Source organism: Amycolatopsis nalaikhensis (assembly GCF_030264295.1).
GTDB classification, from domain to species: domain Bacteria; phylum Actinomycetota; class Actinomycetes; order Mycobacteriales; family Pseudonocardiaceae; genus Amycolatopsis; species Amycolatopsis nalaikhensis.
This window is the reverse complement of the sequence record NZ_CP127173.1, coordinates 5,213,142-5,269,154: the sequence shown is the minus strand read 5'-3', so window position 1 is coordinate 5,269,154 and position 56,013 is coordinate 5,213,142. Positions and strand designations below refer to the sequence as shown.

Annotated in this window: 53 protein-coding genes (2 of these 53 running past the window's edge); 26 read left to right on the top strand and 27 right to left on the bottom strand. The window is 72.4% G+C overall.

Annotated features, from left to right (window positions below):
• Together QP939_RS26040 and QP939_RS26035 are read left to right on the top strand one after the other, a co-directional pair.
• Positions 1-710, top strand: partial view of a Scr1 family TA system antitoxin-like transcriptional regulator gene (locus QP939_RS26040; RefSeq protein WP_285459491.1) — the 3' portion only. Its footprint begins 223 nt before the window's first position; the window shows 710 of its 933 coding nt (coding positions 224-933); its start codon lies beyond the left edge, outside the window; the stop codon is at positions 708-710.
• A 67-nt stretch (positions 711-777) separates the two neighbouring features.
• Positions 778-1,017 carry a DUF397 domain-containing protein gene (locus QP939_RS26035; RefSeq protein WP_285459490.1) on the top strand — a complete coding sequence of 80 codons (240 nt, stop codon included), beginning with the start codon at positions 778-780 and terminating at the stop codon, positions 1,015-1,017.
• An 87-nt stretch (positions 1,018-1,104) separates the two neighbouring features.
• Here the strand turns inward: QP939_RS26035 and QP939_RS26030 are convergent, their stop codons facing one another.
• Both QP939_RS26030 and QP939_RS26025 read right to left on the bottom strand, forming a co-directional pair.
• The gene (locus QP939_RS26030; RefSeq protein WP_285459489.1) at positions 1,105-2,205 is read right to left on the bottom strand and encodes a T6SS phospholipase effector Tle1-like catalytic domain-containing protein; all 1,101 of its coding nucleotides are present in this window, start codon (positions 2,203-2,205) and stop codon (positions 1,105-1,107) included.
• Between the two features lie 189 nt (positions 2,206-2,394).
• Positions 2,395-3,120 carry a TetR family transcriptional regulator gene (locus QP939_RS26025; protein ID WP_285459488.1) on the bottom strand — a complete coding sequence of 242 codons (726 nt, stop codon included), beginning with the start codon at positions 3,118-3,120 and terminating at the stop codon, positions 2,395-2,397.
• 222 nt (positions 3,121-3,342) lie between these two features.
• On the opposite strand from QP939_RS26025, the gene QP939_RS26020 reads away from it, so the two are divergent.
• Positions 3,343-3,699, top strand: coding sequence for a glycogen operon protein GlgX (locus QP939_RS26020; RefSeq protein ID WP_285459487.1), 357 nt, complete (start codon positions 3,343-3,345; stop codon positions 3,697-3,699).
• 80 nt (positions 3,700-3,779) lie between these two features.
• Here QP939_RS26020 and QP939_RS26015 read toward each other — a convergent pair whose 3' ends face one another.
• Positions 3,780-4,499 carry an SDR family NAD(P)-dependent oxidoreductase gene (locus QP939_RS26015; RefSeq protein WP_285459485.1) on the bottom strand — a complete coding sequence of 240 codons (720 nt, stop codon included), beginning with the start codon at positions 4,497-4,499 and terminating at the stop codon, positions 3,780-3,782.
• Positions 4,500-4,554: 55 nt separating this feature from the next.
• On the opposite strand from QP939_RS26015, the gene QP939_RS26010 reads away from it, so the two are divergent.
• Together QP939_RS26010 and QP939_RS26005 are read left to right on the top strand one after the other, a co-directional pair.
• Entirely contained in the window at positions 4,555-5,073 is a 519-nt protein-coding gene (locus QP939_RS26010) for a MarR family winged helix-turn-helix transcriptional regulator (protein WP_285459483.1), read from the top strand.
• A 284-nt stretch (positions 5,074-5,357) separates the two neighbouring features.
• Positions 5,358-6,137, top strand: a complete 780-nt coding sequence (locus QP939_RS26005) for a DUF4241 domain-containing protein (RefSeq protein ID WP_285459482.1) — start codon at positions 5,358-5,360, stop codon at positions 6,135-6,137.
• 1 nt (position 6,138) lies between these two features.
• On the opposite strand, the gene QP939_RS26000 is transcribed toward QP939_RS26005, so the two are convergent.
• The 6 genes from QP939_RS26000 to QP939_RS25975 are packed head-to-tail and all read right to left on the bottom strand — an operon-like array spanning position 6,139 to position 12,561.
• Complete coding sequence (locus tag QP939_RS26000) at positions 6,139-7,581, bottom strand: UbiD family decarboxylase (RefSeq protein ID WP_285459480.1); 1,443 nt, start codon at positions 7,579-7,581, stop codon at positions 6,139-6,141.
• Entirely contained in the window at positions 7,578-8,348 is a 771-nt protein-coding gene (locus QP939_RS25995) for an alpha/beta fold hydrolase (protein ID WP_285459478.1), read from the bottom strand. Before QP939_RS25995 ends, QP939_RS26000 begins: the two co-directional genes overlap by 4 nt.
• The gene (locus QP939_RS25990; RefSeq protein ID WP_285459476.1) at positions 8,345-8,824 is read right to left on the bottom strand and encodes a (2Fe-2S)-binding protein; all 480 of its coding nucleotides are present in this window, start codon (positions 8,822-8,824) and stop codon (positions 8,345-8,347) included. Before QP939_RS25990 ends, QP939_RS25995 begins: the two co-directional genes overlap by 4 nt.
• Positions 8,821-11,148 (bottom strand): xanthine dehydrogenase family protein molybdopterin-binding subunit, encoded by a 2,328-nt coding sequence (locus QP939_RS25985; RefSeq protein WP_285459474.1) that lies wholly within the window; start codon positions 11,146-11,148, stop codon positions 8,821-8,823. Before QP939_RS25985 ends, QP939_RS25990 begins: the two co-directional genes overlap by 4 nt.
• Positions 11,105-11,989 (bottom strand): FAD binding domain-containing protein, encoded by an 885-nt coding sequence (locus tag QP939_RS25980; protein WP_285459473.1) that lies wholly within the window; start codon positions 11,987-11,989, stop codon positions 11,105-11,107. The genes QP939_RS25985 and QP939_RS25980 overlap by 44 nt, the downstream gene beginning before the upstream one ends.
• Positions 11,989-12,561: an SRPBCC family protein gene (locus tag QP939_RS25975; protein WP_285459472.1), complete on the bottom strand. Its 573-nt coding sequence runs from the start codon at positions 12,559-12,561 to the stop codon at positions 11,989-11,991. Before QP939_RS25975 ends, QP939_RS25980 begins: the two co-directional genes overlap by 1 nt.
• A gap of 111 nt (positions 12,562-12,672) precedes the next feature.
• On the opposite strand from QP939_RS25975, the gene QP939_RS25970 reads away from it, so the two are divergent.
• The 4 genes from QP939_RS25970 (at position 12,673) to QP939_RS25955 (ending at position 16,825) form a co-directional block, all read left to right on the top strand.
• Complete coding sequence (locus QP939_RS25970; protein ID WP_285459470.1) at positions 12,673-13,437, top strand: IclR family transcriptional regulator; 765 nt, start codon at positions 12,673-12,675, stop codon at positions 13,435-13,437.
• 147 nt (positions 13,438-13,584) lie between these two features.
• Positions 13,585-14,910: an MFS transporter gene (locus QP939_RS25965; protein WP_285459469.1), complete on the top strand. Its 1,326-nt coding sequence runs from the start codon at positions 13,585-13,587 to the stop codon at positions 14,908-14,910.
• A 68-nt stretch (positions 14,911-14,978) separates the two neighbouring features.
• Positions 14,979-16,244 (top strand): MFS transporter, encoded by a 1,266-nt coding sequence (locus tag QP939_RS25960; protein WP_285459468.1) that lies wholly within the window; start codon positions 14,979-14,981, stop codon positions 16,242-16,244.
• Positions 16,241-16,825 carry a UbiX family flavin prenyltransferase gene (locus QP939_RS25955; RefSeq protein WP_285459466.1) on the top strand — a complete coding sequence of 195 codons (585 nt, stop codon included), beginning with the start codon at positions 16,241-16,243 and terminating at the stop codon, positions 16,823-16,825. Before QP939_RS25960 ends, QP939_RS25955 begins: the two co-directional genes overlap by 4 nt.
• Positions 16,826-16,872: 47 nt before the next feature.
• Here QP939_RS25955 and QP939_RS25950 read toward each other — a convergent pair whose 3' ends face one another.
• Positions 16,873-17,979, bottom strand: a complete 1,107-nt coding sequence (locus QP939_RS25950; protein ID WP_285459464.1) for a S8/S53 family peptidase — start codon at positions 17,977-17,979, stop codon at positions 16,873-16,875.
• Positions 17,980-18,023: 44 nt separating this feature from the next.
• Here QP939_RS25950 and QP939_RS25945 point away from each other — a divergent pair, with 44 nt between their 5' ends.
• The 3 genes from QP939_RS25945 to QP939_RS25935 all read left to right on the top strand — a co-directional run bounded on the left by QP939_RS25945 (position 18,024) and on the right by QP939_RS25935 (position 21,944).
• Complete coding sequence (locus QP939_RS25945) at positions 18,024-20,624, top strand: CHAT domain-containing protein (RefSeq protein ID WP_285459462.1); 2,601 nt, start codon at positions 18,024-18,026, stop codon at positions 20,622-20,624.
• Positions 20,625-20,739: 115 nt separating this feature from the next.
• Positions 20,740-21,054, top strand: coding sequence for a transposase (locus QP939_RS25940; RefSeq protein ID WP_414641955.1), 315 nt, complete (start codon positions 20,740-20,742; stop codon positions 21,052-21,054).
• Positions 21,051-21,944, top strand: coding sequence for an IS3 family transposase (locus QP939_RS25935; RefSeq protein WP_285451740.1), 894 nt, complete (start codon positions 21,051-21,053; stop codon positions 21,942-21,944). Before QP939_RS25940 ends, QP939_RS25935 begins: the two co-directional genes overlap by 4 nt.
• A gap of 57 nt (positions 21,945-22,001) precedes the next feature.
• On the opposite strand, the gene QP939_RS25930 is transcribed toward QP939_RS25935, so the two are convergent.
• Positions 22,002-22,895, bottom strand: coding sequence for a LysR family transcriptional regulator (locus QP939_RS25930; protein WP_285459461.1), 894 nt, complete (start codon positions 22,893-22,895; stop codon positions 22,002-22,004).
• Between the two features lie 73 nt (positions 22,896-22,968).
• Between QP939_RS25930 and dapA the strand changes: the two genes are divergently transcribed.
• The 3 genes from dapA to glmS all read left to right on the top strand — a co-directional run bounded on the left by dapA (position 22,969) and on the right by glmS (position 26,122).
• Positions 22,969-23,832: a 4-hydroxy-tetrahydrodipicolinate synthase gene (dapA, locus tag QP939_RS25925; RefSeq protein ID WP_285459459.1), complete on the top strand. Its 864-nt coding sequence runs from the start codon at positions 22,969-22,971 to the stop codon at positions 23,830-23,832.
• 169 nt (positions 23,833-24,001) lie between these two features.
• Positions 24,002-24,274 carry a hypothetical protein gene (locus QP939_RS25920; RefSeq protein WP_285459458.1) on the top strand — a complete coding sequence of 91 codons (273 nt, stop codon included), beginning with the start codon at positions 24,002-24,004 and terminating at the stop codon, positions 24,272-24,274.
• A gap of 24 nt (positions 24,275-24,298) precedes the next feature.
• Positions 24,299-26,122, top strand: a complete 1,824-nt coding sequence (glmS, locus tag QP939_RS25915) for a glutamine--fructose-6-phosphate transaminase (isomerizing) (protein WP_285459457.1) — start codon at positions 24,299-24,301, stop codon at positions 26,120-26,122.
• Here glmS and QP939_RS25910 read toward each other — a convergent pair.
• The 6 genes from QP939_RS25910 to QP939_RS25885 all read right to left on the bottom strand — a co-directional run bounded on the left by QP939_RS25910 (position 26,109) and on the right by QP939_RS25885 (position 30,473).
• Positions 26,109-27,278: an NAD(P)/FAD-dependent oxidoreductase gene (locus tag QP939_RS25910; RefSeq protein WP_285459456.1), complete on the bottom strand. Its 1,170-nt coding sequence runs from the start codon at positions 27,276-27,278 to the stop codon at positions 26,109-26,111. The genes glmS and QP939_RS25910 overlap by 14 nt on opposite strands.
• Positions 27,275-27,475 (bottom strand): ferredoxin, encoded by a 201-nt coding sequence (locus tag QP939_RS25905; protein WP_285459455.1) that lies wholly within the window; start codon positions 27,473-27,475, stop codon positions 27,275-27,277. The genes QP939_RS25910 and QP939_RS25905 overlap by 4 nt, the downstream gene beginning before the upstream one ends.
• The gene (locus QP939_RS25900) at positions 27,472-28,119 is read right to left on the bottom strand and encodes a TetR/AcrR family transcriptional regulator (protein ID WP_285459454.1); all 648 of its coding nucleotides are present in this window, start codon (positions 28,117-28,119) and stop codon (positions 27,472-27,474) included. Before QP939_RS25900 ends, QP939_RS25905 begins: the two co-directional genes overlap by 4 nt.
• A gap of 5 nt (positions 28,120-28,124) precedes the next feature.
• A complete protein-coding gene (locus tag QP939_RS25895) occupies positions 28,125-29,330 on the bottom strand; it encodes a cytochrome P450 (RefSeq protein WP_285459452.1) in 1,206 nt (401 codons plus the stop codon).
• Positions 29,331-29,450: 120 nt separating this feature from the next.
• Positions 29,451-29,885, bottom strand: coding sequence for a pyridoxamine 5'-phosphate oxidase family protein (locus tag QP939_RS25890; protein ID WP_285459450.1), 435 nt, complete (start codon positions 29,883-29,885; stop codon positions 29,451-29,453).
• Between the two features lie 24 nt (positions 29,886-29,909).
• Positions 29,910-30,473: a TetR/AcrR family transcriptional regulator gene (locus QP939_RS25885; RefSeq protein ID WP_285459449.1), complete on the bottom strand. Its 564-nt coding sequence runs from the start codon at positions 30,471-30,473 to the stop codon at positions 29,910-29,912.
• Between the two features lie 93 nt (positions 30,474-30,566).
• On the opposite strand from QP939_RS25885, the gene QP939_RS25880 reads away from it, so the two are divergent.
• Both QP939_RS25880 and QP939_RS25875 read left to right on the top strand, forming a co-directional pair.
• Entirely contained in the window at positions 30,567-31,586 is a 1,020-nt protein-coding gene (locus tag QP939_RS25880) for an aldo/keto reductase (RefSeq protein WP_285459448.1), read from the top strand.
• Entirely contained in the window at positions 31,586-32,443 is an 858-nt protein-coding gene (locus tag QP939_RS25875) for an LLM class flavin-dependent oxidoreductase (protein WP_285459447.1), read from the top strand. The genes QP939_RS25880 and QP939_RS25875 overlap by 1 nt, the downstream gene beginning before the upstream one ends.
• Positions 32,444-32,653: 210 nt before the next feature.
• On the opposite strand, the gene QP939_RS25870 is transcribed toward QP939_RS25875, so the two are convergent.
• A complete protein-coding gene (locus QP939_RS25870) occupies positions 32,654-33,058 on the bottom strand; it encodes an SRPBCC family protein (protein WP_285459446.1) in 405 nt (134 codons plus the stop codon).
• Between the two features lie 53 nt (positions 33,059-33,111).
• Between QP939_RS25870 and QP939_RS25865 the strand changes: the two genes are divergently transcribed.
• Positions 33,112-33,528, top strand: coding sequence for a MarR family winged helix-turn-helix transcriptional regulator (locus QP939_RS25865; RefSeq protein WP_285459445.1), 417 nt, complete (start codon positions 33,112-33,114; stop codon positions 33,526-33,528).
• A 55-nt stretch (positions 33,529-33,583) separates the two neighbouring features.
• Here QP939_RS25865 and QP939_RS25860 read toward each other — a convergent pair whose 3' ends face one another.
• Positions 33,584-35,581: a cellulose binding domain-containing protein gene (locus tag QP939_RS25860; RefSeq protein WP_285459443.1), complete on the bottom strand. Its 1,998-nt coding sequence runs from the start codon at positions 35,579-35,581 to the stop codon at positions 33,584-33,586.
• Between the two features lie 202 nt (positions 35,582-35,783).
• Between QP939_RS25860 and QP939_RS25855 the strand changes: the two genes are divergently transcribed.
• Complete coding sequence (locus tag QP939_RS25855) at positions 35,784-37,181, top strand: cellulase family glycosylhydrolase (protein ID WP_285459441.1); 1,398 nt, start codon at positions 35,784-35,786, stop codon at positions 37,179-37,181.
• A gap of 37 nt (positions 37,182-37,218) precedes the next feature.
• On the opposite strand, the gene QP939_RS25850 is transcribed toward QP939_RS25855, so the two are convergent.
• Positions 37,219-40,536 carry an error-prone DNA polymerase gene (locus QP939_RS25850; protein ID WP_285459851.1) on the bottom strand — a complete coding sequence of 1,106 codons (3,318 nt, stop codon included), beginning with the start codon at positions 40,534-40,536 and terminating at the stop codon, positions 37,219-37,221.
• Positions 40,537-40,861: 325 nt separating this feature from the next.
• Between QP939_RS25850 and QP939_RS25845 the strand changes: the two genes are divergently transcribed.
• Positions 40,862-41,695 (top strand): mechanosensitive ion channel family protein, encoded by an 834-nt coding sequence (locus QP939_RS25845; RefSeq protein ID WP_285459440.1) that lies wholly within the window; start codon positions 40,862-40,864, stop codon positions 41,693-41,695.
• Between the two features lie 40 nt (positions 41,696-41,735).
• Here the strand turns inward: QP939_RS25845 and QP939_RS25840 are convergent, their stop codons facing one another.
• From QP939_RS25840 to imuA', 6 genes are all read right to left on the bottom strand, one after another.
• Positions 41,736-42,095, bottom strand: a complete 360-nt coding sequence (locus QP939_RS25840) for a DUF6401 family natural product biosynthesis protein (RefSeq protein ID WP_285459438.1) — start codon at positions 42,093-42,095, stop codon at positions 41,736-41,738.
• A gap of 45 nt (positions 42,096-42,140) precedes the next feature.
• On the bottom strand, positions 42,141-42,935 hold the full coding sequence (locus tag QP939_RS25835) for an alpha/beta hydrolase (protein WP_285459437.1): 795 nt from the start codon (positions 42,933-42,935) through the stop codon (positions 42,141-42,143).
• A 40-nt stretch (positions 42,936-42,975) separates the two neighbouring features.
• The gene (locus QP939_RS25830) at positions 42,976-43,815 is read right to left on the bottom strand and encodes a helix-turn-helix domain-containing protein (protein ID WP_285459434.1); all 840 of its coding nucleotides are present in this window, start codon (positions 43,813-43,815) and stop codon (positions 42,976-42,978) included.
• A gap of 9 nt (positions 43,816-43,824) precedes the next feature.
• Positions 43,825-44,604: an alpha/beta fold hydrolase gene (locus QP939_RS25825; RefSeq protein ID WP_285459433.1), complete on the bottom strand. Its 780-nt coding sequence runs from the start codon at positions 44,602-44,604 to the stop codon at positions 43,825-43,827.
• Between the two features lie 46 nt (positions 44,605-44,650).
• Positions 44,651-46,216: a DNA polymerase Y family protein gene (locus QP939_RS25820; protein WP_285459431.1), complete on the bottom strand. Its 1,566-nt coding sequence runs from the start codon at positions 46,214-46,216 to the stop codon at positions 44,651-44,653.
• Between the two features lie 382 nt (positions 46,217-46,598).
• Positions 46,599-47,276, bottom strand: a complete 678-nt coding sequence (gene imuA' / locus QP939_RS25815; RefSeq protein WP_285459850.1) for a DnaE2-dependent mutagenesis accessory factor ImuA' — start codon at positions 47,274-47,276, stop codon at positions 46,599-46,601.
• Between the two features lie 247 nt (positions 47,277-47,523).
• On the opposite strand from imuA', the gene QP939_RS25810 reads away from it, so the two are divergent.
• Both QP939_RS25810 and QP939_RS25805 read left to right on the top strand, forming a co-directional pair.
• Positions 47,524-49,311: a chloride channel protein gene (locus QP939_RS25810; protein ID WP_285459430.1), complete on the top strand. Its 1,788-nt coding sequence runs from the start codon at positions 47,524-47,526 to the stop codon at positions 49,309-49,311.
• Positions 49,312-49,331: 20 nt separating this feature from the next.
• Positions 49,332-50,729 carry an NAD(P)/FAD-dependent oxidoreductase gene (locus tag QP939_RS25805; protein WP_285459429.1) on the top strand — a complete coding sequence of 466 codons (1,398 nt, stop codon included), beginning with the start codon at positions 49,332-49,334 and terminating at the stop codon, positions 50,727-50,729.
• Here the strand turns inward: QP939_RS25805 and QP939_RS25800 are convergent.
• Positions 50,657-52,156 (bottom strand): alpha/beta fold hydrolase, encoded by a 1,500-nt coding sequence (locus QP939_RS25800; RefSeq protein ID WP_285459428.1) that lies wholly within the window; start codon positions 52,154-52,156, stop codon positions 50,657-50,659. The genes QP939_RS25805 and QP939_RS25800 overlap by 73 nt on opposite strands.
• 360 nt (positions 52,157-52,516) lie before the next feature.
• Here QP939_RS25800 and QP939_RS25795 point away from each other — a divergent pair, with 360 nt between their 5' ends.
• The 4 genes in view from QP939_RS25795 to QP939_RS51865 are tightly spaced (at most 20 nt apart) and all read left to right on the top strand, a layout consistent with a single transcriptional unit that may run on beyond the window.
• The gene (locus QP939_RS25795) at positions 52,517-52,909 is read left to right on the top strand and encodes a GntR family transcriptional regulator (RefSeq protein WP_285459427.1); all 393 of its coding nucleotides are present in this window, start codon (positions 52,517-52,519) and stop codon (positions 52,907-52,909) included.
• Entirely contained in the window at positions 52,906-53,787 is an 882-nt protein-coding gene (locus QP939_RS25790; protein WP_285459426.1) for an ABC transporter ATP-binding protein, read from the top strand. Before QP939_RS25795 ends, QP939_RS25790 begins: the two co-directional genes overlap by 4 nt.
• Positions 53,784-54,773, top strand: a complete 990-nt coding sequence (locus QP939_RS25785) for an ABC-2 membrane transporter-related protein (protein WP_285459425.1) — start codon at positions 53,784-53,786, stop codon at positions 54,771-54,773. The genes QP939_RS25790 and QP939_RS25785 overlap by 4 nt, the downstream gene beginning before the upstream one ends.
• A 20-nt stretch (positions 54,774-54,793) precedes the next feature.
• On the top strand, positions 54,794-56,013 hold the 5' portion of the coding sequence (locus QP939_RS51865) for an alpha/beta hydrolase family protein (RefSeq protein WP_331657637.1). It continues 913 nt past the right edge of the window; the window shows 1,220 of its 2,133 coding nt (coding positions 1-1,220); the start codon lies at positions 54,794-54,796; its stop codon lies beyond the right edge, outside the window.

Below are 56,013 nucleotides of genomic sequence, written 5' to 3'. Positions count from 1 at the left end.
AGAACCTCCGGAAGGTCATCGACCTGTTCGGGATCGGCGAAGACGAAGGGCGCCGGCTGCTCTCCCTCCGGGAGGCGGCGAAAGAGCGAGGCTGGTGGTCGGATTATTCGAAGCTGCTCAACACCGAAGTTCAGCGCATGCTCGGTTTCGAATACGGCGCGCAGGGAGTCCGGGACTACGAAAGCCTCTTGATTCCAGGTCTGCTGCAAACCCCGGACTACGCCCGTGCGGTGATCGAACCGGCCGTCGTCGTGCGGCCGGACGAGATCCAGCAGCGGGTCGACATCCGGATGCGGCGCCAAGCCCGGCTCGGCGGCGATGAGCCACTTCGCCTGACCGCGGTCCTGAGCGAGGCGGCCCTGCGTCAGCGGATCGGCGGCGCGCACGTACTGCGTGACCAGCTCGAACACCTGGAAAGGCTGATACTGGAACGACGGAAGACGATCAGTGTCCGGGTGGTCCCGTTCACCGCACCGGCGTGCGGCCTGTTCGGCGCCCCCACCGTGCACCTGATCGACTTCGACAAGCCGGCGTTGCCGACGCTGGCTTGGCAGGAGACCGTTTCGACGTTTTCCATCATCAGCGACGAGGCCCGGGTCCGCGACATCTCTCGCACCTATTCGGACGCTCGGGAGCAGGCTCTCGACGAGTTCGAAACACTGGAGCTGGTGCGCCAGTGCGCCCGAGACCTGCCGGCGGGCCGCGCATGACAGAAAGCTCTCGATGATTCGGTCACCGGCAGCACGACGCTGGTGATTCGCGATTGACGGGAGAAGAGTGAACGGGCAAAGCAGGCCGACCTCCGGGACCAGCCGTGACGGCTGGTTCAAGAGCAGCTATTCCAACGCTTTGGGCAGCTGCGTGGAGGTCAACCTCACCGGAGGGGTCGTCTCGATCCGAGACAGCAAGGACAAACGGGCCGACTCCCCGGTCATGAGCACCGGCGGCGCGGGCTGGTCGGCTTTTCTGAGCATCGTGGCCACCCATCCGCTGTCGGAGCGCGAACCTGGTTCGTAGCCGTCACATCACCTTTCCGCGGTTGATGTGACGCGAGCGCCCGGTGGCCTCGCACGACGTCGTGTGAGACCACCGGGCCGCCGCCGATCAGCGTTCCCAGTCGATTTCGCGCGTCGGGTACCGGCCCACGAACTCCGCGTACCCCCGCGGCCGGTACGTCTCCAGCTCGTCGAAGCGCTCGGCGGCCGTGGACGCGACGGCGACCCCCGCTCCCCGGCCGTCGTCGGTCTCCAGGCGGTACAGCCTGCGCTGCATGCGGTACACGCCCGTGCGGGACTCGTGCAGCGTGCCCAGCGGGTCCGGGTCGACCGCGGGGAGGTCCGTTCCCGGCACGCCCCAGTCACCGGACTTCGTGAACGCTCCGGGCCGGAACGCCAGGCCGTTCTCCTCCGCGCGGGAGGCCATCCACCGCAGCGAAACGTCGGCCAGCTCGCCCTCCCGGTAGCCGCCGCCGACGTCGCTGTGCACGCCCGGGAACCACACCTGCTCGATCCGCTGGCCGCGGACCTCGTCGCGCTTCGACCACGACGTCGGCTTGAACGCGCGGCGCTTTTCGTCGATCGCGAGCGCGTGGAAAGCCGCGTCGACCCGGCTGCTGAGTTCGGTGTTGTGGAAGGCGAAGCGGCGGTTGACCCAGTTGGTCAGGAACTTCGGGCCGAGAGTCGGGATGCCCAGCGCGCCCACCGTGTCCCAGACGCCGATGAACCGGATCCGGGTCTTGAACGTCGACGACTCGTGGCTGTACGAGCGGCGGAACAGCTCGGACTCGATGTCACGCGGCTTGACGGCTCGCGCGCGGTACAACGCGTACGCGTCTTCGAGCCGGTGCGCGTTCTCGGCGCGCAGCACGCCCGCGTTGTGGATGAGACCGGCGACGCTGCGGGCGGTGAAGGCGCCGCGGCTGAACCCGAAGAGGAACAGCTCGTCGCCGGGCTCGTAGTTGTCGACGATGAAGCGGTAGGCGCGGCGCACGTCGCGGGACAGGCCGACGCCGAACGCGCCCCCGCGGATCCGCGGCCGTCCGTACGAGCCCACGCCGCGGTGGTAGTAGAGCCGCTGGGCGACGTCGCCGTCGGATTCGGCGACGCCCAGCGCCAGCTTCGTGACGTTCGTCGGGCACGGGTGGCCCTCTTTGGCCTGGTCGGGTGTGTTCCAGGTGCCGTCGCAGCAGATCACCAGACGTTTCATGTCGCCCTCCCCGGACGCCGCGGCAGGCGGGCCGGCGCCGGCCCTGTCTGCCCCTGCCTGCTCTGTGGGTCGCGGGAGCGGGCACGCGGTTACCCCTCACCCGTCACGGCACCCTAACGGAGTAATCCGGTCACCGGTTCGAGTGGCTCTGCTGGGTTCGACGTCGGTGGCACTGAGTGCCAACCTGACTCAGCCGCCGCGCAGGGCCGCGCTCACCTGGGCGATGACCTCGTGCAGGGGCGCCGCCGTGGACATCACCGCGACCACCGTCTTGTCCTCACGCTGGGCGCGGTCCCCGAAGGCGTCGATCACCAGGGCGAACGCCGCGGCCGCGCTGGCCGCGATGTCGTCCTCGCCGCCGTCGCGCAGCCAGCGCCGGAGGACGTGGTTGTTGGCCGCCGCGATCGCCGCCGCGACGACGGCCGCGCGCACGCTCGCCTGCTCGTCTCCGCGCTCCTCGAACCGCGCGCGCAGGTAGCGGGCGAGCACGCGCTGGTAGCGGTCGACGGTCGCGACTTCCTTGTCCCGCAACGCCGGCACGGTCCGGGTCAGGGTGAACCGCTTGAGCGAGACGTCCAGGTCGGCGGCGTAGGAGTCGAGGACGAGGCCGACGGCCTCGCACGCGACCTCGACCGGGTCGCGCGCCGGGTCCGCGGCGGTGAACGCCTCCTCCATCTCGGCGACGATCTCGTCGTGGTTCGCGAAGAGGACGTCGTCCTTCGCGTCGAAGTACCGGAAGAACGTCCGCCGCCCGACCCCGGCCGCGGCGGCGATCTCGTCCACCGTGGTGGCCTCGTAGCCGTTGGCCACGAACAGGTCCACGGCCGCGGAGGCGAGGGCGCGACGCAGCCGCCGCCGCCCGGCGGGGGTCGCTCCGGCCCGGGTGGCCGGCACCCGGCGCGGCGAATCCGTCATGGGCCGGACGGTAGCAGCCGGCCTTGCTAACGGCACTCAGTGCCGTTAGGCTGGACGGCGAACGCGGGCCACCCGGCCCCTCTCCCGCGAGCGGAAGGCGCCGAAGATGTCGCTCGACCAGCAGGTGCAGCCGATGGAGTCCGTCGCGCGGCGGGAGCCGGCCGGGATCGGGCCGAGGCCTACTACGGACGGTTGTTCGGGTGGTCGGTGCGGTGGCGCGGGATGCAGCCGTTCCTGTCGCTGGAGAACGGGATCTGCGCGGTGACCGTGCCCAAGTTGAGCGCGGCCCCGGTGCTGGCCCGGCTGGCGGCGATCGGGTGCGAAGGCCCGGCGATGACGATGGCCACGCAGCGCGGGCAGCGGGTCGCGGTGCTCGCGGAGACGGACGGGCTGATCCCGCCGCGCGCCGCCCTGCCGAAGGACGTGGAAGTGCTGGCGTGGGGCGCGCTGCTGCCGTTGCCGATCGGCTCGCGGCGCACCGACATCGCGACCGAGTGGGTCGCGGCACCGAACCCGCAGCAGCGGTGGCTCCCCAGCTTGGACGCGGTCCTCGCGGCGATTCCCGCCCGCGAGCGGTAGGACCGCACGTCCCGCCGAGCCCGGTGGTCCTGAATGAGTCATTCAGGACCACCGAAGACCTGAATGACTCATTCAAGACGTCAGCGGGTCGTGTGGGCGCCGCCGTTCACGTGGATCGTCTGACCCGTGATGTGCCGCGCTCCCGCCGAAGCCAGGAAATACGTCGTCTCCGCCACGTCCTCCGGCTGCCCGGCCCGGCCGTTGTGCGTCGCCGCGATCAACGCCGAGCGCCGCTCCTCGCTCAACCGTCCGTGGAAGAAGTCCGTCTCCGCGATGTACCCCGGCGCGATCAGGTTGGCCGTCACCCCGCGAGGCCCGACCTCCGAAGACAGCCCCGCCGTCCACGCCGCCAAGGCCGCCTTCGCCGCCCCGTAAGACGATGATGCGTACTCCGCGCCGATCGAGCCGATGTTCACGATCGTCCCGCCCGGCCGCAGCTTTTCGAGCACCGCCGTCGTCGTCAGGACCGCGCTGAGCAGGTTCGCGTCCAGATTGGCCCGCCACGCCGCGAGGACCCCGTCGAGACCCGGGGACCAAGCCGCGCCGATGTCGGTGTTCGCGCCCGCCATGTTGACGAGCACGTCCAGCTCCGGCCCCAGCTCCTCGGCCAGCCGGGCCACCTGCGCCGGATCCGTGGCGTCGCAGGGAACCGGGCGCGCGCCGAGCTCGGCGGCCGTCCGGGTCAGGCGGTCGGCCTTGCGGCCCGTCACCACCACCTCGTCGCCCGCCTCGCGGAACCGCGCCGCCACCGCCTTGCCGAGACCGCCGCCACCACCGGTGACCAGCACCTTGCGACTCACCGCTGTCCTCCTCTCTGCTACGTTTAGCTCTAAACGTAACAGCGAGGAGCCGCGGATGTCCAACGACAGCTACCCCATGGAAGCGATCCTGCGCTGGCCCGCCGCGGACATCGCCGACGCCTGGGAGCGCGAACTCCCGGGCGTGCGCACCGACTCCATCCGGATCATCACGCCGGTCTGGCGCATCGCCAAGCTCCTCGCCGACGACCGGCGGCGCACCCTCGCCGAGCTCGGCGTCGATCCGTCCACTTTGGACCTGCTGAGCGTCATCCGGCGGGCCGGGCCGCCCTACGAGCTCACCACCCGGGAGATCACGCGCCGCACCCTGGTCACCGCGGGGGCCGTCTCGCAACGCGTCGCCCGCGCCGAACAAGCCGGGCTCGTCGAACGGGCTCCCTCCACGGCCTCGCGCCGGGCCGTCGCCGTCAAGCTCACCGATGCCGGGCACCAGCTCATCGAAGCCACCGTCCGACAGCTGCTCGACCACGAAGCCGAGCTCGTCGACGACCTGACGCAGACCGAGCGCACGGCCCTCACGAAACTGCTCGCCAAGCTCGAGGAAAGCCTGTGGTGAAGCGAACCTCGCCGCGGGGATTCGTACCCGGCGAACGTGAACCAGAACGCCCCGTGTCGTAGGTGATCCCCCGCAGCATCGACCCGCCCGGAAGGTGTACGTCGTACAGTTCAATGTACGAGCCACCGGGCCGGGGCAACGCGCGGCCGTCGACCTCGCCGACGCGCGCGGCGTCCCGCGCTGACCAGGAGGCCTGGTCGACCTGATGCTCCGGCCGTTCGCACTCGGCCTCGACTGCCTGCTCGACGGCTTCGCCGCGCGGCGGCCTCGGTAGGCTCCCCGCCATGGGGGTAAGAGCGAAGATCGTGGTCGGCCTGGTGCTGGCCGCCATCGTGGTCGTCGGCGTCCTGACGTCCCAGCGCGAAAGCCGTCCCGCGCAGGCCAAAGCCGCGTGCGGTACGCCGGTGCGGACCATGGCCTACGCGGACGAACCGGAACGCCCGTTGCGCCGTGACGGCTTCGAGCAGCTCTTCCGCTCCGGTGCCGCCGTGCGTGCGGGTGGTGAGGACGCCGTGATCGAGGTTGCCGACGTCGCCAAGCTCGACCTGCCGACCGGGCGGCTCATCGCGGGCGATCCGACGTACGAGGACGACCTCGACACGCCGTTCCTGGTCACCGTGCCGCCCGGCAGCTACCCCGTTTCCCTTTCCAGGGTGCGGTTCACCGCCACGCCCGGGACCATCCGGGTCGCCGCCGCACGGGTGCTCGTGCGCCCCGAGCCGGTGACCCGCTGGGCGCTCGCCTTCTCCCCCGGCGAGGACCCCGCGAAGCTCGGGCCCAACGAGTACTACGGCTTCGGCGTCGACAGCGGGCTCGCCGCCCTCCTCGACGCGAGCGCGACCCCCTCGCTCTGCCGTCTCGTCGCCGGCGGCGACGGCCCGCTGATCCCCGCCCTCGACCAGGACGACGACTCGGCCGGGGTGTCCCTGCGGGACCCGGCCACCGGGCCCAACGTGATCGCCTTCGGCGCCGGCTGGGGCGACGGCTCCTACCCGACCTGGATCGGCTACACCGCTTCCGGGGCCGTCGCCCAGTTCGTCGTCGACTTCTCCGTGATCGACTGACCTACGCCAGCGCGTCCCGCCACTTCGCCGCGAGCTCGCGCAGGAACTCCGGGTCGCTTTCGGCCACCCGCGGGAACGTGTCCAGGCGCTCGTACGGGCGGCACGCGTCGATGATCGCGCGGCTGTTGAACGGCGGCTCGCCCTCCACCGACAGCGGATCCAGCTTGCTGCCCCACGTCCGCTTCATCACCTCGATGTCCTGGACGGGATCGCTGCGCGTGGACATCGCCCAGATCACCTGGTCCAGGTCCGCCGGGTCGACGTCGTCGTCCACCACCACGACGTACCGGTTCATGTACGCCGCCGCCGGGCACTGGGCCGTCAGGTAGGCCACCTGACGCGCGTGTCCCGCGTACCGCTGCCGCAGCGACACCGCGATGAACAGCCGCCCGCCGCCCGACTCGTGGGCCCACGCCTTGACCACACCCGGGACGCCCGACGCCGCCAGCTCGTCCTGGATCATCGCCGACTTCATCACCGTGCGCATGTACGAGTAGTCGTGCGGCGGCTTGCCCGGCGGCGCGCCGAGCAGGATCGGGTCGTCCCGGTGGTACAGCCGCGTGATGTCGATGGCGAGGTTCGGGCGGCGGCGGCCCGAGTAGTACCCGGTCCACTCGCCGAACGGGCCTTCCTCGCGCAGGTGGTCCGGCCGCAGCCAGCCTTCGATCGCCAGCTCGCTGCCCGCCGGGATCGGCAGGCCGGTGTCCGGTCCGGTGACGACCGGGACCCGCTCGCCGAGCACCGCGCCGGCGTACTCCAGCTCGGAAATCCCGTGCGGTACCTCGGTTCCGCCCAGCACGAGCAGCAGCGGGTCGTGTCCGAAGGAGACGGTGACCGGCGCGCGGCCCTCCTTTTCGAACCAGCGCCGGATGTTCTGGTCGCCGTGCTTGCCCGGCACGACCGCGAGGGTGACGCCGCGGCCGTCGTCGGCGACCTCCATCCGGTAGCAGCCACCGTTGTGCACGCCGGTGTCCGGGTCGCTGGTGACGACGAAGCAGCCGGTGCCGATGAACCGCCCGCCGTCGTGGGCGTGCCAGCGCGGCACCGGGAACGAGAGCAGGTCGACCTTCTCCCCCGGCACTTCGTTCGCCAGCAGCGGCGCGTCGTCGACCGGGAGCACCGGGAACTGCCGGGCCGCCGCCGCCCAGCGCGACGGCTTGCCGCGCAACGCGTCGACGACCCCGACGTCGTCGAGGTCGTCGCCCAGCCGCAAGGTCCGGCCGAACCGCCGCGGCGACGCCGTGCTGCCGGTGAGCACCCGCATCCCGGCCGGGTAGCCCGCGATCTCGTCGAACAGCACGGCGGGCGACCCGGGCAGCCGGTAGCTCAGCTCGGCGATCCCGCCCAGCTCGAGGTCCCAGTGCGCGCCCCGCACGGTGCGCAGCTCGCCGAACCCGGCGACGGCGTCGAGGTGCGAACGCAGGCTCAGCAGGGGTTCGGTCACGACGGCTCCCCGGCGAAGTGCGCGGCGACGACCGGCCACAGGTCGGGCCGTTCGAGCAGGCTCAGGTGCCGGGCGTGCTCGAGCACCCGCAACCGCGCGCCCGCGATCCCGGCGGCCAGCTCCCGCGCCATCGACGGCGGGGTCGCGTAGTCCTCGGCCCCGACCAGGACGAGCGTTTCGGCCCGGACGTCGCCGAGCCGGTCACGGGCGTCCAGCGCGCCGAGCGCGCGGCAGGCGGCCGCGTGGGCCTTCGAGTCGGTCGCGACGAAGATGTCGCACACGCGCTCGACTTCCTCGGGGTGCTCGGCGCGGAAGGCGTCGGCGAACCACCGGTCCCGCTGGAACTCCAGCTGGGCGTGCCGGTCGAGCTTCAGCGCGCGCTCGGCGCGTTCGGCCCACTCCGCGACGCGGTTCGGGCCGTACCAGGCGGTCGCGTCGGCCAGCACGAGGCGGTGCACGAGGTCCGGGCGCGCCACCGCGAGCGCGAGGGCGGTGCTGCCGCCCATGGACAACCCGATGACGTCCGCCGGACCGGCGCCGAAGTCCTCGATGACGGCGGCCGCGTCGGCGGCCATGTCCTCCACGGTGAACTCGGCACCGTCCCAAGCGGACTCGCCGTGGCCGCGCGCGTCGAGCGCGAGCACCTGGTGGCGGGTGCCGAGGTACTCGGCGACCGGGTCCCACACCGCGCCGCTGAGCGCGAGCGGGTGCAGCAGGACGACGGGACGGCCGTGCGTCCCGGTGCGGCGGACGTTGATCTCCTTCACGCGCTCTTCCTTCCCTCGCGGGCCTCGCGGCGGGCGGCCGCGGCCTTGATCGCGGTGCGGATCTCGCCGTAGGTGCCGCAGCGGCAGATGTTGCCTTCCAGGTGCTCGGTGACGTCGTCGTCGCTCGGGCTCGGGTTCTCCGCCAGCAGCTCGTGCGTCATCAGCACGAACCCGGGAATGCAGTAGCCGCACTGCATCGCGCGGGCGGCGACGAACTCCTCGACCACCTCGTCGTCCTCCGGCAGGCCGTCCGCCGTGGTGATCTCGGCGTCGTCGTACCGGGTCGCGCGGGCCAGGCAGCTCGACACGCTGCGGCCGCCGACCAGCACCGTGCAGGCCCCGCACGCGCCGACGCCGCAGCCTTCGCGGGCGCTGGTCACGCCGAAGTCGCGCCGCAGGACGTCGAGCAGCAGCTCGTCGTCGGCGACCGCGAGGCGGCGGCGCCGCCCGTTGACGGTCAGCTGGATCTCCCTCATGACTGCTCCTGCTCGGTGATGGCGGTGAGGATCCGTTCCGGGGTCAGCGGCAGCTCGGTGAGCCGGACGCCGGTCGCGTCGCGCACGGCGTTGGCGATCGCCGGCGCCAGCGGGATGATCGCCGTCTCGCCGACGCCCTTGGCGCCGAACGGGCCCGTCCGGTGCGGGCTTTCGATGACGATCGGGGTCAGCTTGTCCGGCATGTCCTTGATGGACGGCAGCTGGTAGTCCAGCAGGGTGCCGTTGACGATCTGGCCCTCGTCGAACACGAGCTGGTCGAACAGCGCGTGCCCGAGGCCCATCACCGCCGAGCCGGACAGCTGCTGCTCGACGAGCGCCGGGTTGATCGCGCGGCCGACGTCGCCGGCCACCGCGAGGTGCTCGACGTGCACGCGGCCGGTCGCGGTGTCCACGGTCAGCTGGACGGCCGCGGCACCGGCGAACCAGTGCTCGGTGACCTGCGCGGACTGCCCGGTCTCGTGGTCGTAGGGCTGCCACGACGTGGTGAAGTTCGCTTCCGCCGTGAGCGTCGTGCCGCGAGCGCCGAAGTGGGCGTGCAGCAGGTCGGAAACGCTGACGGTGGCCTGGTTCTGGGCGCTGACGAGCCCGTCGCCGGTGATCTTGATGTCGGTCGGCTCGACGTCGAAGTGCTTCGCCGCGAGCGCGGTCAGCTTGTCCCGCATGGACTCCGCGGCCAGGCGCACGGCGTTGCCGGTGTGGTAGGTCGAGCGCGAACCGGCGGTGATCGTGTCGTACGGCGTGACGTCGGTGTCCGCGCCGACGACCCGGACCCGGCCCTCGCCGAGGCACAGCACCTCGGCGGCGATCTGCGCCATGATCGTGTCGCTGCCCTGGCCCATGTCGACGGTGCTGATCAGCACCGTGGCCGAGCCGTCCTGGTTGAGCTGCACGGTGGCGTTGGAGATCGTCGGCGTCAGCACGGCCTTGATCCCGACCGCGACGCCGCGGCCGCGCCGGAACCGGCCTTCGGCGGGCGGCAGCGGCTCGGACCAGCCGATGGCCTCGGTGACCGCGTCGAGGCAGCCGACGAAGTCCGCGCTGTGCATGGGCGTGCCGACTGGGGCGACGTCGCCTTCCCGCAGCAGGTTGCGCCGCCGGAACTCCGCCGGGTCCTCGCCGCGCTCACGCGCGAGCTCGTCCACAAGGGACTCGTGCGCCCACGTCACCTGCGGCACCCCGAACCCGCGGAACGGCCCGGCCGACGGCTTGTTCGTGTAGACGCACCGGGAGCGCACCCGCACGTTGTCCACTTTGTACGGTCCGGTGGCGACCATGCCGGACTTCGCGGTGATGCGCGGGCCGACGTCGGCGTACGCGCCGGTGTCGTACCGGACGTCGGCGGTGGCGGCGACGAGCTTGCCGTGCTCGTCCGCGGTCATGCTGCCGGACACCGCCGCGCCGTGGCGCGTGGTCAGCAGGAACGCCTCTTCGCGGGTGGCGGTGATCCGCACCGCCTGGCGCTGCGTCCACGCCAGGGCCGCGACCAGCGGCTCGAGCCGGTCGTACATCTTCGCGCCGAAGCTGCCGCCGAGCGGCGCGGTCCGCACCCGGACCCGGTTGAGCGGCAGGTCGAGCAGGTCGGCCAGGCTCTGCCGGACGTACGACGGCGTCTGCGTCGTCGCGAGCAGTTCGAGCCGGTCGCCCTCGGGCCACGCGGCCGCGTACGGCAGCTCGATCGGGACGTGGTGGGTCGGCGGCGCCCAGAACTCCGCGCTGACCGTGGTGGCGCCCTTCGCCGTGTCGGGGTCGCCGCGGCGGAGGTTGAACTCGTAGTTGACGTTCGTGTCGCGCTTGCCGCGCAGGTGCTTCAGGTCGCCGAACACCGCCGACGGCCGCAGCTCCTCGTGCACGTACGCACTGCCCGCGATGGCGGCGTCGACGTCGTGCACCGGCTCCAGCTCGGCGTAGTCGACCTGGATCTCTTCGGCCGCGCGGCGCGCCGCCGCGACGCCGTGGGCGAGCACCGCCGCGACCGGCTCGCCGACGTAGCGGACCTTGTCCACGGCGAGGCACGGCTGGTCGGAGAACGCGGGTCCGGTCATCAGCCGCTCGCCGAGCAGCGCGAACAGGTCCGCGCCGGTGACCACCGCGACGACGCCGTCGACCGCGAGCGCCCGGCTCGTGTCGACCGAGACGATCTTCGCGTGCGGGCGGGTGCTGCGGTGCACGGCGAGGTCGAGGCAGGGCCGGACCGGCTCTTCGGCCGCGTACCGGAACTCGCCGCGGACCTTGGCCCGCCCGTCGGTGCGGGCCCACCGCTCACCGACGGCGACGCCGGCCGAGGAACGGGATTCGCCGCTCATCGTCTCGCTCCTTCCAGGAAGATCGCACGGCTTCTTCGACGGCCACCAGGCCGAGCCGCGTCTTGTAAGCGCTTCCCCCGCGCACGTCGGGGAGGGGGTCGATCAGCGGGCTCGCCACCTCGCGAGCCGTGGCCACGACCTCGTCGACCGGGGTGTCCGAGGCCAGCTCGAACTGGGTGAACACCGGCACGTGGGCCAAGGCGCCGAGGCCGAGCCGCACCTGGCGGCGGCCGCGGGAGGCGGGCACCACCAGCACGGCGGCGGACGCGGCGGGCCAGTCGTTGACCGCGAGGCTCGACAGCTTCGCGAAGTGCGCGCCCGCGTCTTCGGGCTGGCGGGGGATCTCGACCGCGGTGATGATCTCGCCGGGCCGCAGCGCGGTCTGCTGGAAGTCGACGAAGAACTCCCGCGCGGGCACGCTCCGCTTGCCCCGCGACGACGTGAGCTCGATGTCGGCGTCGAGCACCATCAGCGCGGTCGGTGGGTCGAGCCGGTAGTCGCCGTGCGCGAGGTTGCCGCCGACGCTCGCGGTGTTGCGCACGCGCGGGTTCGCGACGCGGCCGTAGACCTCAGCGGCCAGCGGCGCGATCTCCCGCACCAGCGGGCTGGTTTCCATCTGCCGCAACGTCACCAGCGGGCCGGCGCGCAGGCCGTGCTTGGTCTTCGCGATCTCGCCGAGCCCGGGGACCGCGCCGATGTCCACCAGGTCGGAGGCGAACAGCACGCCCTGCTTGAGCAGGATCTGGACGGCGGTGCCGCCGCCGTAGACCATCGCGTCGTCACCCGCGGCCATGATCGAGCAGGCTTCGGCGAGCGTGTCCGGGTAGTGGTAGACGGGCATCAGCTCTTCTTCCCGAACAGGCGCGCGAACAGGCGACGCCACCAGGAAACCCGCGCGGGGGCGTCAACCGGGCCGTTGCGGCGTTCCAGCACGCTGCGCAGGCCGGGGTTGCCCGGCCCGGGCGGGCCCGCGGCGCAGATCTCGGAGAAGGCCGCGACGAACTCCTTCTCGACTTCCTGGGAGCGGCGGCGCACGAGCGACTCGCCGAGCCGGCCGATCCGGCCCCAGATCGCCACGTCCAGGCTGTACTCCACTTTGGACGAGTCCGGGCCGTCGGGGCGGACGCCGAGCAGCGCGTCGATCTTGATCGAGCTGCCGAGCTTGTGGTCCTCCCCCTTGAGCAGCGCCCGCACCTGTTCGGGCTCGCGCAGGTCGGTGATCTCCGCGGAGAACCCGGCGCTGAAGCGCACGTGGGCGATCTCGTTCACGAGCCGCCCGCGGTAGTGCGCCGGGTCCGAGCGGTCCAGCTCCGTGCAGCCGGGGACGCTGACCCGCATCGTGTCGGGATCGAGGAAGTGCGCGAACACGCGATCGTGCCCCGCGGGGACGAGGAATGAGGATCCGAGCTTCATGTGACCACCAGAGAGGACTTAGTGTCTGCTATAGAGGACACTAACACGGTCCTGGCGACAAGCAAACCGGCTCGGCTACCGTGCGCGAAGGAAGAACGACGAGGGGCGAGGATGACGAGCGACGTACCAGCGGTGCTGAGCGCCGTGCGGCTCCTGGAGCGGATCGCCAGGGACTGGCCGGAACCGGTGGCCTCCGGGGTGCTCATCGAGGAACTCGGGCTCAACCGCAGCACCTGCTACAACATCCTCGGCACCCTGCAGCGGGCCGGCTGGACCACCAGCCGCGACGGCTGGTCGCTCGGCCCGCGGCTGCTCGCGATGGCCCGCCTCTCCGAGGACTGGGTCACCGAGATCGTGCAGCAGGAACTGGACGAGCTCAACCAGCGGATCAACTTCGTCGTCTTCGCGGTGCAGCCGCACGGGAAGGGCGAGTACTCGGTGCTGGCCAAGGGCGACCGCGGCAAGGGCGTGCGGATCACCGTCGGCGTCGGCGACACGTTCCCGTTCTCCGCGCCCGCGATCATGCGCGCCTTCCACGCCTGGTCCGACCCGGCCGAAGTCGACCGGCTGGTCGCGCGGTTCGGCGTCGAGGAGTTCACCCCCGAGACGGTCGCGACCCCCGACGAGCTGCGCGAGGTCCTGGAGGACACCCGTGAGCGCGGGTACGCCGAGAGCATCCGGGAGTACGACCTCGGCCAGTCCGGCGTGGCGGCGCCGGTCTTCGACGCGCAGGGCCGCGTCTGCCTGGTCGTCTGTTCGCTGGCGTTCGCCTCGGAACTCAACGAGTCCACTGTGGATCATTACGGTGCCTTGATCCGCGATTGCGCCCTTCGCATCACCGAACGCACCGGAGGCGCGGTGAAAACCGCGGAATAGTTCCGCTTCCACGGGAACTCCACGATCCGAGCGGCCGGATCGTTCCTTGACCTCGCCCTGCGGCTCGCTTACGGTTCCGCATGCAGGACTCGATGTCCTCGATGGAGGACAAGCTCCGGCCCGCGGCGGCCCGGAAAGGAGATCCCCGTGTCCGAGGTCGCCCTCGTCCGGAAACCCTGGGCCAAGACGCTGAACCGGACCCAGTGGCGGTCCCTGCTCGCCGCGAACCTCGGCTGGCTGTTCGACGGCTTCGAGACCTACGCGCTCATCCTGACCGCGAGTCTCGTCCTGAAGACACTCGAGCCCGGCGCCCCGGCGACGCAGGTGTCGTTCCTGACCGGCGTGACGATCGCCGTCACGCTGCTGGGCTGGGGGTTCGGCGGCATCCTCGGCGGCGTGTTCGCCGACTACTTCGGCCGTCGGCGGGCCCTGCTCACGTCGATGGTGCTGTACGCGGCGTTCACCGGCCTCACCGCGGTTTCGTGGTCGTGGACGTCGTTCCTGGTCCTGCGGTTCATCACCGGCTTCGCGCTCGGCTCGGAGTGGGGCACCGGCACGTCGCTCGTGGCCGAGACCTGGCCGGCGCACGCCCGCGCCAAGGCGGCCGGGCTCATGCAGTGCGGGCTGGGACTCGGGTTCTTCGTCGCGTCGGCCTGCTGGTACTTCATCGCCCCGCTGGGCACGAACTCCTGGCGGTACATGTTCCTCATCGGCGTGCTGCCCGCGGTGTTCGCGCTGTGGCTGCGCCGCACGGTGCCCGAGTCCGACTCGTGGACCAGCGCGCACAGCCGGCGTCGCGCCCTGCGGCAGCGGGCCGACGGTGAGCTGACCGCGCACGAAAAGTCGTTCACCCGCCTGACCCTGCGCCAGATCCTGGTCGATCCCAAGCTGCGCAGGCTGACCATCCTCGGCTCGCTGATGTCCCTGGTCACCACCCTCGGCTGGTGGGGCATCTCGACGTGGGTCCCCGCGTACGTCGCCTCGCGCGCCGCGGCCTCCGGGCAGCCGGCCACCGCGTGGGCGAGCTGGGCTGGGATGATCTACAACGCCGGCGCGATCGCCGGGTACATCGGCTTCGGCTTCCTCGCCGACCGGATCGGCCGGAAACCCGCGGTGCTGCTGTACTTCGGCGCCTCCCTGGTCCTCACGCCGGTGCTGTTCCTGTGGACGCACAGCCTCGGCCTGATCGTGGTCGTGCTCGTGGTCAACGGGTTCTTCACGCTGGGCCAGTACACCTGGATGCCGGTGTGGCTGCCCGAGTTCTACCCCACCCACCTGCGCGCCACCGGCGCGGCGTTCGTGTTCAACGCCGCCCGGTTCGTCGCCTTCCTCGGCCCGCTGACCGCCGGCGCGATCATCTCGAAGCTCGGCGGGTACGGCATCGCCGCGACCGCCGTCGGGATGATCTACGTGCTCGGCCTGGTCGTCGCGCCGTTCTGCCCCGAAACGCGCGGGCAGAAGCTGCCCGACTGAACCCCCGGGAAAGGGAACCTTCCTTGTCGACCCTCGCAAAGCCCACCGGAACCGGTGGGCTCACCCCAGTGCGCTCGAAAACGGCCCGCATCCTGTTCTTCGCGTTCCTCGGCACGCTGTTCGACGGCGCGGAGCTCAACCTCGTCGGCTACCCGCTGTCCTACCTGGCGGAGAGCTTCCACGTCAGCACCATCCAGATCGTGCAGGTCGCCACGCTGCAGGGGTTCGCCTCGATCGCGGGCGGCATCCTGTGCGGCTGGCTCGGCGACCTCTTCGGCAGGCGGTGGACCTACACCGGTTCGGTGCTGGCCTTCGGCGTCGCCGCGCTGCTCGGCGGGCTCGCCCCGAACTACTTCGTGTTCCTGCTGACCCGGCTGCTCGCCGGCGTCGGCATGGGCGGCCTGTTCGGCCTGTCGTTCTCGATGTTCGCCGAGTGCTGGAAGACCCGCAAGCGCGGCATGATGGGCGGCTCGATCCAGGCGATGTACTTCGTCGGGCAGATCCTGACCGAGGGCGTGGTGTACTTCTGCCTCGTCGAGTTCGGCGAGGACCGCGGCTGGCGCACGGGGTACGTCCTGATCGGCGTCACGACGCTGGTGATCGGCGCGGCCGCGGCGGTGCTGCTGCCCGAGTCCGAGCAGTGGCGGACCTACCAGCGCGAGCTGAAGGGCGGACGGGTGCCGGAACACCTGCGGCGCACCAAGGTCCCGCTGCTCGACGTGTTCCGCGGCGGCTACGCGCGCGGCACGATCGTGTTCATGGCGCTGGCCACGGCATTGTTCCTCACCACGAACTCGCTGATCTCCTACCTGTCGACGTTCCTGATCAAGGTGGAGAAGGTGCCGCTGGGCACCGCCAGCCTGATCGTCCTCTTGGGACTGGTCGTCACGGCGATCACCTACCCGGTGACCGGGATCCTGTCCGACGTCCTGCGGCGCAAGTGGGCGTTCTTCGCGTCGGCGTTGTTCGGCGTGCTGGGCTTCGGGTGGCTGCTGAGCCTCGTGCTGAGCGGGTCGACGAAGATCGGCACGGACTTCTGGGCCTACCCGACGTTCTGGGCGCTGATGATGTGCGCCGGCGGCAGCGGCGGCTTCGGCGTGCTCGGCATCTGGATGGCCGAGTTCTTCCCGACGCGGGTCCGCTCCAGCGGCTCGAACCTCAGCTACTACGCCGGACGCGGCTTCGGGGCCGGGCTGTTCCCGCTCGTCGCGCTCTCGCTCGCCGGGACCGTGCCGCTCGCGCTGGCGCTCGGCATCGTCGGCCCGGTGGCCGGCGCGGCCCTCGCCCTGCTCGCCCCGGACAAGACCGGCCGCCGCATCGAGGCGATCGAATGAGCCCGCGCACCGTCGTCGTCGCGATCACCGGGGCCACCGGCGCGGTCTACGGCGTGCGGATGCTGGAGCTGCTGGCCGACCGGCCGGACGTCGAGGTGCACCTCGTCCTGTCGAAGGCGGGTGCGGTGACCCTGCGGCACGAGTGCGGGCTGTCGCCGGAGGAGCTGGGCAAGCTCGCCGCCGTGCGGCACCGGCCGGGCGAGATCGGGGCGTCCATCGCCTCCGGCTCGTTCCCGGTGGACGCCATGCTCGTCGCGCCCTGCTCGGTCAAGACGCTGTCGGCGATCGCCCACAGCTACACCGACGACCTGGTCAGCCGCGCCGCGGACGTGTGCTTGAAGGAGGGCCGCCCCTTGGTGCTGATGGTGCGGGAAACCCCGCTGCACGTGGGTCACCTGCGGGCGATGACGGCCGCCGCGGAGGCGGGCGCGATCATCGCCCCGCCGGTGCCCGCGTTCTACCCGCACCCGGTTTCGGTGGACGAGCTCGTCGAGCACACCGTCCGGCGCGCGCTGGCCCGCGCCGGGCTGCGCGACCTCGCGCCGGAGCCCTGGCGGGGCGACCTGGCGCGGAGGTCGTAGCCCCCGGCCGGACCACGCTCCCCTCGGCGTGGTCCGGCCGCCCGGCGTCAGGCTTCGCCCGTCCACTCGAACACGGGCACCAAGCTCTCGATCAGCTCCAGGGCGTCCGCGGCGGACACCCCCGCGGTCGCCATCTGGTCCGCGACCAGGCCGGTGACCCGGGCCGCGGCGAACGACGTGCCGCTCCACGTCGCCCAGCCGCCGGGGACCGCGCCGGTCACCGCGACACCCCGGGTGGTGCGGTCGACCCACGGCAGCTTCGGGGTGAACTCCGACAGCGTCGCGCTGCCGGGTTCAACCTTCCCGCCGGTCGACCCGATGAGGCCGGACGACCCGACGGCGACCACCCGTGGCATGGCCGCCGGGTAGCTCGGCGACCGCGACGTGCGGCCGCGCACCAAGCCGATCACGTCACCGTGGTTCCCGGCCGCCGCGACGACCAGCACGCCCGAGGGCACCCGCTCGATCGCGCGGCGGATCACCAGCGGCGCGTCGCCGTCCTCGGTGTAGGCGGCGAACGACAGGTTGAGCAGGTCGACCCGCTGCCCGAGCTCGACGATCGCGACCGCGGCGTCCCAGGCGTCCGCGGTGTTTTCAAGCCCCTTCAACGCTCCTCGGACGGAGACGTGGGCACGCGGGGCGCCCTGCCGGATCAGGCTCGTCACGAACGTCCCGTGCCCGGCCCGCGGGACGTCCGGCACGCCGGTGCCCCACTCGTCGGCCGTCACCCACTCCTCGGGCAGGCTCTCGTGGTGGTACACGGGCGTGTCGACCACGCCGACGCGGACGGTGGGCCCGCCCGCCTCGGGAGTCGGGATCACGACCGGGTCCGCCGGTTCGGGCAGACCTTCGGACATCGGTTTCGGCCCGGCCGGGCGGACCAGGTCGGCGACGCGCTGCTTGCCCAGCTCCGGGAACCAGCCGCCGAACCGCCCGCTGAACCGGCGGCGCAGCTCGTGGAGCACCCCGTCCAGCGCCGCCTCGCTTTCGCCGAACCCGCTCAGCAGAGCCAACCCGAGCAGCTCGTGCGTCTCCTTGACGGAGTGGTCGACGTCGAGCGCGGCCAGCTCCGTCTCGATCAGACCCAGGTGCTCGAGGTCGACGACGAGCTCCCCGGGCACGGTGGTGCGGAACGGTTCGTCCTGGGTGGCCATGTTCGGTACCTTTCGTCGGTGGCGTCTACCCATCGGAGTCGCTGATGGCCGTCCTGATGCATCACCCGGCGCGCGAGGCGGCCGAGGACGCGATGCGGATGGCCGACCTCGACCCGGGCCGGGCGCTCCCGCTGGCCGCCCCGGCCGTGCGCCTGGCCCGTCGCGACCGCGACCCGGCCGCGCTGGCGGTCGCCGAACGCGCCTGGGGCCACGCGCTGCTGCACTGCGGCGAAATGGACGACGCCGTCCGGCACCTGCGCCGGTCCATGGCCGCCGGCCGCGCGGCCGGGTCGGCGGCGCTGGTGGCCGAAGCCCGGATGAAGCTGGCGTACGCGCTGGCGCAGCAGGGTCGTCCGGCTGCGGCGTTGCGGGAGGTCGACGCGGCGCTGCCGGACCTGACCGGCGCGTCCGCGGCCCGGGCCCTCGCGCAGCGGGCGATCGTGCTGAACCAGGCGGGCCGGGTCGACGAGGCGCTGGCGGACTTCCGCACGGCGCTGGCGACGTTGCGGCGCACCGGAGACCTGCTCGGCGTGCAGCGGATGCTGATCAACCGGGCGTTCCTGCAGTCCGACCGCTACGCCTTCGCCGCCGCGAAGGCCGACCTGCTGGAGGCCGAACGGCTCGCGCGCGAGCTGGGCCGCGAGCTGACCGTCGGGATCATCGCGGAGAACCTCGGGCGGGTCGAGGCGTTCCGCGGCGACGTGCCCGCCGCGCTCGGCCACCTCGACCGCGCCGAGCGGATCATCTCCGAGCACGGCGCCCAGCTCGGCTGGGTGCACCGGCACCGCGCGGAGCTGCTGCTGGCGGCGGGCGTCGCGAGCGAGGCCAGGGAATCGGCCGAACGCGCGGTGGCGACCTACTGGCGGGAACACCGTCTGCTCAACGTCCCCGAAGCCCGGCTGCTGCTGTCCCAGGCGGCTTTTCTCGGCGGCGGCTGGGAAACCGCGGTAACGCACGCGCGTCAGGCGAGCCGCGAGTTCGCCCGGCAGGGCCGCGGCGAGTGGGCGGCGGTGGCCCGGCTGGCCGTGCTGCGCGCCGAATCGGCGGCCGGGCGGGTGCCGCGCGTGCCGCTCGAAGCCGTGACGGGGATGGCGGACACGCTCACGGCCGCCGGCTGGCCCGCGGCGGCGGTGGAAGCCCGGTTGATCGCGGCGCAGGTGCTGCTCCGGCGTCGGCAGGACGACGCGGCGCGCGAGCACCTCCTCCTGGCGAGCGAGGTGCGGAAGCGCGGCCCGGCGACCCTGCGGGCCCGCGGGTGGTATGCCGAAGCCGTGTTGCGACAGTCCGAAAAGGACATCGGCGACGCGCGACGGGCGGCCCGGAACGGGTTGCGGATCCTCGACGAGCACGCGGCCGCGCTGGGCGCCACCGACCTTTGGGTGCATTCGGCGGCGCACCGGCGTGAGCTGGCCGAGCTGGGGTTGCGGTCGGCGCTGCGGGAGGGACGCCCGGCCGCCGTGCTGGAGTGGGCGGAACGCGGACGGGCGAGCCGCCTGCTGAACCGTCCGGTCCGGCCAGTGGCCGACCCGGAGCTGGCGGCGTTGCTGGCGGAGCTGCGGGTGGTCGTCGCCGAGATCGACCGCGGCGGCGTGGTGCCCGCGCACCGGCGGATCGCGCTGGAGCGGCGGATCCGCGACCACACGCGCCGCCACCCGGGCACGGCCGCCGCCACCCCGCCGTCCCCGGTGTCGTCCGGGCGGCTCACGGCGGCGCTCGGGGAGCACGCGCTCGTGGAGTTCCTGCAGCTGGACGGCACGCTCCACGCGCTCACGCTGGCCGCCGGGCGGCTGCGGCTGCACGCGCTGGGCCCGGTGGCACCGATCGCGGACCTCGTCGACCGGGTGCGGTTCGCCCTCCACCGCCTGGCCCGCCTCGACCGGCGCGGAGCGTCACTGACGGCGTTGCTGACGACGAGCGCGAAGCGGCTCGACACGGCGTTGCTGGAGCCGTTGCGCGAAGCGGACGGCAGGCCGTTGGTGGTCGCGCCGACCGGGGCGTTGCACGGGGTTCCGTGGTCGGTGCTGCCGTCGTGCGCGGGACGGGCGGTGAGCGTGACGCCGTCGGCGACGTTGTGGCACCAGGCGGTGGGGACGGAGGCCGTCGCGGGGCCGGTCCTGGTCGCCTCCGGGCCCGGGTTGCCGGGTGCCGAGGAGGAAGCCCGTGCGGTGGCGGCGATCCACGGGGTCGCCCCTGCGTCGTCCACAGTGGACGCTGTGCTCTCCGGCCTGGCCACGGCTCGGCTGGCGCACCTGGCCGCGCACGGGCAGCTCTCGACGGACAACCCGTTGTTTTCGCGGCTGCGCTTGCACGACGGGCCGCTGATCGTGCACGACCTCGAGCGGCTGGCGCGGGTGCCGCACACGTTGGTGCTGGCGTCGTGCGAGAGCGGCCGGTCGGTGGTGCGGACGGGTGACGAGCTGCTGGGGCTGAGCGCGACGTTCATCGCGCACGGGACCGCGCAGCTCGTCGCGTCGGTGGTGCCGATCCCGGACGGGGAGACGGTGCCGCTGATGGTGTCGCTCCATCGTCGGCTCGCGAAGGGCGAACCCGCGGCGGCGGCGCTGGCGGCGGCACAGTTGGAGCTGCGCGACGGCGACCCGGCATCGCTCGCGGCGGCGGCCGGGTTCACGTGCCTCGGAAGTTGAGCCGTCTTGAATGAGTCATTCAGGTCTTCGGAGGTCCTGGGCTTGACCCGGTTTGGCGGACACCTCTGATCAGGGGCGGGAGCCCCTGGAAGGGATGTCCCTCATCATGGAACCCATGGCGAAGAAGAAGCCCCGGGCCCGGCAGCGACCTCGGCGGGTGTTCACGCCTGAGTTCAAAGCCCAGATCGTCGGGCTGGTGCAACGCGGCGAGCGGACGGTGCCGGAGGTGGTCCGGGACTTCGAGCTGACCGACTCGGTGGTCCGGAAATGGATAGTGCAGGCCGAACGCGACGCGGGGATCCGCACCGACGGGCTGACCAGCGACGAGAAGGCCGAGCTCGCCGCGCTGCGGAAAGAGAACACCCGGCTGCGTGAGGACGTGGAAATCCTCAAACGGGCGACGGCTTTCTTCGCGAAGGAGACCCGGTGAACGTCTACCCGTTCATCGAGGCGGAGAACGCCCGCGGCGCAGGCACGGTCACGCGTGCCTGCGCCCTGCTGAAGGTCTCCCGTGCCGCCTACTACGCCCACCGCACCGGTCTCTCGCAGCGTGCCCACGAGGATGCCGCCCTGACCGAGAAAATCATCGAGGTGCACGAGGAGTCCCGCGGCACCTACGGGTCACCACGCGTGCACGCCGAACTGCGAGCCCAGGGGCACCGCCATTCCCGCAAACGCATCGCCCGGCTGATGCGCCAGGCCCGACGAGCGGGACGGGCACCGAAGCGATGGCGCACCACCACCGTCGCCGACCCGGCCGCCCCGGCCCGCCCGGACCTGATCACCCGCGACTTCACCTGCCACCCCGAGGACATCAACACGCGGTGGTGCGGGGACATCACCTACATCCCCACCGGGGAAGGCTGGCTCTATCTGGCCACCGTGATCGACATCGCCTCCCGGCGAGTCGTGGGCTGGGCCACCGCCGACCACCTGCGCACCGACCTCATCGACACCGCGCTACGCACCGCTCTCACCCAGCGCCGCCCCGCTCCCGGGGTGATCTTCCACTCCGACCGCGGCTGCCAGTACACCTCGGCCCAGTTCGCCCGCACCGCCGCCGACGCCGGAGTCCGGCTCTCGGTCGGCCGCACAGGCCAGTGCTGGGACAACGCGGTGGCCGAGTCGTTCTTCGCCACCATCAAAACCGAACTGCTCGACCGACAGCCCTGGCCCACCAAAGCCGAGGCTCACCAGGCGATCTTCAGCTACATCGAAGGCTGGTACAACACCCGCCGCCGGCATTCCAGCCTCGGCTACCTCAGCCCCAGCATCTACGAGACAGCCACCCAGCCGGCCACCGAAGCTCAGATAGCCTGATTCCACTCATCAACCCCGTCTGCCAAATCGGGGCATGCCCAGTCCTGAATGAGTCATTCAAGACGGCCGGAGGGCGGTGAGGACCGCGCGGATCGCCGGGCTCGCGTCCGCGCTGCGTCGCCAAGCCGCGTGGACCTCGCGCTTCGGCTGGCGGCGCAGTGGCCGGGTCACCAAGCCCTCCCCCAACGGCGGCCGGGCCAGCCTCGGGATCAACGCCAGCACCCCGCCCGCCGCCACCAGGGACAGCTGCGTCGCGAAGTCGTCCACCAGGTGCCGGACGTCCGGCTCCTCGGGCGCGTCCGCGAAAAGCCGACGGAACCACTGGTGGCACACCGTCCCCGGCGGGCTCGTCACCCACGCGTGGCCTGCGAGGTCGGCGCCGGTCAACGGCCGGTCGAGCCGGGCGAGCGGGTGGTCGCCGGTCAGCACCACGTCGCCGACGTCGGTGTGCACCGCGCGGCGGCGCATCGACGGTGGCAACGGGGCCGGTAACCCGTCGGCGTCGTGGACCAGGGCGAGGTCGGCCGTTCCGGCGTCGACGCTGCGCAGCGCCTCGTCCGGGTCCTGCTCGGTGATGTCCAGGCGCAGCTCGGGCGCGCTCGCCGCCAGCGCGGGCAACGCGGGCGCGAGCAGGCCGCGGATGCCGGTCGAGAACGCGACCACGCGCAGCGTCCCCCGCGGTGCGCCGTCCGCCACCGACTGGGCCGCCCGCGCGCACCGTTCCAGCGCCTGGAACACCTCGGGCGCCGAGTCGACGACGGCCTGGCCAGCCGGGGTGAGCACGACCCCGCGGCCCGCCGGCGCCAGTACCGGCACGCCGACCTGCCGCTCCAGCCGTTTGATCTGCTGCGACACCGCCGAGGCCGTGAACCCGAGCTCGTCGGCGGCCTTCGCCAGCGTCCCGAGCGCCGCCACCGACCGCAACGCCCGCAGCGCACCGACCTCGATCATGAAGCCACACTACGCACTATCGGCAAGAAAGCATCGCTGGACCGCGGCAGTCCGGCGACGGCATGGTTCGACCATGACCGACTTCGGCACCAACCTCGTCGCGATGGTGACTCCCATGCGCCCCGGCGGCGCGCTCTGCGAACCCGGGCTCGACCGCCTCGTCGGGCACCTGCTCGACACCGGCTGCGACGGCCTCGTCGTCGGCGGCACGACCGGCGAAGCCCCCACCCTCACCGACGCCGAAGCCGCGTGGCTGGTGCGGTCCGTGCGGACGCGGGCCGGGGACCGGGCGCGGGTGATCGCCGGGGTCGGCACCTACGACACGGCCGCCAGCGTGCGCCGGGCCCGCGAGGCGGAAGCCGCGGGCGCGGACGCGTTGCTGCTGGTCTGCCCGTACTACTCGCGGCCGACGCAGGCCGGGGTCGTCGCGCACTGCGTCGCGGTCGCCGACGCGACCGACCTGCCGGTGATGCTCTACGACGTCCCCGCGCGCGCCGGGATCGCCATGACCGCCGACACGCTGGTGGAACTCGCCGAACACCCGCGGATCCGGGCGGTCAAGGACGCCAAGGGCGACCTGTTCGAGGCGATGTCGGTGCGGGCCCGGACGTCGCTGGCGTACTACTGCGGGATCGACGAGCTGAACCTGCCCTACCTCGCGTGCGGCGCGGCGGGGTTGGTGAGCGTGGTGGGCAACGTCGCCGCGGACCGCAACGCGGCCCTGATCGAGGCAGTCCACCGCGGCGACCTGATGGCGGCGCGGGCGATCCAGGAATCGCTGTTGCCGCTGGTGGAGGCGATCATGCGCACGGCACCGGGCACGACGACGGCCAAGGCGGCCCTGGCCAGGCTGGGAGTCATCCCGCACGCGAGCGTCCGCCTCCCGCTGCTGGAGCCGACAGAGGTCCAGGCCCTGACGGACGCACTGGCCGCCTGAGCCCCAAGCGCCCCAATGTGGCCTTGGTTGCGTCTGACGCACCCAAGGCGGCCTTCGTTGCGTCTGACGCACCGAAGGCCACATTGGGGCGCTTGAGTCCGGCGCCCACCAAGAACCGGAACTTGCCCGAATTCGGGCAAGTTTTTGGCCTTCACCCCTCCTTCAGTGCATGATGTCCGGCGTGGAGGACACCGACATCGTCGAGCGCGTCGCCGCGTCCACCGGTCTGCCGCCGGGGGTCGCCGCCCGCGTTGTCGACGATGTCCTCGCCTTCTACCGGATGCCCACCGAGGCCTACGTCCGTCGCCGGCACAGCGAGCTGCAGGCCGAGGGCCGGAAGAACCCCGAAATCTTCCCCCGGATCGCCGCCGAGCTGCGCGGCCGCCTCGTGGCCGCCCCGGTCCTGTCCGAGCGCCAGCTTCGCCGCATCGTCTACGGCTGAGACAGCCATCGAAAGAGGTTCGCCATGTGTGGAATCGTCGGCTACATCGGCGGCCAGAACGCCGCCCCCATCCTGCTGGAAGGCCTGACCCGGCTCGAATACCGCGGCTACGACTCGGCCGGCATCGCCGTCCTCGGCGCCAAGGGCGCGCCGCAGGTCCACCGCGTCGTGGGCCGGGTCCGCAACCTCGCCGCGGCGCTGCCCAAGCGGCTCACCGGCAAGGTCGGCATCGGGCACACGCGCTGGGCCACGCACGGTCCCGCGTCCGAGGACAACGCCCACCCGCACACCTCCGAAGACGGCCGGATCTGCGTCGTCCACAACGGCATCATCGACAACGCCGACGCCCTGCGCGCCCAGCTCGCCGACGCCGGGGTCACCCTCACCTCTGAGACCGACACCGAGGTCCTCGCCCACCTGATCGCGCGCTCGAGCGCCGAGACCCTCGAAGACGCCGTCGTCGAGGCGGTCTCGCGGATCACCGGCACCTACGCGATCGCCGTCACCGACAGCGCGCACCCGGACCGCCTCGTCATCGCGCGCAACGGCTCGCCGCTGATCATCGGCGTCGGCGAGCGGGAGATGTTCGTCGCCAGCGACCTCGCCGCGCTCGTCCGGCACACCTCGCAGGTCGCGCACCTCGACGACGGCGAGTTCGCGACCGTCTTCGCCACCGGCTACCGCACCTTCACCGTCGACGAGAGCGACACCACCAAGCCGGCCACCGAGATCGACATCGCCGCCGAGGACCTCGACCTGGGCGGTTACCCGCACTACATGGCCAAGGAGATCCAGGAGCAGCCCGAGTCGGTGGCGCGGATGATCCGCGGCCGCCTGGACGACCGGTTCGGCGTCGCCCGCCTCGACGGGCTCAACCTGACGCCGCGGGAGCTGCGCGGGTTCAGCCGCGTGAAGATCCTCGGCTGCGGTTCCGCCTACTACGTCGGGCAGATCGGCGCGACGATGATCGAAGAACTGGCGCGGATCCCCGCCGACGCCGAAGCCGCGTCGGAGTTCCGCTACCGCAACCCGATCATCGAGGCCGACACGCTCTACATCGCGGTCAGCCAGTCCGGCGAGACGATCGACACGGCGTTCGCCGTCGAGGAGATCAAGCGCAAGGGCGGCCGGGTCGTCGGGCTGGTCAACGTCGTCGGCTCGACCATCGCCCGCGCCTGCGACGGCGGCGTCTACCTGCACGCCGGCCCGGAGATCGCGGTCGCCTCGACCAAGGCGCTGACGAACATGGCCGTCGGCTTCGCGCTGATCGCGCTGTCGCTCGGCCGGGTGCGCGACCTGTCCAATGCGGACGGTCAGCGGATCATCGACGCGATCCGCGCGCTGCCCGGCCAGATCAAGTCCATCCTGGACTTCGAGCCGGAGATCGCCGAGCACGCGAAGGCCGTCGCGGCCGCGAACAGCCTGTTCTTCGTCGGCCGGGTCCGCGGGTACCCGGTGGCGCGGGAGGGCGCGCAGAAGTTCAAGGAGATCTCCTACCGCCACGCCGAGGCGTACCAGACGTCCGAGCTGAAGCACGGCCCGCTCGCCCTGATCGACGAGTCCCTCCCGACCGTCGCCGTCGTGCCGTCGGACGAGCTGACCGAGCGCAACCTGGCCGCGGTCCAGCAGATCAAGGCCCGCGGCGGCTCGGTGCTGGCCGTGACGCACGAGAACGTCGACTTCGGCGAGCTGGACGTCCCGCGGATCGTGGTGCCCAAGACCGAGCCGGAGCTGGACCCGATCCTGCTGACGATCCCGCTGCAGCTGCTGGCCTACCACGCCGCGCTGACGCTGGGCTACGACATCGACAAGCCGCGCAACCTGGCGAAGTCGGTCACCGTGGAGTGAGGGCGGTCGCCCCGGCGATCTCCGGGCGCCGCAGGCGGGCCTGCTTGGGCATGTTCCAGCCGAGCACGCCCACGACCTCGCCGCCCCGGCGGTACCGGGCCACGAACCGGCCCGCGGCCACCGCCCCCTCCACAATGGACACCTCGGCGTCCGCGGACAGCGTGCCGTGCACGTGGATCCGGGCGTCGAACTGGTTCGTCCAGAAGTACGGCACCGGCGTGTACGGGCGGTCGTCGCCGAGGATGTTCCCCGCGACGGCGACCGCCTGCTCGGTGGCGTTGGTCCGGTTTTCCAGCCGCAGTAACGCGTCCAGGCCTTCGTGGTGCCAGCGGGCGACGTCGCCGGCCGCGTAGATCCCGTCCGCCGCGCGGCACCGGGAGTCGCACACGACGCCGTTGTCGCACAGCACCCCGCTGCCCGACAACCACTCCGTCGCGGGCGCGGCGCCGAATGCCACCACAACGACGTCGGCGGGCAGCACCTCGCCGGTCGCCAGCCGCACCCCCGCGACCCGCCCGTCCTCCTGGGTGAGGTCGGTGACGGCGGCGCCGAGTTTCAAGGAGACGCCGCGCCCGGCGTGCAGCTCGGCGAGCCGCCCGGCGACCAGCGGGCCGAACTGGCAGGCCAGCGGCGCGGACTGCGGTCCGGCCAGGGTGACCGGCACGCCGAGGTCGCAGACGGTAGCGGCGATCTCGGTGCCGAGCACGCCGTCGCCGACGACCACCACCCGCTTGCCCGGCTCGAGGTCCGCCCGCAGGGCCAGCGCGTCGTCGAGGGTGCGGAGCACGTAGACCCCGGCCAGGCCGTGCTGCCCCGGCAAGGTCCGCGGCCGCAGCCCGGTGGCGAGCACGACGGCGTCCGCGCGCAGGCTCCGGCCGCTCAGCGTGTGCACCGTCCGCGTCGCCGCGTCCAGCCGCGTGGCCGGGTCGCCGAGCACGAACTCGGCGTCCAAACCGGACAGTGCCTCGGGGGTGCGGAGCCGGGCTCGCTCGGGTTCCCAGGTCCCACCGAGGACCTGTTTGGACAGTGGCGGCCGGTCGTACGGCAGGTGCGGTTCGGCGCCCAGCACGGTCACGCGGCCGTCGAACCCCCTGCGCCGCAGGGCTTCCACGGTCGCGAGACCGGCCGCCGAAGCCCCGACGACGAGGACGTTCACGCGTCCTCGCTGACCGAAATCGCCACGCCCGGGCAGACGCTGGCGGCCTCCCGGACCGTCGCGTGCAGCTCCGCGCTGGGGTGCTCGTCGAGCAGGATCACGATCCCGTCCTCTTCGCGCTGGTCGAAGACGTCCGGCGCGAGCATCACGCAAGTACCGGCGCCGCAGCACTTTTCCTCGTCGACGAAGACCTTCATGGTCGTTCCTTTCCGTTGTCCCGTCGGGTCACGGGGGCGAGCCACAGGCCGACCAGTGCGTCGGTGAGGCCCGTGGCGGCTTCGCGCCAGCTCGATCGCGAGGTGACGCCGCCTTCGGCCAGGGCGCGCTCGCGCTCGGCCATCGTGTGGATCAGCAGCTGCCGGGTCATGTCGCTGCGTTCCGCGCGGACGTCGGGCGGCAGCTCGGGCAGGCACCGCACCAGCCCGTCCACGGTCCGGGCGAGCGACGGCGACGCCAGCGTTTCCGCGGCGACGACCGCCCGCAGCGACGGCACGGTCATCACCTGGGCGGTGAACCGGGCGAACCAGGTGGGCGGCCCGGCCGTGGCCAGGTACTCCGTGGCCGGGTGGACCAGGCACCGGACCCACTCGCGCAGCCCGGCGGCCGCGCCGACGTCGGCCAGCGCGTGCCGCCGCAGCTCCTCGACGCGGGCGGAGTGCTTGCGGGCGATGGCCCGCACCAGATCGGCCCGCGCGCCGAAGTGGTAGCCGACCGCGGTGTTGTTGCCCTGCCCGGCAGCCTCGCTGATCTGCCGGTTCGACACCGCGAGCACCCCGTGCTCGGCGTAGAGCCGTTCCGCGGCGGCGAGGATCAGCTCCCGCGTCGCCTGGGCCCGGTCCACCGCGGTCACCACCGGACGGGCAGTTCCCGCAGGCCGCCGACGGCGAGCCCTTCGACGCGGCGGAGTTCATCGGCGGGCACCGCCAGCTCGAGCGTCGGCAGCTCGCGCAGCAGCACCTCCAGAGCCACCTGCAGCTCCGTGCGGGCCAGCGGCTGCCCGAGGCAGGCGTGCGCGCCGGCCCCGAAGGCGAGGTGCGGGTTCGGGCTGCGGCCGAGGTCCATGTCCGCGGCGTTTTCGAACGCGCGCTCGTCGCGGTTCGCCGCTGCCATGCTGCACATCGCGGTGGTCCCGCGCGGCAGCACGGTGCCGCCGACTTCGAAGTCCTCGACCAGGTAGCGCGCCATGCCGACCCCGGCGTTGGCGTCCAGCCGCAGGGATTCCTCGACGGCGGTGCGCACGAGTGACGGGTCGGCGAGCAGCCGTTCCCACCGGCTCCGGTCGGCCAGGAGCATCGCCACCATCTTGGCGATCATGTTCGCGGTGGTCTCGTGCCCGGCGATGAGCAGGCCGATGCCGGTGGCGGTCAGCAGCGCGTCGGACCAGTCCTCGCCCTCGGCGATCAACGCGCTCAGCAGGTCGTCGCCCGGGTTCGCGCGCTTGGTGGCGATGTGCCCGCCCATGTAGCGGCCGAACTCCGCCTGCGCGGCGTCGAACTCGGCCTGGGTGTAGCGGGTCATGCTGAGCATGACGTCCGACCAGTGCGCGAACCGGTCCCGGTCGGCGTCCGGCACGCCGAGCATGTCGCAGATGACCCAGACGGGCAGCGGGAAAGCAACTCCGGCCTTGAGGTCGCCGGGCGCGCCCTTCGCGACCAGCTCGCCGACGAGCTGCTCGGCCATCGCCGCCATGCCGGGCCGCAAGGCGTTCATCCGCTTGGCGGTGAACCACTTCCCGATCGTCCGGCGCCACTTCAGGTGGCCCTCGCCGTGCTGCGGGAGCACGGTGGCCATCTCGCTGTTGAAGACGCCGCCGGACTCGGTGTCGGCGACCCGCGCGGCGTCGTCCGCCGGGGTCGGCCGGGTGAACCGCGGGTCCGAGAGCACGCGCTTGACGTCGTCGTAGCGGGTGACCAGCGCGGCCTCGTCCCCGCTGGCCAGCGCGACGCGGGCGACGGGACACCGGTCCCGGAACTCGGCCCACTCGGACGGCGGTTCGAGCGCGGTCCCGGCGTGGAACGGGAAGCGCGGCAGCTCGGTGTCGCTCGGCGTCATCACGGACTCCTCGTTGGTGAATGTCCCCCGGCGCTCAGCATGGCCACGATCCATCATTAAGTCAAGCAGTTGACTTAAGTGCGGGAGCCGTTGAAGTGTCGGCGAAACCGGGCGCCCGGGCTACTCGCGCTCGACCTTCCGCAGCCCGTGCTCCGGCGTCCACCACTCGATGACCAGCAGTGTCGCCGCGGCGTCGAGGTGCGTGTGCACGACTTCGGCGACGTCGGCCACGAACCGCTCGCCGTCCTCGGACCGCGCCCGCCCGGAGATCTTCGCTTCCCCCGGCCACCGCGCCTCTTCGCCGTCGACCGGATCGACCGTCGCGCTGTGCAGCGCGAACCGCGGGTCACGGCGGAGATCCGCGCCCTTGCGCGCGTTCGGCATCGAGCCGAACGTCAGCTCGCCGCCCTCGAAGGACGTCTCGATGCCGGAAATCCGCGGCGACCCGTCGGCCCGGATCGTGGCGATCGTCTTGTGCTTGTGCGCGTCGAACAGCGCACGAACCCGCCGCGCGAACTCCGGCTCCGCCTCTTCGCACTCCCGCCACGCCGTCATGCGCCCATCGTGCCGCACCGGACCTCAGGCGCGCAGCCCCGCGATGAGCAGCCCGACCAGGCGGCGCGCGTCGTAATCCGGGTCGTTCTCCGCGCCGACGCAGAGGTTGCCCACGCCCCGCATCAGTTCGTACGCCTTCAGGTCACCTCGGATCTCCCCGGCCGCCGCCGCGGCGTCGAGCAGCTCCGTGCACACCGGCACCAAGCGGTCGAGGAAGTACGCGTGCAGCCCCTCGAAACCGGCGTTGTCCGACTGCAGCACCCCGGCGAGGCCGTGCTTGGTGACCAGGAAGTCGACGAACCGGTCGATCCACCGCGCCAGCGCGACGTGCGGGGACTCGCTCGTCGCCAGCAGGTACGGGCCCGCCTCCGCGCACGCCTCCACCTGGTGCCGGTAGACGGCGATGATCAGGTCCGCCCGCGTCGGGAAGTGGCGGTAGATCGTGCCCATCCCGACACCGGCCTTCGCCGCGATGTCGCGCACCGGTGCGTCCACCCCGGACGCGACGAAGACCGCGGCCGCCGCGTCCAGCAACGTCTTCTCGTTGCGCCGTGCGTCCGCGCGCTTCGGCCGTGCCTTTTCGGCCACGCCACCTCCCGAGGTTGCGAAGCGGAACAATGCTCCGTATCGTTAGCGGAGCAACGTTCCGGTTGCTCCCATCCTGCCACGGAGGACTCTGTCATGCAGTACCGCACCCTGGGCCGCACCGGCGTCCAGGTCAGCACCCTCGCGCTCGGCGCGATGAACTTCGGCGCCATCGGGCGCACCACCCAGGACGAAGCCACCGCCATCGTCGACGCCGCCCTCGACGGCGGGATCAACCTCGTCGACACCGCCGACATGTACGGCCAGGGCGAGTCGGAGGTGATGGTCGGCAAGGCGATCAAGGGCCGCCGCGACGACCTCGTGCTCGCCACCAAGGCGGCCATGCCGATGGGCGAGGAGCGCAACCACCGCGGCACCTCGCGCCGCTGGCTCTTCACGGCGCTCGAAGACAGCCTGCGCCGCCTCGACGTCGACCACGTCGACCTCTACCAGGTGCACCGCTGGGACCCCGCCACGAGCGACGAGGAAGCGCTTTCCGCGTTGACCGACCTGCAGCGCGCGGGCAAGATCCGCTACTTCGGGTCCTCGACGTTCCCCGCGTACCGGATCGTGCAGGCGCAGTGGGCGGCCCGGGAAAACCACCTGAGCCGGTACGTCACCGAGCAGCCCAGCTACTCGATCCTGCAGCGCGGCATCGAAGCGCACGTCCTGCCCGTGACGCAGGAGTACGGCATGGGCGTGCTCGCGTGGAGCCCGCTCGCCTCGGGCTGGCTGTCGGGCGCGGTCCGCGCCGGACGCGAGATCACCACCAACCGCTCGCAGGCCCTCCCCCAGCGCTTCGACCTCACCGACCCGGCCAACCAGGCCCGCCTCGACGCCGTCGAAAAACTCGCCAAGATCGCCGAGCAAGCGGATCTTTCCCTGATTCAGCTGGCGCTCGGCTTCGTCACCGCGCACCCCGGCGTGACCAGCGCGCTCATCGGCCCGCGCACCGTCGGCCACCTGGAGTCGCAGCTCGCGGCCGCCGACACCGTGCTGCCCGCCGACGTGCTCGACGAACTCGACACCATCGTCGCCCCCGGCGTCGACCTGGCCGCGCACGAAAAGTTCGACACCCCGCCCGCCCTGCTCGACCCGGCCCTCCGGAGGCGTTGATGGCTCCCCGTTTCGGCATCCTGACCGCGCCGATGAACGTCGGCTACGACGAGATCCAGCGCGTCTGGCGCGAAGCCGACACCGTCCCGGAGATCGAGCACGCGTGGCTGTTCGACCACCTCATGCCGATCGGCGGCGACCCGGACGGCCCGATCTTCGAAGGCTGGACGCTGCTTTCGGCGCTGGCCGCGCAGACCGAGCGGCTCCGGCTCGGCCTGCTGGTGACCAGCAACCGCTTCCGGCCGCCGGCGGTGCTGGCGAAGATCGCCACGACCGTCGACGTCGTGTCCGGCGGACGGCTCGACTTCGGCATCGGCGCCGGCTCGCGGCCCAGCCACCCGCTGGCCCGCCGGGAGTACGACGGGCACGGCCTGCCGTACCACTCCCAGGACGACGCCGTCGCCGCGCTCGCCGAGGCCTGCACGGTCATCCGTCGCTTGTGGACTTCGCCGGAACCGTTCGACTTCGACGGCGAGCACGTCAAGCTGAAGGGTGCGTTCGGCAACCCGAAGCCGGTCCAGCGGCCGCACCCGCCGATCATGATCGGCGGCCGGGCGAGCGCGACGCTGCGCGTGGTCGCCGAGCACGCCGACCTGTGGAACATCCCCGGCGGGGGCGACATCGACGACCTCGCCGGCCGCAGCAGGCTGCTCGACCGCTTCTGCGCGGAGATCGGCCGCGACCCGGCGGAGATCACCCGGTCGATCTTCCTGCCCGTCGACTACGACAAACCCGCCGCCACCAAGGAAAAGATCGAAGAGGCGGTCGCCGCCGGGTTCGGGCACGTCGTGCTCGGACTGGCGAACCCGTACCCCGACGGCGTCGTGCGGTGGGTCGCCGACGAGCTGATCCGCTGAGGCTGAGCCCTTCCGGAACAGCCCGGCCCAGAGGAACGGCAGGCCGAACGCCCCGGTGTCGGCCGCCATCGGGCGCAGTTCGACTTCGGTGCAGCCGCCGAACAGGTGGCGCAGTTCGGCCGGGGTGCAGGCGAGACCGCGGTGGAGGGTGCCGTCGCGGTAGAGCTGGGCGTCCGGGACCTCGGTGCCCGAGGCACGAGCCGTCCCGGTTCACGCCTCGACGCGCTCTCGGACGGCCCGCAGTTCCTGGTCGACGACGTCCATCTGCGCGTCGACGGCCGCCGGATCAGTGTCCGGCGGGAAGAACAAGCTGAAGATCACTTCGGCGCCGGTCAGGTTGGGCACCACGCGGGTGAAGAGGCCGAGGGTGGGGTTGTCGGCACTGACGACGTCGACGACCCCGTGGTCGGCCGACACCTTGACGGCGACCCGTTGCGCACCGGCCCCGGTCTCGACCCGCCAGACGTCGCCGTGGTCGTGGTCGACGGCGCTGGCGAACCCGGGCGCCCAGTCGGGGATGTGGCGCGGGTCGGCGAGGTAGGCGACGACCTGTTCGGGCGACGCGGCAACGGAAATGGAGCGCGTCTCGGCGCGTCCGGGCTGGAATGGTGTCATGGGGCAAACGATACGCATCTGCGTACGATCTGTCCACGCGTAAGATTTCGCCGGTGAACGAGGACGACGATCTCGGCGCGCTGTGCGCGGGCGCGGGCCGCGCGCTGGCCGAGGCCGAGCGGCCGGTGCTCGAGGCGCACGGGCTGACGATGTGGCAGTACGTGGTGCTGTCGGCGCTGGCCCGGGGATCGGCGCCGAGCCAGCTGGTGCTGGCCCAGCAGATCCACTACGACAAGACCCGGCTGATCGCGTTGCTGGACGGGCTGGTGGCGGAGGGGCTGGTGAGCCGCGAGCCCGACCCGGCCGACCGCCGAGCCCGCGTGGTCCGGCTGACGCCGGAGGGCGTGCGGCGGCATGCGGCGGTGCGGGCGGAGATCCGGCGGCTGGAGGACCGGCTGCTCGCGGGACTCGGTGCCGCTGAGCGGCGGGGGTTGCGGGTGGCGCTCGCGCAGCTCGCCAACTCGGGCTGACTGTCACGTTCCCCCGCCGCCAGCCAAGCCGCGCCGGGCTGCCGCTAGAACCCGCTCAACCCAGCGAACAAAGGTTGCCGTTCAACGAGAACGCCGTCGGCAGCACATTCGGCCCGCCGTAGTCCGCCACGAACCCGACATCCACCCCCGCCGCCAGCGAACCCGATGACGTCACCTTCACCGCCGCGCCCTCCTGGGTCCACGTTGCGTTCCAGCCGCTCGTGATCCGCTGGCGGGCCGTCGGCCACGTGAACGTCAGCGTCCAGTCGCCCGTCACCTTCGTCGACACCACGTGGATGCCGCCCACGAAGCCGCTCGCCCAGTCGTTCACGTCCGTCAGCCGGACCTGGCAGGTGCTCGACTCCGGTGCCCCCGTCGTGAACGTCACCGGTGGCGACGCCCACGACACGTTGCCCGCCGCGTCCCGCGCCAGCACGTTCACCGTGTACCGGCTGCCCGGCACCAGGTTCCCCACGGTGAACGACGTTCCCGCCGTCTCGCCCCACTGCTCGCTGAACCCCGCCGTCTGCCGGTGGATCTCGTACTTCGCGACCGGGCGCGCCGCGGGCGGCCAGCTGATCGTCGCCGTGCGGTCGGTTGCCGTCGCCACCGGCTGGCCTGGGGCACTCACCGCCACCGGTGCTTCCGCCGGGTGCAGCAACAGCGTCGTCAGCGAGTACGGCGGCAGAGTGCGTGAACCAGCCGAGCCCGAAGTGTCGCCGGTGATCGACGTTGCCCCGTTCGTGAACGTGAACACCCGCGGTGCGGACGCGGCGGGCGTGTAACCCGCGTAGTCGATGGTCACCGCGCGGGCCGCCGCCGGGTCCTTGTTCACCAGCAGCACCGCCAGGTCCCCGTCCGGACGGCGGGCCGCGTGCACGGCGACCATCGGGTCGTCCGCCCCCGCGTGGACGAACTGGTCACCCGGCCGCGCGAACGTGCTCAGCATCTTCAAGCCGTAGTACGGCGCGAACGGCGTGTTCACCGCGGGTTCGCACCCGCCGTCCAGGCAGGTCGCGCTGGACAGCAGGCCGAAGTCGCCGTAGTCCGGTTGTCCTTCCACTGTGGACACCGCCGTCGCGCCGTTGTGCGTGTCCCACCAGTCCACTGTGAACACGCCGTTCTCCAGCAACGAGGCATACGCGTCGGCGGCGAAGAGCGCGCCCGGCTGGGTGTTCATGCCCACCGGCGTGTTCGTCTCCGTCATGGCGATGCCGAGCGGCCTGCCCGCGAACCGCGTGATCTGCTCGCGCACCAGGTGGACCATGTCGCCCACCTGCTCCGGCTTCGCCAGCGCGTCCGCCGCCGTGCCGCCGCTCGGGTACCAGTGCAGCACCACGAAGTCGACGTGCGGGCCCGCGATCGACAGCACCGTCCGGTTCCAGTTCGCGGTGTCGCCCTCGCCGACGATGCCGTCCGGCCAGTTCGCCGGGGTCGTCAGCACGGCGCCGATCTTCACCGACGGGTCGACGGCCTTCATCGCGTCCGCGTAGGCCACCACACCCGCCGCGTACCCGGCCGGACTCTTGTCCTCGTGGTTGTCGGCCTCCCAGTTCGCCCCGTAGTGGCCGTTGCCGTACAGCTCGTTGCCGATCTCCCAGTACCGGACGCCGTAGCCCTTGGTGACGTTGGCGTACCGCACCCAGTCCGCCGCCTCCTGCGGTGTCCCGGTGCCGTAGTTGGCGATGACGATCGGCTGGGCGCCCGTCCGCCGCGCGCCGCTCATGAACGTGTCGAAGTCCGTGCCGGGCGCGACGTAGCCACCGGGCGCCGTGTTGTCCTTCCAGTGGTAGATGTCGCCGTAGGACCCGCCCGGGTACCGCAGCATCCGGACGCCCGCGCCGCCGAGCAGGTCGGCCACTTCGTCGGTCCCCAGCTGGCTGTCCCACACCGCGTGGTTGACGCCGATCGCGGTGTCCGGCACGGTCGCCAGCCCCGCTCGCGCGTCGACCGTGACCGTCGCTTCGGGGGTGGCCGCCGCGGCCGCCGGCAGCGTCGCGGCGAGCACGGCGAGCGCCGGCCACACCGCCCAGCGCGAACGTCGAGCTGTCATGAAGGGTCCATCCTCACTCGTCGGCGAACGGATGGCTGAGAGCGCTCTCAGAGCAGAGAACCACCGCGCGACACCGAAGTCAACGGCGTTCGACGGGATCGACGGCGACTCTTGACGGGCGCGGGTGCCGGATGGTCGAATCCCCGGGAGCGCTCCCAGTCGCAGCGGGAAACACCGGGACAACCGATCCAGAAGGAGTTCGATGAAGCGCTCCACTGCTGCGCTGGCGGCCGCCTGCGCGACGATCCTCGCCTCGACGGGCGTGCTGCTCATGCCCCGGGCCGAGGCCGCCGTCCAAGGCTGCCGGGTCGACTACACCGTCACCAACCAGTGGCAAGGCGGCTTCCAAGCCGGCGTGAAGATCACCAACCTCGGCGACGCCCTCAGCGGCTGGTCGCTGCGGTTCACCTTCCCCGACTCCGGCCAGAAGGTGGCGCAGGGCTGGAACGCGACGTGGTCCCAGTCCGGCGCGACGGCCACCGCGGCCAGCACCGACTGGAACCGGACGCTGGCCTCGGGCGCTTCGGCGGACCTCGGGTTCACCGGGACCACCACCGGCGCCAACCCGGTCCCGACGGCGTTCACGCTCAACGGCGTCACGTGCACGGGGACCACCGGGCCGGCGCCGACGACGACCACGCCGCCCACGACCACCACCACGCCCACCCCGGGACGCACCCCGCTGGCGGCGAACGGGCAGCTGCACGTCTGCGGCGTCCACCTGTGCGGCGAAAGCAACCGCGTGGTCCAGCTGCGCGGCATGAGCACGCACGGCCTCCAGTGGTTCGACGGGTGCTACAACGACGCGTCGCTGAACGCGCTCGCGAACGACTGGCACGCCGACCTCCTGCGCATCGCGATGTACGTGCAGGAACAGGGCTACGAAACGAATCCGCCGTGGTTCACCAACCGGGTCAACAGCCTCGTCGACGAAGCCGAGGAACGCGGGATGTACGCGGTGATCGACTTCCACACCCTCACCCCCGGCGACCCGAACTACAACCTCGACCGCGCCAAGACGTTCTTCGCCTCGGTGGCCGCGCGCAACGCCGCCAAGAAGAACGTGATCTACGAAATCGCCAACGAACCGAACGGCGTCAGCTGGGGCGCGATCAAGAGCTACGCCGAGCAGGTCATCCCGGTGATCCGGGCCGCCGACCCGGACGCGGTCGTGATCGTCGGCACCCGCGGCTGGTCCTCGCTCGGCGTCTCCGACGGCTCGAACGAGACGGAGGTCGTCAACAACCCGGTCAACGCCGCGAACATCATGTACACGTTCCACTTCTACGCGGCCAGCCACAAGGACAACTACCGGTCGACGGTGAGCCGCGCGGCCGCGAAGCTGCCGCTGTTCGTCACGGAGTTCGGCACGGTCAGCGCCACCGGCGGCGGCGCGCTCGACCAGGCGAGCACCACCGCCTGGCTGGACCTGCTCGACCAGCTGAAGATCGGCTACGCGAACTGGACGTACTCGGACGCGAACGAAAGCAGCGCGGCGCTGCGCCCCGGCACCTGCGCCGGCGGCGACTACGGCAGCGGCGCCCTGACCGAGTCCGGGGCACTGGTCAGGAGCCGGATCAGCACGGCTGACGACTTCTGAGCACCGGCCGACGGGGTTCGCGGCGCGGCGAACCCCGTCACCGGAAGTCGCGGGAGGGCCCGGGCCGCACGTCCAGCTCGAGGCGTTCGAGCCGGTCGGCGACGAGCGTGACGACACCTTCCGCGGCTTGGACCCGCCCGCGGACCAGCAACGCGGAGCTGGTGCGGGCCACCAGGCGCTGCCGGTTCCACAAGCCGGGCGAGACGAGGACGTTGGCCATGCCGGTCTCGTCCTCGAGGTTGAGGAACGTGATCCCGCCGGCGGTGGCGGGCCGCTGCCGGTGGGTGACCGCGCCGCCGACCCACACCCGCGTCCCGTCCGCCACGCGCGCGAGTTCGGCGGTGCTGATCGCGCCCCGCCGCTTCAGGACTTCCCGCAGGTACTCCACGGGGTGGCTGTCCGGGGAGACGCCGGTGGCCCACAGGTCGGCGGCGGTGACCTCCAGCCGCGTCATGCCCGGCAGCGCGGGCGCGTCGAGGCCGGGGGCGAGGCCCGGCAGGTGGCCGGGGCGGGTGGCCGCCGCGGCACCGGCGGCCCAGAGGTCCTGCCGCCGGTCGCCGCCGAACGCGCCCGCCGTCGCCAGCGCTTCGACGGCGTTCTTCTTCAGCCGGACGCGGCGGGTGAGGTCGCCGGGCCCGGCGTACGGGCCGTTCGCCTCGCGCTCGGCGACGATCGCCGCGGCCGGGTCTTCGCCGAGGTGGCGGACGCCCGCGAGGCCGAGCCGGAGCGCGACCCCGCCGGTGCTGTCCGGGTCGGGTTCGAGGGTGGCGTGCGCGAGGCTGGCGTTGATGTCGGGTTCGCGGACGTGGACGCCGTGCCGGCGCGCGTCGGCGACCAGGGACTGCGGGCTGTAGAAGCCCATCGGCTGCGCGCGCAGCAGCCCGGCGCAGAACGCGGCCGGGTAGTAGTGCTTGAACCACGCGCTCGCGTAGACGAGCAGGGCGAAGGACATCGAGTGCGCTTCGGGGAAGCCGTAGCCGGAGAAGGCGTGGATCTGCTCGAAGATCCGCGTCGCCAGTTCGCGGTCGAGGCCGTTGGCTTCGCAACCCTTGAAGAACCGCGCCATCAACGCTTTCATCTTGGCGCTGGACCGCTTCGCGCCCATCGCTCGCCGCAGCTGGTCGGCTTCGGCCGGGGTGAAGGATGCGACGTCGACGGCCATCTGCATCACCTGCTCCTGGAACAGCGGCACCCCCAGGGTGCGTTCCAGGGCCGGGGCGAGCAGCGGGTGGGCGTGCTGCCACCGCTCGTCGCCGCGGCGGCGCCGGATGTAGGGGTGCACCGAGCCGCCCTGGATCGGGCCGGGCCGGATCAGCGCGACTTCGACGACGAGGTCGTAGAACTTCCGGGGCCGCAGCCGCGGGAGGGTGGCGAGCTGGGCGCGTGACTCGACCTGGAACACGCCGACGGCGTCGGCCTCGCACAGCATGTCGTACACCCGGGAGTCGGCCAGGTCGAGCTTGGCGATGTCCACTGTGGACCCGTGGTGCTCGGCGACGAGGTCGATCGTGTAGTGCAGCGCGGAAAGCATGCCGAGGCCGAGCAGGTCGAACTTGACCAGGCCGACGGTGGCGCAGTCGTCCTTGTCCCACTGCAGCACGCTGCGGTCGGCCATCGTCGCCCACTCGACCGGGACCACTTCGGACACCGGCTGCTTCGAGATGACCATGCCGCCGGAGTGGATGCCGAGGTGGCGCGGGAAGTCCTCGATCCGCGCGGCCAGGTCGAGGACGTCGTCCGGGATCGCGGCCCCCACCTGCTGTTTCGTCGCGGTGACGCCGCCCCAGCGGTCGACGAGCTTGCCGTAGGCGTCCTGCTGGCCGGGGCTGTGGCCGAGCGCCTTGGCGGCGTCGCGGACCGCCGAGGGCGCGCGGTAGGTGATGACGTTGGCGACCTGGGCGGCGTGGAAGCGGCCGTGCTTTTCGTAGACGTACTGGATGGCTTCCTCGCGGCGGTCGGACTCGATGTCGATGTCGATGTCCGGCGGCCCGTCGCGTTCGGGGGCGAGGAACCGTTCGAACAGGAGGTTCCACTTCACCGGGTCGGCGTGGCAGATGCCGAGCGCGTAGCAGACCGCCGAGTTCGCCGCCGAGCCGCGGCCCTGGCAGAGGATGTTCGCCTGTTTGCAGAACCGGACGATGTCCCACACGACGAGGAAGTAGCCGGGGAACTTGAGCTCCTCGATGACGGCCAGCTCGTGCTCCAGCTGGGCGTAGGCCTTTGGCGCCTCCTCGCGGGTGCCGTAGCGGTTCGCCGCCCCAGCCCAGGTCAGCTCCGTCAGGTACGACATCTCGTCGTGCCCGCGCGGCACCGGGAACGGCGGCAGGTCGGGTGCGACGAGCTGCAGGTCGAAGGCGACCTCGACGCCGAGGACGGCGGCCCGCCCGACCGCGCCGGGGTAACGGCGTTCGAAGCGGCGGCGCTGTTCCATCCCCGAGCGCAGGAACGCCTGCCCCGACGGCGGCCGCCACCCGTCCAGCTCTTCGGTCGAGCGCCGGGCCCGGACGGCGGCGAGCGCGTCGGCGACCGGTGCGTCGGCAGGAGTGGCGTAGTGGACGTTGTTCGACACGATGGTCGGCAGCCGCAGCTCGCGGGCGAGCGCGGCGAGGTGGTCGTTGGCGGCTTCGTCGAGGGGCTGCCGGTGGTCGATCAGCTCCACGGCGACGTGCGAGCGCCCGAACCAGTCGACGAGCCGGGCGAGCTCGGCGTGCGCGGCGGCGGGTCCCCGCTCGGCGAGCGCCCGCCGGACCGCGCCCTTGCGGCACCCGGTGAGGACGACGACGTGCCCGGCCAGCTCGTCGACCAGCTCCTCCAGGTCGTAACGCGGACGGCCCTTCTCCCCGCCGGCGATCTGGGCGTGGGAGATGACGCGGCAGAGCCGGTGGTACCCCTCCTGCTGCCGGGCGAGCAGCAGGAGGTGCGACCCGGCGGGATCGGGTTCCCCGGCCTGCGGCGCGGGCAGGTCGAGCGACAGTTCGGCCCCGAACCCGACCCGGACGCCGAGCTCGCGGGCGGCGTCGTTGAACCGGACGGCGCCGTACATCCCGTCGTGGTCGGTGAGCACGAGGGCGTCGAGTTCGAGCCGCGCGGCCTCCTCGACGAGCGTCTCGGGGTGGCTGGCACCGTCGAGGAAGCTGAAGTTGGAGTGGACGTGCAGCTCGGCGTAGGGCGCGCGGATGCGGTCGCCGCCGTCGTCCCGGCCGCGGCGATCCCGCAGATCCGGCGGAGCACCGACATACCCTTCGCGCTTGCGCGACCACGCCGGGGAGTCGCTGCCGTCGCCGGGCAGCGGAGCCCGCCCGGAGGCGACCCGCTCCACTTCGGACCACGGCACGCCCGGGTTGTTGAACGCCAAAACCGCTCCCACGACAGGAAGGTCACACCGGCGGTCGGCATGACCGTGCTGGGCGGGGAAGGGCTCGCTCGGTCCGGAGGCACTCAGCGGGATTCGCTCACGTGTTCGATTCCGACGTGAGTACAGCGCGCGGCACCGGCGGTGTCAACTCGAGGCGGGGCGGAGTCGCGACGGTCACAACCCACCAAACTGCACATACCCCGATCAATCGCTACCAAAACGATGCGCCCCGGGTGAGTTCTGTGTTGGGCACCGCCCGGGGGTGGTAGCCGGGCGGTGCGTGGGTGGCCGTCGGGGGCGCCCACAAACCGATAGGGAGACCGACATGGCCACTCACTCACCGGCCGCCGTCGACGTCGGGCGCGGGATTTCCGACGCCTGGAGCGCCGTGGCGACCTTCGTGCCGAAACTGCTCGCCTTCCTGATCATCCTGGTCATCGGCTGGCTGATCGCGAAGGCGGTCGCGAAGCTGGTCGACAAGGCGCTGCACCGCGTCGGCTTCGACCGCCTCGTCGAACGCGGCGGGCTGAAGACCATGCTGGCCCGGTCGAAGTTCGACGCCTCCGACCTCATCTCGAAACTTCTTTACTACGCACTGCTGTTGATCACGCTGCAGATCGCGTTCGGGGTGTGGGGGCCGAACCCGGTGTCGGCGCTGCTGACCGACATCGTCGCCTGGCTACCGCGCGCCGCCGTCGCGATCATCATCGTCGTGGTCGCCGCGGCCATCGCCAAGGCGGCCAAGGACCTCATCTCCGGCACGCTGTCCGGCCTGTCCTACGGCAAGCTGCTCGGCACGATCGCGTCGGTGTTCATCTGGGGCCTCGGCATCATCGCCGCGCTGAACCAGATCGGCGTCGCCACCACCGTCACCACCCCGGTGCTGATCACCGTGCTGGCGACCGTCGGCGGGATCGCCGTCGTGGGTGCCGGCGGCGGCTTGATCCGGCCGATGCAGAACCGTTGGGAGCGCTGGCTGGACCGTGCCGACCACGAGGTGCCGCGGGCGGCGGAGCAGGCCCGTCAGCGCGGCCGCGAGGACGCGATGGCGCGCTCGGACGCCCCGACCGAGTCGTTCTCCGCGCCGTCCGGCCGGACCGCCGCGCCGGCTCGCGGGACCGCGGGCGACGACGTCATCCCGCCCGACGCCCGCCTCTGAGCTCTTCCGCCGGGCCCGCGCGGGCCCGGCGGAAGGCGCGTCAAGCGGGTGAGGGCAGGTCGGGCTGGCCGTCGGTGAGGGAGCCCACCCGGTGGGCCCGGGCCAGCTGGCAGACGGCGAGCAGGCGCAGCTGCACCCAGCCGGTCCCACCGGGGACGGGCGCCCACGGCCGTCCGGTTTCCTCGCGGACCTGGTCGAGCAGGCCGCGGGCGTACGCCGCCAGCAGCACCGCCGCGGCGACCGTCGCGGAGGCCTCCACACCGAGGACGAGGATGTCGCGCACCGCCGCGGCGTGCTGGTCCACCTCCGCCGTCAGCCCCGGTACCGCGGGGCGGCCCACCTGATCGGCCAAGGCCTCGAGGAACTCCCACGCCCGGCTTTCGAACCACCCAGTCCACACCCCACCACGGTAACCCGGGCCCTCCGGGAGACCGCACGCCCGTGTTCAAGACCGCACGGCGGCGGCCTCGCGCACCGCGTCAGCGATGGCGCGGTGGTCCTTGCGCAGCAGCGCGCCGTGGTTGCTCGTCACCTTCGCGCTCACCCGGATGTTCGGGTTGCCCTCCGTCACCGCGTCGAGACCGGCGCGGATGCGCTCCTGCTCGTCGCCGCGGCTGCCGAACGACGTCCCCGACGCGACGACGTACCGCGTCGGCACGGTGAGGCCGGCCAGCACCGGCCCCAGCTCGCGCTCCCGGGAGAGCTTGCCGAGCTCGATGTTGCTCTCCGCCTGCTGCCCGGCCGTCATCCGCGGGGTCAGGCCGGTCGGGCGCAGCAGCGGCAGGAACCAGTTCAGCCGCCGGAAGAGCTTGCGGATCCGTTGCTCCATGGCGTCGTCGAGCCAGTCGTGCGGGAACGCGCCGTCGACCAGGACCGCGCCCAGCGCCCGGTCCGGGTTGCGGTGCGCCCAGTGCGCCGCGACGACGGCGCCGTAGGACCACCCCACGACCAGCGCCCGCTCGACGCCGCGGGCGGCGAGCACCGCGTCGACGTCCCGGACGGCGGCTTCGAAGGAGTAGTCCGCCGAGCGCGCCGACTTGCCGCGGGCCCGCTCGTCGTAGGTGAGGTGCCGCCAGCCCGCGCCGAGGTCGGCGAGCACCCGCCGCCAGTACCCCTGGGTGGCGAACTGGCCGTTGAGGTAGACCACCGGGATGCCGGGGCCGCCGGTGTCGGTGACGGCCAGCGCCGTGTCTTCGACGGTGATCATGCCGGTCCAGTGAGCTGCGATGTCGTTCGTCATGCCGGTTACTTTCGGCGGGTGGCCTGACACCGGCCTGACGTCAGCCTGACACGCGGCCCCGGCTCGGCGCGGGCCAGGCCACCTCGTCGATCGCGAGCCACGGTGCCGTCGCCACCGCCGTCGGCGTCGTCCCGGTGATGGCTTTCACCTCGCGGTGGAGGTGGGACTGGTCCGCGTACCCGCTCCTCGCCGCCACGCTCGCCGCGGTGTGCCCGGCCGCCAGGAGGTGTGCCGCGTGGTCGAACCGCACCAAGCCCGCCGCGCGCTTCGGCGTCACGCCCAGCTGAGCCCGGAACCTCGACCACAGCCGCTGACGGCTCCAGCCCACTTCGCCCGCCAGACCGTCGACGCGCACCGCTCCCCGGGCCGCGAGCGTCCGCCGCCACGCCTGGGCGACTTCGGCGTCGACCGGCCGGCTCTCCAGGCGCCGTCCGATGGCCTCCGCCGCGATCGCGAACCGGGCGTCCCACGTCTTCGCGGCCCGCAGCCGCTCCTCCACCCGCTCCGCGTCGCGGCCCCAGACCTCGTCGAGCGACGCCACTGTCCCCGTCAGTTCGGCCGACGCTCCCAGCACCGCGGCCGCGACCACCGGCGTCAACCGGACCTGCAGGCACTCGCCGCGGCGGCCGCCGGTGCGGACCTCCCCGGGGAGAAGACCCGCGACGAAGCTGCCGCGACGACGACGGCCCCGCGCGTCGCAGACGATGTCGCCGGTCAAGTCGAAGAGCACCGTGATCGCCGGGTGCGCCACCATCGCGATGTCCACGGAGCCCGCGATCCGCTGGCGGAACCCGGCCATGGCGACCCCCGGCAGCCGGCCGGCCGGGCCCGGCACGGCGACGTCCACGTCCGACCACGACCAGCCGGGTGAGGGCACCACGAGCGCAGTCTAGGCCGTGAAGCCCAGCAGGAGCTCGCTCGTCGCCTCGGGCGCCTCCAGCATGGGGAGGTGCCCGACGCCCGGCAGCAGCTCGACCCGCGCGCCCGGCACCACCTCGTACTGGTGCGCCGACGACGGCTCGTAGCGCGGGTCGGCCGCGCCGAAGACCACCAGCAGCGGGACGCCGAGGACGGCCAGCCGCTCGGGCGCGCTCCGCTCGGCGAGGTACTCGGCGTTGCGGCGCAGCACTTCCCGGAACGTGCGGTAGCTGATCCGCTTGAGGTCGGCGACGGCGTCGTCCGGGACGGCGACCGGGCGGGCCGTCGTCGCGCCGATGCCGCGGCGGATCGTCGCGTCCGACCGCCTCGCCCAGAGCAGCGGCCCGAACGGCGGGCTCAGCAGGGCACGCAGGATCAGCGGCTGCGGGCGCAGCGCGTCGAGCCGCGGACCGCTGCTGACCAGCGCGAGCGACCCCACCAGGTCGGGGCGCCGCTCGGCGAGCGCGGTGGCGACGTAGCCGCCGCTGGAGTGCCCGGCCACGGCGACGTCCCGCAGCCCGAGGTCGTCGAGCAGCCCGGCCACGCGGTCCGCCTGCGCGGGCACGGCGTACGACGGCGCCGGCGGCGACTGGCCGCAGCCCGGCAGGTCGACGCGGATGACGTGGTGCCGCGCGGCCAGCGCCCCGACCATCGGGCCCCACGTGGCGCCCGAGGCCCCCGATCCGTGGATGAGCAGCAGCGGCGGCGCGTTCTCGCGGCCGTCGTGGACCACGTGCGGACGATCTCCCATGTCCGGGACCGTAGGCCGCGGCCGGGGCGGCCGTCTTGGACGAATGTCAGTCGTAGACGCCCTCGACGGTCCATTGTGGATTCTCGCCGACGGTGGCCAGCAGCAGCAGCGCGACGTCGCCGTCGACGTCCTCCAGCACCACCTGGACCCGCGCGGACGCCGGGCCCTTCGCGGGTGGCGGCGGGTGGACGACCCACGGCCCGGCCGAGCCGAGGACGCGGCGCGGCGGCCCGCCGTCGACGGCGACCGTCGCGGGCGGGTAGCCGAGCTCGCCGCGCTCGGTGCAGCGGACGACGTCGCCCACCGCGTCGAGCACCACCGCCGGCGGTGGCTCGGGCGGCACCCGGCTCGGCGAGGGCGCGGGCAGCCGTCCCGGCCACGGCCGGTCCGCGGTGGCGGGCACGCGCGGTTCGCCCCACGGGACGAGCCGGACGCGCTCGCCGGGGCCGCGGCCGCCGTCGAGCACCGGGGTGACGACGGCGTCCGGGCCCAGCAGGCCCTGGATCCGCACCAGGGCGCGGCCGGCGCGCTCGGCGGCGTCGGCGTCGCGGCCCATCGAGCCGAGCCGCAGCTGCAGCGCCTGCCCGCCGACGACCTCCTCGGGGTCGAGGCGCAGCCGGACGATCCCGGCGGTGGGCCGGTCCCGCGCGGTGAGCCAGCCTTCGCACTGCCAGCGGACGCGGTCGGCGGTCGAGCGGGCGGTGAGGGGTTCGGCGCAGCGCCAGACGCGGACGCGTTCTTCGCCGGCTTCGGTGACCGCGACGATGGCCAGGCGGGTGCAGGCGAGGCCGTGACGGGCCAGCCCGGCGAAGAAGCGCTCGCCGAGGGTTTTGGCGACGAACGCGGCTTCGTCGATCCGGTGCAGGGGGTGCTCGAACTCCTCGGTGACGGTCAGGTCCGGCGGCAGGGCGCGGCGCAGCGGCGGGCGTTCGGAGAGGCCGCGGGCGAGGCGGTGGGCGACGACGGCGTCGCGCGGGAAGCGGCCCGCGACGTCCCGCTCGGCCAGCGCGGCGAAGGCGCCGAGGGTGCGCAAGCCGAGCCGCCGCAGCAGTTCGACGAGCTCGCCGCGGTCGTCGCCGGGCTGGTTCAGTTCGGCGACGTCGAGCGGGGCGAGGAACTCGGCGGCGCCACCGGCGGGCACGACGGCCGCCCGCCGGGCGGCGAGGGTCGCGGCGAAGAGGCCGTCGGCGATCCCGACCTGGCATTCGACGCCGGCAGCGGCCTCCACCTCGTCGATGAGCTGTTCGGCGAGGGCGGCTTCCCCGCCGAAGTACCCGGCGGCCCCGCCGACCGGAACGGCGACGATGCCGGGCCGCACGACCTCGACCCCGACGGCGAGCCGTTCGACGGCTGCGGCGACCGGTTCGAAGAGCCGGGCATCGCGGTCGGGGTCGTGGGGGTGGACAACGAGTTCGGGACAGCGCGACTGGGCATCCCGCCGCCGCATGCCCCGCCCGACCCCGGCCCGGCGAGCGGAGGCGGAGCAGGCGACAACGCGGTTCCCGGAGAAGACGGCGGCGGGGGCGAGTGGAGGAGTCCCGGCGGCGGCCCCGGCGGCGACGACCGGCCAGTCCGGGCACCACAGCACCAGTAGCCGCGGAGCCGCGCTCATCCCGCGGCTCGTGCCCGGGCGCAACCGGCCGACTCGGTGTGGGCAAAGTCCAGCGGCCGCACCGAAACCGGGCGCGAGTGCTCTCCGCCGCGCCGCGACCCCACGCAACCACGGCAAGGCCCGGCCAGAGCGCATGAGCGGGCAAAGCCCAGCCCGCGCAGCAAACCCCGGCGCGAGCACTCACCGCAGCGCCGCCAACCCGCGCCACCACGGCAAAGCCCGGCCAGAGCGCTCGCGGCCGACTCACTGCGAGCAAAGCCCACCGCCCGCAGCGAAACCGGGGCCCCACTCACCAGCCCGAGCCGCCCGGCCCCATCCGCCGCGCGGAAACCCCTTACCTCCCACCACATCCAGCCGCCGACCCGGGCAGCCGTCGGCCAGCTCACCCGGCCACCTCGACCAGCCGTCGCGGCGGTCCACCCCGCGCGACACCCCCGCTCGCGTCCGGAAGCTTCAACGGCACCACCCGAGGCCGGGCCGCCGCGCCGCGGCCGCGGCTGGTCGCCTCCACCTCGCGAGTCCGGAGGTGACCGTGGCCGTCCTGGGTGAGGCCTTGCCAGCGGCGGCCGGACACCCTCAGCTCGATGTCCGCTCCCGGCCACGGCCCCACTGTCAGCAGGACCGTCCCGCGGTTGCGGACCCGCCCGGCCAGCCGCCGCGCCAGCTGGGGTCCCTCGATCAGCGCCGGGCCGAGCACCACCAGGTCGAACCCGTCCACCAGGGCCGACAGCACGCCCACCAGCTCCGCCCCCGGGTGCGGGACCAGTGCGATCCGCTCGAGGTCGACGCCGAACTCCGCGGCCGCCGCGAGGCCCAGCTCCGGCACCCCCGTCACCGCCGCCCACGACCCCTCGCGGGTCGCCGCCGCCAGCAGGGCCAGCACCAGCGACGTCGCTCCGCACACCGACACCGTGCTGCCCCGGCGCAACCCCCCGCCCGGCAGCAGGCCCGCCAACGCCGGCAGCACCGTCAGCACCTCGCCCGCGTCGGCCGCCGGCTCGGCCAGCTGCGCGGCCGTGCGGACACCCGGGATCGCCGACAGCGCCTCCGGCACCGCCACGACGCTCACCTCCAGCACCACGTACTCGTACCGGAGACACCCGCGTGAGGAAGCCACAGGCGAACCCAGACACTCATCGAACACTTGTTCGCATAGTGCGAGACGTGAGGGGCCGCTGTCAAGCCACACCACCCGGCACGGCGAGGGCCGTGAACCAGGCCACTCCACCGCGCCTCGACTTGACCCCGACTGTTTGCCACTACAAGTATTGCTGATCGCAAACCCTGACGCGCCGAACGGAGGCCCGATGAGCGGTGGCACTCCGCCCCAGCCGCGCGCGACGCACCTGGGCGACTTCCAGGTCCGGCCGCGCATGCTGCTGATCACCCTGCTCGCGGTCCCGGTCGGCGCCGCCGCCTCGCTGGCCGCGCTCGGGCTGCTCAAGCTCATCGGGCTGATCACGAACCTCGTCTTCTACCAGCGCTTCGACACCGCGCTCGTCGCGCCCGGCGGCAGCGCGCACCCGTGGTGGCTGGTGCTGACCGCGCCGGTCGCGGGCGCGCTCGTGATCGGCGTGCTGGCCCGCTTCGGCTCGGAGAAGATCCGCGGCCACGGCATGCCCGAGGCCATCGAGGCGATCCTGACCGGGGAGAGCAAGGTCGCCCCGCGCGTGGCCGTGCTGAAGCCGGTGTCCGCCGCCATCAGCATCGGCACCGGCGGCCCGTTCGGCGCCGAAGGCCCGATCATCATGACCGGCGGCGCCGTCGGCTCGATCCTCGCGCAGCTGCTGCACCTGTCCGCCGACGAACGCAAGACGCTGCTCGTCGCCGGAGCCGCGGGCGGCATGGCCGCGACGTTCAACGCTCCGCTGGCGTCGATCCTGCTCGCGGTGGAGCTGCTGCTGTTCGAATGGCGGCCGCGCAGCTTCGTCCCGGTCGCCGCGGCCGTCCTCACCAGCACGCTCTGCCGCGGCTTCCTCCTCGGCACCGACCCGGTGTTCGGCCTGCCCGCCGCCCCGGCGCCCGGCGCGGTCGCCGACGTCCTCGCGCTCGTGCCCGGCATCACCGGCGGCCTGCTCGCCATCGCCGCGACGGCGCTGGTCTACCTCGCCGAAGACGGGTTCGCGCGGCTGCCGATCCACTGGATGTGGTGGCCGGCGATCGGCGGGCTCGTCATCGGCGCCGGCGGGCTGGTCGAGCCGCGCGCGCTCGGCGTCGGCTACGACGTCATCGACCAGCTGCTCACCGGGCAGGCGACGACGTCGCTGATCATCGGCGTGCTCGTGGTGAAGACGCTCATCTGGTCCCTCTCGCTCGGCTCGGGCACCTCGGGCGGCGTCCTGGCGCCAGTGTTCATGATCGGCGCGGCCCTCGGCGCCGCCGAGGGTGGACTGCTCCCCCACGTGACCGCCGGGTTCTGGGCGGTGTGCGGGCTGGCCGCGGTGGTCGGCGGCGTCATGCGCTCGCCGTTGACCGGGATCGTGTTCACCCTCGAGCTCACCCACGCGTGGAACGACCTGCTGCCGCTCGTGGTGGCGTCGGTGTCGGCCTACGCCGTGTCGGTGCTGCTGCTCAAGCGGTCCGTGCTCACCGAAAAGATCGCGCGACGACGCCTGCACCTGACCCGCGAGTACACGACCGACCCGCTGGAGACGTTCTTCGCGCACGAAGTGATGACGGCCAACCCGGTCGTCTTCGCCCACGGCGAAACGGTTTACGACGCGCTGCCGCACACCCGGCACGCGACGCTGTACCCCGTCGTGGACGGCCGCGACCGCCTGCTCGGCGTCACGACCCGGCACGCGCTGCTCACCTGCACCGGCCGCACGGTCGCCGACGCGACCACGCCGACCCACGCCCTGTGCCACCCGGACGACACGCTGCGCGAGGTCGCGAACAAGCTCGCGACCGGGCACGTCACGCAGGCCCCGGTCGTCGACCGCGCCGAGCCGGGCCGCGTGCGCGGCGTGGTCACCCTCGCCCAGCTCCTGCACGCGCGGCGCCGCGACCTCCACGAAGAACACCACCGCGAGCGCGTCCTCGCTGTGACGCGCATCGCGGTCACACCGTCTTCCGCCACCTCGTCTTCCCAGTGAAGCGAGGAAAAGAGGACGAAATGCGCCGGATCCTGATCGTCGGTGGTGGTTACGCGGGCTTCTACGCGGCGTGGAAGCTGGAGAAGAAGCTGCGGCGCGGCGAGGCCGAGGTCACCCTCGTCGACCCCCGCCCGTACCTGACCTACCAGCCGTTCCTGCCCGAGGTCGTGGCCGGTTCGGTCGAGGCGCGGCACGCGGCCGTGTCGCTGCGGCGGCACCTGCGCCGCACCCGCGTCGTCGCCGGGACGGTGACCGCCATCGACCACGCGCACCGCGTCGTGACCGTGCGGCCCGCCGACGGCGAGCCCTTCGAACTCGGCTACGACACGATCGTCGTCACGGCCGGCGCGGTCACCCGGAAGCTGCCCGTGCCCGGCGTCGCCGAGCAGGCGATCGGGCTCAAGCACGTCGAGGAAGCCGTCGCGATCCGCGACCGGCTGCTGACCGCGTTCGACCGCGCCGCCGCGCTCCCGGACGGCCCGCTGCGCCGCAAGCTGCTCACGGTCACGTTCGTGGGCGGCGGGTTCTCGGGCGTCGAGGGGTTCGGCGAGCTGCTGTCGCTGGCGACGGCGCTGCTCAAGCGCTACCCGGAGCTGCGCCGCGAGGAGCTGCGGTTCCACCTCGTGGAGGCGTCGGACCGGATCCTGCCGGAGGTCACCGACCGGCCGGGCCGCTGGGTCGTGCGGGAGCTGGAACGCCGCGGCGCGCGCGTCCACCTGAGCACGCTGGTGACGTCGGCGGCGGACGGGCACGTGACGCTGTCGACCGGCGAGGAGTACGACTCGGAGCTGATCGTGTGGACGGCGGGCAACGGCGCCAACCCGGTGATCGGCAAGCACACGGACCTGCCGGTCGACGAGCGCGGCCTGGTCGTGGTGCGCCCGGACCTGCGCGTCGAGGGCGTGACGGACGCGTGGGCGGCGGGCGACGACGCGGCGGTGCCGGACCTGGCGTCGCCGATCCCGGGCGCGCACACGGTGCCGAACGCGCAGCACGCGTACCGCCAGGGAAAGCTGTTGGCGCGCAACATCATCGCGACGCTGCGGGGCCGCGAGCCGAAGCGCTACCTCCACCACAGCCTGGGCGCGATCGCGACGCTCGGCCTGGGCCGCGGCATCTTCCAGTACCGGCACCTGGTGATCACGGGCCTGCCGGCATGGCTGATGCACCGCGGCTACCACGTGCTGGCGGTGCCGACGTGGGAGCGCAAGGTCCGCGTGCTCGCGGTGTGGCTGACGCAGGCGCTGTTCGGCCGCGACATCCTGTCGCTGGCTTCGGTGCAGCACCCGCGTGACGCGTTCGTCGCGGGCGGGATGGCGGGCCTCGCCGTCGAGGCCCGCCCCGGTCAGCCCGCGAACGGACTCGCGTCGATCCCGCAGCTCGCGCCCGCGTCCGGGAAAGTGCCCGAGATCAGGTAGTCCCGCTTGACCTTCTCGGTGCACGTGCTCGGCACGTACATCGACGAGTGCCCGTAGCCCTCGGTCACGAACACCCTTGCCCGCGCCAGTTCGGCCGCGCCGTCCCGGGCGCCGGGCAGGGGTGTCGACGGGTCGAACCGGTTGTTCAGCACCAGGATCTCCGCCGAGGTCGGGCGGTTCCACGGGCCCGTGTACCGGTCGGTGTCCTTCGCCTGCCAGAACGCGCAGCTCATCATGTCCAGCACCGCGATCCGGCCGAAGTACGGCACCCGCCGGTCCTCCGACTCGGCGTACCGGCTGTAGATCGCCGGGTCCGCCGGGACGTCGCTGTCGCTGCACTGGATCGCGTTGAACGCCTCGGTCCGGTTCGCCGTGTACGGCTCCGACGAACGAGCGAACGCCTGAGGTGCGTCGTACAACCGCTGCAGCAGCGAAGCGATGTCCGGCCAGCCGCGGGAGTCCGACAGGTCGGCGGCCGCGTTGATGATGCCCGAGTACGTCCACGTCTCGCCGTCGCTGACGATCGGGGCCTGCTTGGCACGCGCCGTCAGCGCCGCCCACTTCGCCTTCGGGTCACCCGAGGAGAACGCGCACTTCGGCCCGGCTTCCGTGCACAAGCGCAGGAATTGGTCGAACGTCTGGGAAATCCCCGTCGCGACGTCCTGCCGGGTGTCCAGCGGGACGGACTTGCCGGTGCCGTCGTGGCCGGTGGCGTTGCCGACGAAGTCCATCGTGCCGTCGAACACCATCGCCCGGATGCGGTTCGGGAACAGGTTCGCGTACGTCGCGCCGAGCTGCGTTCCGTACGAAATCCCGTGGTACGTCAGCTTCGCGTCGCCGACCGCGCGGCGCAGGACGTCCAGGTCCCGCGCCGTGTTCGCCGTCGAGACGTGCTCGAGGATCGGGCCCGCCTTCGCCGCGCAGCGGTCGGCCAGCTCCTTCGACTTCGCGTAGAACGCCGCGTTGCCGCTCGGATCACCCGGCATCTCCGGGAACGCGCCGAAGAACGACTCCTGCTCGGCTTGCGTGTCGAAGCAGCGCACCGCGGTGCTGTTCCCGATGCCGCGCGGGTCCCACGACACGACGTCGAACCGGGCGCGCAGCTCGGCGGAGAACAGCCACGGCCACTTGCCCCGCTCCCGCAGCCGCTGCAGGCCGGACGCGCCGGGGCCGCCGAAGTTGACGAACAGCGTGCCGAGCTTGTGCGCGGGATCGGTGGCGGGCTCCTTGATGAGCGCGAGGTCGATCTGCGTGCCCGACGGCCGGTCGTAGTCCAGCGGCACCCGCGCGGTGGCGCACTGGAAGCCGTCTCGGCAGTCCGTCCAGCTCAGCCGCGGCGTCGGCACGCTGTCGGCGGAGGCGGACGCCACCGCCGGGCCGGCCACCACGGCCGTCGAGACCCCGAGCGCGACGACCAGGCCGCGCACGAAGCCTCCCCCAGGAAAACGAAGCACGAAAAGTCCTTTCGGGACGGGGAAACGATCACCTCCTCAGACGGGTGGCCCCGCGGCGAGGTTGAGCGCGGGCCCGAAAAAGATCTCCGGCACCACCCGAGCGCCCGCGGACCTCGCCGATGCGCCCCAATGTGGCGTTCGGTGCGCTCAACGCACCCAATGTGGCGTTCGGTGCGCTCAACGCACCCAATGTGGCGTTCGGTGCGCTGGATGCACCCAACGCCACATTAGGGCGCTTGCCGCCGACCCGCGCGAGCCGCGCCGAAAAGATCTCTGGCACTCACCGGCAGACTTTAGCTATAGTACTAGGCAACTAGATAAATGGAGTTGCCGATGATCGAGTTCCACCTGGACGCGAGGTCCGGCCTGTCGCCGTACCAGCAGCTGGTCCAGCAGGTGCGGCACGCGCTGCGCCTCGGCCTGCTCAACGAGGGAGACCAGCTCCCGAAGGTCAAGGACGTGGTCGCCGACCTCGCGATCAACCCCAACACCGTGCTGAAGGCCTACCGCGAACTGGAGCACGACGGCCTCGTCTCGGCGCGGCCCGGCGTCGGGACCTTCGTGACGGCGACGCTCAACGGCGCGTCGTTCGCCGTGCTCGGGCCGCTGCGGCAGGACCTGCGCCGCTGGCTGGCGAAAGCCCGCAAGGCCGGGCTCGACGAAGAGAGCATCGAGGCCCTGCTGATGTCCACGTTTCGCGACTCCGCCAGAGAGGACATAGCGTGACCGTCCTGCGTGCCCAGGGACTGGGCAAGAAGTACAAGCGCGACTGGGCGCTGACCGGCTGCACGCTGGAGATCGAGGCCGGGCACGTCACCGGGCTCGTCGGGCCGAACGGCGCGGGCAAGTCGACCTTGCTGAACATCGCCTCCGGCATGCTGGAGCCGACCACCGGCACCATCGAGGTGTGCGGTGGCGTGCCCGGCAGCGGCCCGGACCAGCTGGCGAAAGTCGGTTACGTCGCCCAGAACACGCCCGTCTACTCCGGGCTCACCATCGAAGAGCACCTGCGGCTCGGCGCGCACCTCAACCCGCGCTGGGACGCCGCGCTCGCCGCGAAGCGGATCGAACGACTGGGGCTGAACCCCGAGCAGCACGCCGGAAAGCTCTCCGGTGGCCAGCGCGCGCAGCTCGCGCTCACCATCGGCATCGCCAAACGGCCCGAACTGCTGCTGCTCGACGAACCCGTCGCCGCGCTGGACCCGCTGGCGCGCCGGGAGTTCCTGCAGGACCTCATGGAAGCCGTCGCCGAGCACGGGCTGTCGGTCGTCATGTCCTCGCACCTGGTCAACGACCTCGAGCGGGTCTGCGACCACCTCGTCGTGCTGGTCGCGTCGCAGGTCCGGGTGATGGGCGACGTCGAAGAGCTGCTCGCCACGCACCACCGGCTCTCCGGGCCGCGCCGGGACGTCGACACGCTGCCGTCGGACCAGCACGTCGTCTCCGCCAAGCACACCGACCGCCAGACCACCCTCGTCGTCCGCACCGAGGCGCCGATCCTCGATCCCGTGTGGACGGTCGGGCGGATCGGCCTCGAAGACCTCGTCCTCGAGTACATGAGCAACCCGGCCGCCGCGCGGCCCGCACTGGAGGTGCTCCGATGACCTGGCTCGCCTGGCGCCAGTTCCGCGTCCCCGCCCTGTCGGTGTTCGCCGGCCTGGCCGCGATCGCCGTCGTGCTCGCCGTCACCGGGCCGGACCTGGTCGGCCGCACCGACTTCTCCGACCAGGACGTCCTCTTCAGCGGCACGATCCTGGTGCTGTACCTGCTGCCCGCGGTCATCGGCGTGTTCTGGGGCGCCCCGATGATCACGCGCGAACTGGAGAGCGGCACGCACAGCCTGGTGTGGAACCAGACGGTCACGCGCAAGCGCTGGCTCACCACGAAGCTCGGTTTCGGCGTCGCCGCCGCGATGCTCGCCGGTGGCGTGCTGAGCCTGGCGGTGACCTGGTGGGCGAGCCCGATCGACGCGCTCGCGAGCGCCCGCACCGCACCCGGGGCGCTGGCGCGCATCGCGCCCGCGGTGTTCGGCGCGCGCGGGATCGCGCCGATCGGCTACGCGGCCTTCGCGCTCGTCCTGGGCGTTGCCGTCGGGATGCTGCTGCGGCGCACGCTGGCCGCGATGGCCGTCACGCTCGTCGCCCTCGCCGCGGTGCTGCTGCTCGTGCCGGTCTTCGTGCGGCCGTACCTGCTGCCGCCGGTGGACGAGACGGTTTCGATCACCGACCGGAACATCACGAACATCACCGGCAACGAGTCCGGGGTGATCGAGGAGATCGGCGTGACCCGGCCCGCCGGGGCGTGGATGCTGACCAACGAAACCGTGGACCCGGCCGGGAACGCGGTGACCCCGCTGCCCGACTTCGTGCAGCACTGCATGCCGAAGCCGAGCCGGGAAGCGGGCCCGCCGGACCACGGGACGGTCAGCGCGTGCCTCGCCCAGCTGGACGCCCACGGCTACCACCAGCACATCACCTACCAGCCCGGCTCCCGGTTCTGGGCCCTGCAGTGGCTGGAACTGGCGCTCTACCTCGTGCTGACGGCCGCGCTCACCGCGTTCTGCTTCCGCCGCGTCCGCCACTTGTCCTGACGACCAGTCTGGGGGAAACCATGCGCACTCTCGCAGTCAAGACAACGATCTTCCTGGCCGCCACGCTCACCCTGTCGGCCCCGGCCGCCTCGGCGGCGGAACCGGCGCTCTCGCTGGCGAAACCGACCGGCTCCCAGCCCGTCGGGACGACTTCCCTGTACCTCAAAGACACTTCGCGGCCCGACCCGTGGGTGCCGTCGGTGCCCTACCGCGAACTCATGGTCTCGCTCTTCTACCCCACGGCTTCGGCGCAGGGAGCGAAGAAGCAGTTCATGAGCGAGGCCGAGGCGAAGGCCGTGTTCGAGGAGGCCGGGATCACCGGCATCCCGCCGTCGGTGCTGACCACCGTCCGCACGGACGCCGTCGTCGACGCGCGGCCCGCCGGGCGCCGCCTGCCGCTCGTCGTGCTCTCGCCCGGCTTCAAGCGGCCTCGCGCCGAACTGACGTCGCTCGCCGAAGACCTGGCCAGCCACGGCACCGCCGTCGCCGTGGTCGACCACACCTACGAAAACGTCGCCACGACGTTCCCCGACGGGCACGTCACCGGCTGCGCCGCTTGCGGGAACTACGACGACGCCTTCTGGCGGAAGCTGCAGCGGGGCCGGGCGACCGACGTCTCGTTCGTCCTGGACTCATTGACGCACTCGAAGTGGGCGTCCCTGATCGACCCGGCGCGCATCGGCATGGCCGGGCACTCGGTCGGCGGCGCGAGCACGCTCGACACGATGGTCGCCGATCCCCGGGTCAAGGCCGGAATCGACATCGACGGCACCACGAACGGCTCACTGACCACACTGGACCGGCCGTTCCTGCTCCTCGGCAGGCAAAGCCGCTACGCGCCGGGCACCGGCGCGGAATCCGATACCTGGCAACGGGACTGGGACCGGCTGACGGGCTGGAAGCGCTGGCTCGTCGTCGCCGGGATGGCGCACCCGTCGTTCACCGACATCGGGCTGGTCGGCGAGCAGCTCGGCCTGGACTTCGGCGCGACGACCCCCGCCGCCCGCGGCCAAGCCGTCACCGCGGCCTATGTCCGGGCCTTCTTCGACCGGCACCTGAGCGGAAAGGAGCAACCGTTGCTCGACGAACCGTCACCGCGTCACCCCGAGGTCTCCTTCGCCCGGACGTCGACGCCCTACCTGCCCGCGCCGACCGGGGACCGGCCGGTGGGCAGCACCGCCGTGTACCTGAAGGACACCTCGCGGCCGGACCCGTGGGTGCCGTCGGTGCCCTACCGCGA

What these genes read in the sequence shown, in the direction of transcription:
- QP939_RS26020 (WP_285459487.1), top strand. Translation starts at nt 3,343, where the DNA reads ATGCAGCCGTTCCTGTCGCTGGAGAACGGGATCTGCGCGGTGACCGTG.
- QP939_RS25870 (WP_285459446.1), bottom strand. Translation starts at nt 33,058, where the DNA reads ATGACACCATTCCAGCCCGGACGCGCCGAGACGCGCTCCATTTCCGTT.
- QP939_RS26005 (WP_285459482.1), top strand. Translation starts at nt 5,358, where the DNA reads ATGGGGGTAAGAGCGAAGATCGTGGTCGGCCTGGTGCTGGCCGCCATC.
- glmS (WP_285459457.1), top strand. Translation starts at nt 24,299, where the DNA reads ATGTGTGGAATCGTCGGCTACATCGGCGGCCAGAACGCCGCCCCCATC.
- QP939_RS25955 (WP_285459466.1), top strand. Translation starts at nt 16,241, where the DNA reads ATGAGCCCGCGCACCGTCGTCGTCGCGATCACCGGGGCCACCGGCGCG.
- QP939_RS25855 (WP_285459441.1), top strand. Translation starts at nt 35,784, where the DNA reads ATGAAGCGCTCCACTGCTGCGCTGGCGGCCGCCTGCGCGACGATCCTC.
- QP939_RS26010 (WP_285459483.1), top strand. Translation starts at nt 4,555, where the DNA reads ATGTCCAACGACAGCTACCCCATGGAAGCGATCCTGCGCTGGCCCGCC.
- QP939_RS25930 (WP_285459461.1), bottom strand. Translation starts at nt 22,895, where the DNA reads ATGATCGAGGTCGGTGCGCTGCGGGCGTTGCGGTCGGTGGCGGCGCTC.
- QP939_RS25980 (WP_285459473.1), bottom strand. Translation starts at nt 11,989, where the DNA reads ATGCCCGTCTACCACTACCCGGACACGCTCGCCGAAGCCTGCTCGATC.
- QP939_RS25785 (WP_285459425.1), top strand. Translation starts at nt 53,784, where the DNA reads ATGACCTGGCTCGCCTGGCGCCAGTTCCGCGTCCCCGCCCTGTCGGTG.
- QP939_RS25835 (WP_285459437.1), bottom strand. Translation starts at nt 42,935, where the DNA reads ATGACGAACGACATCGCAGCTCACTGGACCGGCATGATCACCGTCGAA.
- QP939_RS26030 (WP_285459489.1), bottom strand. Translation starts at nt 2,205, where the DNA reads ATGAAACGTCTGGTGATCTGCTGCGACGGCACCTGGAACACACCCGAC.
- QP939_RS26025 (WP_285459488.1), bottom strand. Translation starts at nt 3,120, where the DNA reads ATGACGGATTCGCCGCGCCGGGTGCCGGCCACCCGGGCCGGAGCGACC.
- QP939_RS25950 (WP_285459464.1), bottom strand. Translation starts at nt 17,979, where the DNA reads ATGGCCACCCAGGACGAACCGTTCCGCACCACCGTGCCCGGGGAGCTC.
- QP939_RS25895 (WP_285459452.1), bottom strand. Translation starts at nt 29,330, where the DNA reads ATGACGCCGAGCGACACCGAGCTGCCGCGCTTCCCGTTCCACGCCGGG.
- QP939_RS25975 (WP_285459472.1), bottom strand. Translation starts at nt 12,561, where the DNA reads ATGAAGCTCGGATCCTCATTCCTCGTCCCCGCGGGGCACGATCGCGTG.
- QP939_RS25825 (WP_285459433.1), bottom strand. Translation starts at nt 44,604, where the DNA reads ATGGGAGATCGTCCGCACGTGGTCCACGACGGCCGCGAGAACGCGCCG.
- QP939_RS25805 (WP_285459429.1), top strand. Translation starts at nt 49,332, where the DNA reads ATGCGCCGGATCCTGATCGTCGGTGGTGGTTACGCGGGCTTCTACGCG.
- QP939_RS25810 (WP_285459430.1), top strand. Translation starts at nt 47,524, where the DNA reads ATGAGCGGTGGCACTCCGCCCCAGCCGCGCGCGACGCACCTGGGCGAC.
- QP939_RS25880 (WP_285459448.1), top strand. Translation starts at nt 30,567, where the DNA reads ATGCAGTACCGCACCCTGGGCCGCACCGGCGTCCAGGTCAGCACCCTC.
- QP939_RS25940 (WP_414641955.1), top strand. Translation starts at nt 20,740, where the DNA reads ATGGCGAAGAAGAAGCCCCGGGCCCGGCAGCGACCTCGGCGGGTGTTC.
- QP939_RS25945 (WP_285459462.1), top strand. Translation starts at nt 18,024, where the DNA reads ATGGCCGTCCTGATGCATCACCCGGCGCGCGAGGCGGCCGAGGACGCG.
- QP939_RS25795 (WP_285459427.1), top strand. Translation starts at nt 52,517, where the DNA reads ATGATCGAGTTCCACCTGGACGCGAGGTCCGGCCTGTCGCCGTACCAG.
- dapA (WP_285459459.1), top strand. Translation starts at nt 22,969, where the DNA reads ATGACCGACTTCGGCACCAACCTCGTCGCGATGGTGACTCCCATGCGC.
- QP939_RS25875 (WP_285459447.1), top strand. Translation starts at nt 31,586, where the DNA reads ATGGCTCCCCGTTTCGGCATCCTGACCGCGCCGATGAACGTCGGCTAC.
- QP939_RS25920 (WP_285459458.1), top strand. Translation starts at nt 24,002, where the DNA reads ATGATGTCCGGCGTGGAGGACACCGACATCGTCGAGCGCGTCGCCGCG.
- QP939_RS25905 (WP_285459455.1), bottom strand. Translation starts at nt 27,475, where the DNA reads ATGAAGGTCTTCGTCGACGAGGAAAAGTGCTGCGGCGCCGGTACTTGC.
- QP939_RS25860 (WP_285459443.1), bottom strand. Translation starts at nt 35,581, where the DNA reads ATGACAGCTCGACGTTCGCGCTGGGCGGTGTGGCCGGCGCTCGCCGTG.
- QP939_RS25820 (WP_285459431.1), bottom strand. Translation starts at nt 46,216, where the DNA reads ATGAGCGCGGCTCCGCGGCTACTGGTGCTGTGGTGCCCGGACTGGCCG.
- QP939_RS25845 (WP_285459440.1), top strand. Translation starts at nt 40,862, where the DNA reads ATGGCCACTCACTCACCGGCCGCCGTCGACGTCGGGCGCGGGATTTCC.
- QP939_RS25990 (WP_285459476.1), bottom strand. Translation starts at nt 8,824, where the DNA reads ATGAGGGAGATCCAGCTGACCGTCAACGGGCGGCGCCGCCGCCTCGCG.
- QP939_RS25970 (WP_285459470.1), top strand. Translation starts at nt 12,673, where the DNA reads ATGACGAGCGACGTACCAGCGGTGCTGAGCGCCGTGCGGCTCCTGGAG.
- QP939_RS25890 (WP_285459450.1), bottom strand. Translation starts at nt 29,885, where the DNA reads ATGACGGCGTGGCGGGAGTGCGAAGAGGCGGAGCCGGAGTTCGCGCGG.
- QP939_RS25985 (WP_285459474.1), bottom strand. Translation starts at nt 11,148, where the DNA reads ATGAGCGGCGAATCCCGTTCCTCGGCCGGCGTCGCCGTCGGTGAGCGG.